Raw genomic sequence first — 57671 nt, 5'->3', positions numbered from 1 at the left:
TATCCGATGGCATGTTGGATTCTGTTGTCCGTGAGATGGAAGCACAGCTTCGTATATTGGCCGGCAACCGACAGCTTAGCCTCAAGATTTCACCTAACATGAAGTGTAAGTATGATTCCGATAAAATGAAGCAAGTGATATTGAATTTATTTCAAAATGCAGTACAGCATACGGACCCCGAAAAGGGTCACATTGAGCTTTCATTAACATGGCAGGACCAAGGCATTCTGCTATCGGTTCGAGATAATGGACCAGGGATTCCTGAAGACCATCTGCCCCATGTATTTGACAGGTTCTATCGGAGCGATTCTTCCAGAACGCGCAAATATGGCGGCGCCGGCTTAGGCTTAGCCATAACCCAATCCATTGTAGACATTCATGGAGGTACCATTCGCGTTGAGAGCCGCGAGGGCGAAGGCTGCACATTCTTTGTGTGGATCCCGGAATAATCAAGGAGCTTATAATGCGAAGCAGCCAAGCTGGAAAGAACATAATGGATTAAGATTTGAACAACGGAACTGAGAGTTCCGTTATTCAAAATACCAGATCCAATTTAAGACGATAGCGGAAGTCGGAGTTCCGCTATCATGGCAGAATATGAGCAATGTACACAAAACAGAGAGATAACGGAACTAGCAGTTCCGTTATCCCTCTGTTTTTTTGTGCATTCAGTCGATTAGAGGAACTAGTACTTCCTCTAAGGCCATTAATGTGAAAAGTCCTTTTTCAGCATACATTCAGCCGGGATTCAATTAATGCTCAGTTAGCGTTAAGGGACGATTCAGATTTAAGGACTATGATTGATATACAGGAGGAGAGGCCGTATGAGTATTCAATATTCAATCATCGTTCCTGTTTTTAATGAAGAGTCGGTCATTTACAAAACGTATCGACGCCTGAAGCAAGTAATGGAGCCGATTGGCGAGGCCTATGAATTGCTGTTTGTGAATGATGGAAGTCGCGACAACACGGCTTCACTCCTCAGCAGTTACAGTGAACGGGATGAAACCGTCAAGCTTATCAATTTCTCTCGTCATTATGGTCATCAGATTGCGATTACAGCCGGTATGGATTATGCGGTTGGAGAAGCAGTGGTGATTATGGACGCCAATAGGCAGAACCCGTTGGAGCAGATTCCAGAAATGATCGCAAAGTGGAAGGAAGGCTTTGACGTTGTATATATGAAACGAGCTGCGCATAAAGAAAATACATGGTTTAAGAAGCTGATAGGTAGTTTATTCTCCCGCATTCTGCGGACGTCAGCGGATATTATTATTTCATTGGATTCAAGCGAATTTCGTTTATTAGACCGCAAGGTTTATGAAGAATTAAGGCAGTTTTCGGGTAAAAACCACTTGCTCGACGGCATGGTCAATTGGGTCGGATTCCGTCAAGCCTCAGTTTTATATGATCAAGGGGAGCAAGTGTCGCGAAAGCCCAAATTAGCTTTTAAAAAGCTGCTGAAGCTTTGTTTGGATGTTATTATTTCCTTCTCATTCAAGCCGTTGAAGCTTGCAGGCTATCTAGGAGTGGTTCTCTCGATCATGGGTATTTTTTCCCTAATGGCGCTAATATACGTCAAGTTATTTACAGATACGATCATTTCAGTTTGGCACTCGCTTGCTGTGTTTCAATTGTTTACAGGCGGTCTTACTATGATGATGATTGGTATCCTTGGGGTGTATATCGGTCGTATCTATGATGTGGCAAGAAGACGTCACTTATACATCGTGCGAGATTGTAACGGTATTACCAAAAGGGAAAGCCGAATAAAGGGTGCAAGCTGATGCGGAAATCTCAAACTAAGATATTATTGTTGAAATCCGGTTTGGTAGGGGGAGTAAATGCGAGTATTGATTTTGCTCTGTTTACTCTCCTTACTTATGCGGGAATTCCCTATTTGGCCTCACAATACATGTCCTCGATCTGCAGTGGAATCAACAGCTTTCATCTTAATCGAAGATGGACTTTTCAAAGCACTGGTCATACAAATAGAGGGGAAATTTTAAAATTTCTAGTAATTAATCTATTGAGCTTACTGCTCACTTCAGGGCTGCTGGTTATTTTTCACCAATATATGGGGTGGCCTGTTACTATCAGTAAATGTTTTTCTATGGGAATCGGATGGATATTGAATTTCTGTGGCAATCGTTTATGGGTATTTGAACAATCTCATCAGGCGTATGCCGGGTGTCTGTTCAATTCAGATCAACCAAATGATTCTTCAGATAAGCTCGACGGTTATTTATGAACTGAATCATATATTCGGTTTCCATATCAAAGCTAGAAATATCCTTACTTTTATAAGGTTCCTGCAGGATATAGGGACGAATCATGCTCTGTAAGGACAATATGTGTGGTTCTAAGTAACTAGCATTAAATTTGGTTTCCAATATGGTCTCAAGGAGAGATTTGTACATTTGACGAAACTCGGGAACATCTATTAGACGGGAGATTAAGGTGTTATATCCTTTGATAGGAACGTAATCGTACTCCATGACTTGACCATGTATATCTCTACCCCAGGTTGCGTCGTAATCCCAAGGAATAATTTCAAATAGTCCAGATGCTGCGCTCCGATAAAGAGCATAGTTTTGGATGAAACCATCATAATTTTGCATGCATACAATTCCAACCAGCCAAAGTAAAAATTTATTCACATCTATTAGGTTGGAAATTTCGTTTCTAAAATCAGACTGAGGGACCGTGTTTATCTTGTAAATAAGTTCCCGTATATATCGATAATCCTCTTTGAGGCCGATTTTCAGGCTGTAGCCTGCTTCGAGGGCATGTTTTATCTTATTTTCAGGTGTAATTAACGAAAAGTTAGCATCATCATTGCTTGCATAAAAAATGTTTCCGGCCTGTAAGCCTCTTTTTTTCAGGAATAGGTCATCAACTGATTCTAATTGTAAGTAGAGTCCTAAAGTAGAGCCGTTTAGCTTTAATAGAATGTATTCCGAGGCAGGTGCAAGATTCCCGATATCTTTAAAAAAATCAAAGGAAAGCTTGCTGCGTATCATAGATGGATCTAAATATTCGGCATTTAAATGATATTCTCTCGCGCCCATAAATAATTTGGGAGGATGAATAGAGAGTCGTAATGATTTTTTCTTTAGCTTTCGAATGTGGTATCCACGGTAGGCAACTCCAACGTCATATTGCTTTTGGTTAACTTTTAATTTTGCAGGGACAGGGTCTTCGCTCCACATGTAATCTCGAAGAGTTTTGTAATTATTTTTATTTATGAAAAGTTGATAAGTAGAGACCTCTCTAGGTAAATCCACTATGTTCATCTACCTTTATTTTTTAAAATTAGAATATGCGGAGTTTCATTATTTCGTGACTTTGCCTAGATCAACAAATGTACATTCGCATAAAATATTTTACTCCGAGTATTGAAGGGGAAATGATAAGTGAGGTGATTTTGTTGGTAGCTTTAACAGAACACGAAATACAAGAGTTGGTTAATGTAACCATAGGCACTGAGCTAGAGAAGTTTTTAAATCAAAATCCTAAGGAACCTGAATTACGTAAAGATTCAAAGGATTCCAAGAGCTCCGAAGGTTCGAAGGGTTCAAAAGAATCCGAGGGCTCGAAGGGCTCAAAAGGATCCGGAGGCTCGAAGGGCTCAAAAGGATCTGGAGGCTCGAAAGGCTCAAAAGGATCTGGGGGCTCGAAAGGATCTGAAGGCTCGAAAGGTGCTGAAGGACCGAAAGGGCCGAAAGGTCCGAAGGGTTTGTTAGGAGGTCCGAAAGGTCCTAAGGGTCCAAAGGGCTCAAATGGCTCGAAAGGCTCTAAAGAAGCGGAAGAAGCTAAGGGTTCCAAAGGCTCGAAAGAAAAGGAAAAAGGCAAGGGTTCCAAAGGCTCGAAAGAAACGGAAAAAGGCAAGGGCTCCAAAGGCTCGAAAGAAGCGGGAAAAGCCAAGGGCTCCAAAGGCTCGAAAGAAACGGAAAAAGCCAAGGGCTCTAAAGGCTCGAAAGAAACGGGGAAAGAGAAGGGTTCCAAAGGCTCGAAAGAAGCGGGGAAAGCGAAGGGCTCCAAAGGCTCGAAAGAAACGGAAAAAGCGAAGGGTTCGAAAGGCTCGAAAGAAACGGAAGCAGCAAAAGGCTCTGAGGGTACAAAAGGCAAGGAAGGGTCTAAGGGGAAGAAAGGTAAGTGAAAAAGGATTGTTAGTTATATCCTAACAATATAAATTAGGGCGTTCCCCAAATCATTATTACTGGGGAACGCCCTTTATTTTATGAGTAAAGAAAGTATTACTACACTAATAATTAATTCATAAATGTAAAAATGTGGAAATTAATACTATCTCTCAATTAGAGGGGCATTGGCGGAAAAATAATACTATTGGGTACATGTACCATTCATAAAAGCACAGTATTTAATATACATGAGGTGTAACCCATTAATCAAAGAGAAGAGGGATTGAGTTCTATGGATAAAGAAAGCCTGAGTTTATTGATAGGTAGAACTGTACGTATCAACAGAGGAGGACCGGAGTCCAAAAAGGGTAAACTGTTCTCCGCTAAGGATGACCATATCGTAGTAGAAATCGAGAATGAAGGGATGCTCTACTACAAGATGGATCATATTAAAAGCCTAACCCTAGATGCTCGTGACGTTTCGGACATAACAGAAGTGGCTCCTATTGAAGAACAACCTGTGTTGCCTAAGTATATCGATGTGGAAAATTTTTATTCAGTCATGGAAAATATGAAATATCGTTGGGTTCAGATCAACCGCGGAGGTCCCGAGAAAACCGAAGGCGTGTTGGTTGATACTACCGTGGATCAAATAAGCATGGTAGTAGGCAATGAAGTTGTTCATATTTTACCGTTTCATGTTCGAAATGTCAGTTATGGTGTGAAGAAAAATGATCAGGATAACAACAAAGACAAACAGGATGGAAACAAGGATGGAAACAAGGATGGAAAAGATGGTAACAAAGATGCAAAAGACGGAAACAAAGATTCAAAAAAATAAAAGATTAAGAAACATGTGAGATCTGCAGGGAACTATATAAAGAATTCAATTATATTACAAATTATTAAATAGTCGCCTTACCGCGGCTATTTTTTAATCCAAATATTGCAACAAATTTTCTGTGATATTTATCTGTTAAGGGCAGTTTCACTATGCAACTATAAGACTAGGTGCATATACATGGGATAAACTATCCATTCTATGATGATAGAAAGGGGATATGAAATGCAACCTGTTAATTCCGATGGCCTCAAGTGGCTAGTTGAAAAAGCTGTGAGTATCAATAGGGGTGGGCCCGAATCTAAAAAAGGATGGCTCGTTACCGTTAAAGATGATCATCTTGTGTTACAAACGGATGAGCAGTATTTATATTACCAAACAAAGCATGTAAAAAGCATTACTGTTGATAGTACTGAACCTTTAGAAGCTACTGTTCCTTATGATAAGAAGTTGGTTTATTGGGATGCTATAAGCTTTAATGACATTCTAGAGAAAATGATCTTTAGGAGGGTTCAAATTAACCAAGGTGGTCCGGAAAGCATAAATGGGATATTAAGCCGTCTGTTTGAAAACCACGTAGATCTAGTTCAAGGGCACGAGGTAATTAAAGTAGCGACGCCACATATTAAGAATGTTAGTTATAGCCTCAGTAATCAAGATGATAATTCGAATTCGAAAAAGGGTTCGCAAGCTGAGGAAATGGTAAACGAAATGAAAGAACAGACAATAGTGCAAGAGACGACTCCGGCAGAAGTGGAGCAAAAACAACTAGCTCAGAAGAGGAGAAGGAGGAGGAGGCGCTTGGAAAAGAAAGAAATACCAGCCGTCCAAGAGTTGAAATCCATCAATCCTGTGGAAATGCCAGCCGTCCAAAAGTTGAAATCCATAGATCCTGTGAAAATACCTCTCGTCCAAAAGTTGAAATCCATAGATCCTGTGAAAATACCTCTCGCCCAAGAGTTGAAACTCATCGATCCTGTGAAAATGCCTCCCGTCCAAGAGTTGAAATCCATAGATCCTGTGAAAATGGCTCCGGTCCAAGAGTTGAAATCCATAGATCCTGTAATTATACATCCAGATCATGCTTCTGATTCCATCAAGGGAGATGAATTTACGGATGCCCTGCCTATAATGGCGGACGATCAAAATCAGGTTACTACAGAGCAAATAGTTGAAGCCCCTAGCCAGGAGAGATCGTTCATTCATAATCCGGTCTCTAATAATCCGGAAGCATTATTTCATTTTTCTGTTGTTAAGCAAACTGCCAAAAAAGCTGGAGCACTACGTTCTCGTAAATCAAAGCTACTTAAACGGAAGCGTAAAGCTATCCGACCAACAATTCCTCAAAGAAAAAGACAGATGATCAAGCCAAAACTACTAAGAGTCTCAAGGGAAACGAAGAAAATTATTAAGATAAAAATTACCAAAAGAGTTAAAGCTACCAAAAGAATTAAAGTAACAAAAAGAATTAAAGAAACAAAAAGAATTAAAGTTACAAAAAGATGGTTATTTTTAAGCAAAAAGCCGCAGCCTTCGAAGGCTGTAGTACTTGGTTCAGTATGGCTTGCACCAAGTATAAAAATGCATCTCCCTAGATAATAACATTTCGTATATAATCATAGAGAACTATACTGGAATATTCATCATATCCAAATGACAAGTTTTCCTGATTGATAATATCAGAATTTATCTTCTTCTAAAGGGCTAACCCCTTATCAGTGATCATAGTAGTGAATTCATAATTTAATATATGTATTAACATGAGGGAAGTACTGGTTATCAATCTATTCTTTTAAAAGTCCACTTCTAACTATAAAGTGTTACAAGTACTTGAAAGACTCCATTTATATGATTCGAATCTCTACAATCTTTGCTTCCCTAGAAAAAAATGACCCCCCATTCCACGTTACAGTGGGTTTGGGGGCATTTGGTGTTTATAGAGGAAGATACAATGATTCACATCTTGACATGTATACAAGGATACAAGTATATTTCAAGTAACAACACAAGAACAATTGAATTTGAAAGGTTAGAAAATTTGGGGGAGAGAATCCGATGAAAATGGTGTTTAGGTGGTATGGCGAGGGTAACGATACGGTAACTTTGCCGCAAATCAAGCAGATACCTGGAGTGGAGGGCATTGTGTGGGCGCTGCATGATCTGCCTGCCGGGGAAGTCTGGCCGTTAGACCGAATCCTTGAAGTTAGACAGCTTGCAGATCAACACGGCTTCCACATTGAGGTTGTTGAAAGCGTTAATATTCACGAGGATATTAAGCTGGGATTGCCGACAAGGGATGGCTATATTGACAATTACAAAAAGACGATCGAAAATCTGGGCAAGGTTGGAGTTAAGGTAATTTGCTATAATTTTATGCCTGTTTTCGATTGGATTCGTACGGATTTATTCAAGGAGCTGGAGGATGGCTCAACAGCGCTTTTCTATGAAAAGGTGAAGGTTGATAGCATGGACCCGATGGAGCTGGTTGGCAAAATTGCCGCAAATCCCGATTTTACAATGCCAGGTTGGGAGCCTGCGAGATTGAAGCATCTTTCTCGTTTTTTTGAAGCCTACAAGCAGGTAACGGAAGAGGATTTGTGGAATAATCTGCAATACTTTCTGGAGCAAATCATACCTGTAGCCGAAATCAATGATATCAAAATGGCCGTTCATCCAGATGATCCGCCTTGGTCTATATTTGGCCTGCCAAGAATCATGACGAGCCAAGAAAATATTCGCAGGCTATTGAAGCTGGTGGATAGTCCTTCTAACGGAGTTACGTTGTGCAGCGGGTCTCTAGGCGTTAATCCAAACAACAATCTGCCGGACATGGTGCGGGAGTTTGCGGACCGGATTCCGTTCGCCCATATTCGGAACGTGAGACTATATGAGAATGGTGATTTTATCGAGACGTCTCATCGAGCTGCAGACGGTACTGTGGACATTTGCGGTATTGTGAAGGCTTATCATGAGAATGGTTTTACAGGTTATGCCAGACCGGATCACGGTAGACATATATGGAATGAACAATGCAGACCAGGCTACGGGCTTTATGACAGGGCGCTAGGGATTATGTATTTATGGGGTATTTGGGATTCATTAGAAAGAAGTAAACAGGAGGTAACCTTATGATAACTCTCAATGAAAATTTAAAAGGAAAGGTAGCCGTAATTACCGGAGGAAGTGGGGTGCTATGTTCAGCAATGGCCAAGGAGCTCGGCAGACATGGGGTGAAGGTTGCTATTTTAAATAGAACGGCAGAAAAAGGCGAGCAGGTGGCCAAGGAGATAAGAGAGGCCGGCGGAGAAGCTATTGCTGTTGCCTGCGACGTTCTGAATGTTGAGAGTGTAAAGGCAGCGGAAAAAGAGGTTGCGGATAAGCTCGGTATATGTGATATTCTAGTTAATGGGGCGGGCGGCAATCATCCGAAAGGCAGCACAACGAATGAAACTCTCAAGTTAGATGATGTAGCGAATAAAGAGATTACTACCTTTTATGACCTGAGCGCAGAAGGTATTGGCTATGTTTTTAATTTGAATTTTCTAGGCACGCTTATTCCTACACAGGTCTTTTCGAAGTCTATGATTAACCGGCCAGGAGCCGTGGTCATTAATATGTCCTCGATGAGCGCACCAAGTCCGATGACCAAGGTTCCAGCGTACAGCGCGGCCAAAGCGGCAATTGATAATTTCACACAATGGTTAGCCGTACATATGGCTGATGTAGGAATTAGAGTGAATGCGATTGCCCCGGGGTTTTTCTTAACGGAACAAAATCGAAAGCTGCTGACCAACGAAGACGGTTCTCTAACTGAGCGATCCCACAAAATTATTACTCATACTCCAATGCGCAGATTTGGCAAACCGAATGATTTGCTCGGGACGTTACTATGGCTGGCTGACGAGAACCTATCTGGCTTCGTAACCGGAATAACGGTTCCAGTCGATGGTGGTTTTATGGCATACTCAGGTGTATAAGTAAAGAATGGATTGGGAGTGTATGGATCACATGTTGATTAATGAGCAATTGGATGAAATTTATGCAGAGGGTCATGACAAAAAGAAGATCGACTTTTATGCTCCTGAATCTCCTCGGGAGGAGGTCGCCTTATTATTTATTCATGGCGGCGGATGGGAGAAAGGAAGTAAAGAGCAGTGGTGCGATGTTGCCAAGCATTTCGCTCAATTAGGTTATTTCTGTGCCTCTGCTGGTTATCGGTTAACGGATTCAGCGGTATATCCCGCTCAACTGGAAGACGTACATTCAGCTATGCAATATATGAAGAAGCAGTCCTCCAGATTTGGCTTCAATCCGGAACGAATTGTGGTTATAGGCTCATCTGCAGGCGGTTATCTAGCTGCTATGATGGCTCTGGATGCTGCGTATAAGGAATCATTACCACAAGCCGTTATTCTATACTGCCCTGTAACAACCTTGGAGATGGAAGGGGAATTCCTTCCTAGATTCATGGGTTGCCCCCGGGAAGGAAATGAAGAGCTATATCGTGAAGCCTCCCCTTATCACCGAATTACCGGAACAGAGCCACCTTTCCTAATTATTCAAGGGGATGCGGATGTACTTACACCGTATGAACAGGTTGCGGCTTTTCATGAAGCTCTGCTTGAGAACGGGGTACATTCGGAAATTGAGGTTTTGGAAGGAGTAAGCCATGGCTTCGGGTATGGCATTGCGACTCCTGCTCAGCAAAAGTCAGTTCAAAGGATGGAAGCATTTTTGCAGACTCATTTTTCAGCTTAAGGAGTGGTCTATTAGATTGCAAGGATAGAAGGGGACTGCGAATTGTAGCTTTTGCAGGCTTGGTTCAATTGCTGCAATAGAAGAAGCAGAAGCAGATCCCCTATTAGTTAACTTATTGACTGCCTTATAACTACGTCCGAATTAATATGCCTTCCAGGGTAAGAGCCTATTTGCCTCAATGATTGACGGCGAGTGACAAAGGATCATACTTACGTTTGATCCTGCTTGCCAATATCCTCTAGCAGTCGTCTTTTATCCCCACATTCCAGGAACTAATGATTTCCATTACAATTTGCCATGCTATTGTTTTTCAACATGGGTTCTAGGATACAAATTCTTCCTCTCCTATTTTGTCACGATTTTCTCATTCCTTTCCATACAGAAAGTATGCTTTAATAACTATTCGGTTCACTTACCCAGCCATAAAAAATAGGAGAAGCAGGGAGGAAGCCCGATGATCAAACATTCTTTGCTGAGATGGAGCAGCGGCCTGCTCATTCTGATTCTCATATGTTCTATAGGCGCAGGTTGTGCGCTGGTATCTACGACAGAAGTACAAACGGATACAATGAAAGGCGGAGCAGATGGTAAGCAAAAGATCATATTGACCGTTTGGCATGATTGGATGGGACAAGATTCAACCTCCGAGACGATGCGCAAGCTGCTGGAGCGCTATCAAAAGGATAATCCCCATGTAGAGCTGCGCGCTCAGCCCATCATTCGGGATGTCTACAGATCACGGTTAAAGACGATGGCATCCGCCGGAGAGCTACCGGATGTGTTCCTCATTTGGCCCGATTCCATGACACGCGAATTTGTCAAAGGAGGATTAATTCAGCCCATTGATGATATGTTAAAAGCGAAGCCCGAGTGGGCAGCCGGATTCATGCCGCGATCGTTTGATTCGTTTACAGTGGATGGCAGCAAATATTCGGTCCCCATGTCGATGGCACCAGCTTCCTTCATCTTTTATAATCAAGCGATCTTCGATCAATATGGTGTGAAAGTACCTGAAACATGGGAGGAGCTGCTGAATGCAATCCGCATGTTCAACCGCCAAGGGATTATTCCGATTGCACTGGGCAATAAATCTTCATGGGTTGCTCAATCTGCTATTTTCAGTACGCTAGCTAACAGAGTAACCGGGACTGGATGGTTTATGGATGTACTCGGACAGAATGGTGCAAGGTTTACGGATCCGATATTTGTGAATGCGCTTTCTCGAATGCAGGAGCTGGCCAAGGCTCAGGCATTTCAAAGCAACTTCAATTATATGGATCATATTCAAATGGAGCAGCTGTATTACCGGAAGCAAGCTGCAATGTTTATGGATGGTGGCTCTGCTGTCAGCAATTTGATTGCCGGAGCACCGAAGGACGTGCTAGAGTCTACGCACATTACACTGTTCCCGACTGTAGCCGGAGGTAAAGGACTACCTCTATCAACGTCCGGTGTCGTGGGGAATGGGTTTGCTGTGAACAGCCAGCTTCAAGGAGAGCAGAAGGAGGCGGCATTCAAGCTTATCTATACATTGTCAGACCGTGATGCGCAAAGAAGCATATTAAACAGCAACACACTGGTAAGCTATCAGCTCGAAGTGGATCGGAGCACAGCTCATCCATTATTTGTTGAGCTGCAACAGCTGACCAACAAGGTGACGCTGCTGCCTGCTTACGAAACTCAATTAACTACAGCGGCGGTCGAGACTTTGAGCAATGGGATTCAAGAGCTGCTGAAAGGCGGATCTCCTGAGGAATTGGCCAAGAAGCTGCAGGATACACAAGCTAATGTACTCGGAAAATTTCGATAAACCAATGAAAGCGAGGATCCAATGAGGCATTTCTTCAGCACTTCCCTGCAAGGCAAGCTGTCTGTGATGATGCTTATAGCGACGGTTATTCCTCTTTTTTTTCAAGGTGCATTCTCTTACACAACTTCTGCACGGGTGAATGAGGAGAAAACGAAGCAAATAGGAATTGATTCCCTTCGAAGAATTCAGGATACGCTTCGTTTTATAGCGCAAGATGTGGAAGGCATGTCCATATTTCTGACAGGGGATAAAGATGTGCAGCAGTATATGAGCGGTTTTGACTTTGATTCGCCTGAGCGTTCGCGGATATTAGCTATGACGATGAACCTGATTCAATCCAAAGAGTACATTTCCAACATTACGATCTACTCCAAAAACAAAACGATGCCGCTGCATACGCAAAGTATTTACTTTTCCGATTTATCGAAGGTGATTGAGGATTGGGACTTAAGCGGAAAAAGATGGACTTCCTTATATAATAATCAGACTATTCATGGATCGGAGCATGTGTTTTCCTTTCTGCGCGCGGTCAAGAGCGGAGAGAATTATGATCAGCTTGGGTTTATCTCCATCAGCCTCAATGAAGCTGTGCTTTCACGCTATTTGGGAAGCCCTAATTTTGGTGTAGGGCAAGGTGACATTATGCTTTTAAACCGTCAAGGTGCTGTTATTTCAGGCAATAAAAAGGAATGGCTAACACAGCATTGGGATGCATTGTTTCCGGGCTCACTCTTATCCGATATGACCCAGACGGACGGTTTTTTTAATTATGGGGATGGTCATGATAAAAAAACGGTGCTGTATATCCGGATACCGGGGTTGGATTGGACACTTATAGGCTTAGTGCCTTATGAGCTGTACAGTAAAGAAAACCAGTTTATATGGCTTCTGACGGGTACTTCTGTCACTTTGGCGGCGGTGTTAACGTCAGGCTTAATTTTATTTGTAGTGCGCCATGTTACCAAGCCATTAAAGGTGCTGCGGCGCAATTTGGTCCGGTTTGACCCGAACGAGCCTATTCCGCTCTACCAATTCGAATCTCCGGATGAGGTCGGCCAGCTGGTCGGCAGCTATAACAAGCTGGGAGAGCATATTAAAAGGCTCAAAGAGCAGCTGATTATGCTGGAAACAAGGAAAAAAGAAGCCGACATCCGTGCTCTGCAAGCACAGATTAACCCGCATTTTTTGTATAATACACTATCGTCGATCCATTGGATTGCCTTGATGAGTAAACAACAGCGGATCGCTGATATGGTGGGCGCGCTTAGTGATTTTCTTCGATTCAGTTTGAACAAGGGAAAGGACTTCTGCACGGTGGAGCAAGAAATCAATCATGTGAAAAACTATGCTTTGATTCAATCCATTCGGTATCCCAAAAGATTCGATATTCAGTTCCACATGGATTCCAAAATAGCAGCTGTTCCCATGCTTAAATTACTGCTGCAGCCGTTAGTGGAGAATGCCATGATTCACGGTCTGAAAAAGAGCAAACGGGGCGGCTCGATTTATATTAGCGCAGTGCAAGAGCCACGGGGCATGAGGTTTATGGTGCATGATGATGGGGTAGGCATGGCGGAGGAAAAGCTCTCCAAGCTGTCCGTAGAGCTGCTGCAGCCACTGAGCGGCAACACGGTTGATCCATCGGGAAGCTATGGATTGCGCAATGTGAATGAGCGGCTGCTGCTGCACTACGGCCGTTCTTCCCAACTGCAGCTGGAGAGCCAGGAAAGCCAAGGTACTCGGGTTTCATTTATCATTCCAATAAAGGAGCATGAAGATGAAGGTTATGATCGTGGATGATGAAGTGATTATTAGAGAAGGTCTTTCAACAGTTATAGATTGGAGACAATTGGGCTTTCAGTTTCTTGAGCCCGCTGAGTCTGCGGAGGAAGCGCTGGAACGGATTCCGGTGGAGAAGCCGGATCTGTTGTTGACGGACATCCGCATGGAGGAGATGGACGGATTGACTTTAGCCAAAGAGGCTAAAGCAATGTTTCCCGATTTGGAGGTCATTATGCTGACAGGCTATGACGATTTTAGTTATATGCAGCAAGCGATTCGTAATGAGGTAAGTGACTATCTGCTCAAGACGAGCCGTCCGGGTGACATTATACAAGCGGTGCTTAGAGCTGCACAGCGTATCCGTTCCAGATGGAATTCGAACAGTAAGGTATATCATAAGGAAAAAGAAATAAGGAACCATTGGTTTGAGAAAATATTGGCTGGAGACAGTGGGGTGGACAAGCTTGCATGGGGCGAATATTTTCCGTTATTCAAGGTTTCAGAGCGTGAGGGTAAGCCAAGCTGCTTTCAAGCGGTATTGATTAAGGCGGAAGGCTGGGGAAATGTCGATGGCAGTGGGCTTCTACTGCAATTTGCTGTGGAGAATATGCTGCGCGAGATCGTTTCCTGTGAGACGTTGGCCGGTAAGCGTTATCTGGTGGCTGTTATGAAATATGACGAGGGTAAGGGCCAAGAAGAGTGTTACTGTAAGCTGTTTCCAGAAATCGAAAGGCTGTTGAAATGCACGCTGTATTGCGCTGCTGGAACACCAGTGGGAACGATTGAAGAGATTGGTACCTCTTACAAAAAGGCGTTGCAAGTAGCTAAATATTGGGAAATATTCACACAAGAACGAATATTGGGCTACGAACGTATCGGAGAGAGGAAGGGGTGGAGAACGGTTAGCTCGCGTCAGGAGGAAAATGAATTATCACAGCTGCTATTAGCTAATGATTCTATCAGGCTTAACCAATGGATCGGGACTCGTGTTTCCGAACATATGGAACATCCTGAGGTTACCTATGAATCGTACTCCTCCTATATTCAATCGCTTGCCTTGTCGGGGTTTCGTTGGTTGGAGAGAATGGCCGCAGAGATGGAAGCATTAAAGGAAGGCATCGCCGATTATTCCTCTTTTGGTGAGAAGGGCGATGCGGTTTTGCGTGACAAGCTGCAGCAATATTTGGAAACCATCATGAACGCTTATCATCTAAGTGTGTCGAAAGGGCCATCCGCCTATGTTCAGCAGGCAATCGCGTATATACAACAAAACATCGGAAACCAGAAGCTGAGCCTTCATGAAGCGGCACGTTACGTTCACCTTCATCCCGGACATTTCAGCGAGGTTTTTAAACGTGTGACGGGTACTACCTTTGGAGACTACCTGATTCAAGAGAAATTGGAGCTTGCCAAAGAATTGCTTCTGGATCCGTTCATTAAAATCAGCGAAGTTGCCCACTCGGTTGGCTATGAGGATGTCAAGTATTTTAGCCAGCAATTTAAAAGATATTACTCACAAACACCTTCGGAATACCGCGAAGAACGGATTGGTAAGTAGAGCCTATATGCACTATGGCATACCGTTTTTCCAATTACCTGAACATACTCTAACCTAAACCTTTTGATACTCTCCTTTATCATGAGGCGGTATATTCTTACAATAAGAACTACGAAGACATTTTGCTCAAAGACAAAATGAAATCGTTTGCAGGAAAAATAGGGAGGTTGAATCATGAAAAAAGCAGTAACATCGTTGACGCTTTCGTCCATGCTCTTACTGGCAGCTTGTGGCGGTGCAGCGCCAACAACTACAGCTGGCAAACAGGACACTCCGACTAACAATGACAAGAAACCGGCTGAGACTAAAGCGGCCGATGCTAGCAAGCCCGGAGAGAAGAAAACATTGGAATTTTGGTATATTGACCCGGGCGATAAGGAAAAGGTTTATCTGGAAGCGGTTGAACGGTTTAAGAAAAAGCATCCGGACGTTGAAGTGAAAACCTTACAAACCCCTAATGACACCTATAAACAAAAATTCGCTGTAGCCATGTCGGGCGGCAATCCTCCTGACGTGTTCCATTCCTGGGGTGGCGGTTGGTTAAAGGAGTTTGTTACTCAAGGCAATGTGCTCGACATTACTGGCAAAATCGATGCTAATTCTTATGTGAAGACGGTTTTGGACAATGCTACATTTAACGGGAAAAATTATGGAGTTCCATTGGGTCTTTCCATTACTATGGTTTGGTATAACAAAGATATATTTGCCAAATACGGCATTAAGCAGCCTGCTACATGGGAAGAGTTCTTAACTGTTATCGATACATTAAAGCAAAATAAACTGATGCCATTCACATTGGCTAACCAGCCTAAATGGCCGGGAGCTTACTATTTCATGTATTTAGCCGACCGTGTTGCTGGGCCGGAACTTTTCAAGGGCGCTCTTGGGCGCACTGGCAAAACCTTTGATGACGAAGGTTATGTACAAGCGGGCAAATATATTCAGGATTTGGTAAAAAGAGATGCCTTTAACAAAGGCTTTAACGGGGTCCCTTGGGATGCAGGTCAAGGCAGACAGCTGTTTTACACAGAGCAGGCTGCGATGCTCGTTATGTCTAATTCAATAGTGAACAATGTAAGGACGGAAGCTCCAACATTTGAGAAAAAGCTTGATTTCTTCCCATTCCCAACAGTTCCAGGAGGTAAGGGCGATCCATCCGACATCGGCGGGGCATCCGCCCCGGTGTGGTCTGTATCCGCTAAAACTAAGAACCCGGATCTGGCCATCGAGCTTATTAAAGAACTGTCAAGTCAAGAAACGGCACAAAACTATTCAGATCGCACCGGCTCTCCTGTTGGGGTAAAAGGTGTTACTTATAAGGATGAATACGCGAAACGCCTCGGAGTATACGTTGACAAGGCCAAAGACATTCACTGGCCGTATGACCAGACGCTGCCGCCTGATTTGGCTGAGCTGCACAAGGATACGACGCAAGCAATTTTCGGATTATCCATGACTCCGGAAGAAGCAGCGAAGAAAATGGAAGAGAAAGCCAAGCAAATCCTTAAATAAGAATAGCAGCCTTACGTGGATGAAGAGGGGGGAATTCCTCTCTTTATCCCAATGGCATGGAGGATGTGATAGTTATGGATACAACGGTTGCTAACCTTGGCCAAGTAACACAAACACAAATGAGAAGAAAAAGAGTTTTGAACAAAAGAGTCACCGTGGCTTTATTCATAGCCCCTGCTTTGCTGGTTTACTTGCTTTATATGGTATATCCGATTATCGGAACTCTTCAATACAGTCTTTACGATTGGAAGGGCGGACCTGACAAAACGTTTGTAGGCTTCAACAACTATGTGAAGCTGTTTGCTGACTCTGTTTTTTGGAGCTCCCTAGCTAATAACCTGAAGGTGGTACTGGCTTCCGTATTCCTGCAAATTCCTCTGGGGCTGCTTATGGCGCTTCTGCTGTTTGCTCCGATTAAGGGAATGCGTTTTTTTCAAACGGTATATTTTATGCCTTTCTTGATGTCTACTGTAGCAATTGGCTTGCTCTGGGTATTTATGTTCGATCCGCTGAACGGTTCCGTGAATAGGCTGATAGGCCTCTTCGGCATAGAAAATATAGCCTGGTTGAGTGAATCCAAGACAGCTATGGCTTCTATATTGCTCGTGGTTGTATGGCAGTATGCTCCTTTTTATATGATTTTGTTTAAAGCAGCTATTGTGGGTATTTCCGAGGAATTATATGAAGCCGCGTCCATTGATGGAGCTGGACCTTGGACACGGTTTTCACGCATTACATTCCCTATGCTGGTCCCAACGATTGTAACATCTTCTATATTAGCGATAGTTGGTTCTCTTAAAGCATTCGATATCTTCTACATAATGACAGGCGGCGGTCCGAGCAACAGCACAGAATTGTTAGGAATCTATATGTACAAACAAGCCTTTATCCATTTTAATATGGGATTTGCCAGCGCAGTTGCCTTTATGATGTTCTTGCTCGCTTTTCTTGTCGCTGGAATTATTCAATACTTGGAATACAACCGGAAGAAGGGGGCGGTCTAATGGCGCTAAAAACCTTCAAGACCATTCCTTTATATATCCTTTCTCTAATCTTATTAATTTTTACCGGATACCCATTCTTGTACATGGTACTGACTTCATTCAAAACGCAGGAAATGTTTTTTATGGATCCCTTTTCATTATTCGTTCCGGTTCAATTTGGCAATTATGTGATGGCCTTTGAGAAGGGCTTGACCAGCTATTTTGTAAATAGCTTTTACGTTACAGCGCTCTCGGTTATGCTTATTGTTCTGTTTGCTGCTCTAGCCAGCTATCCTTTAAGCCGGATTCGCTTTCGTATGAGTAAGGTTCTATTTATGCTTTTTGTATCGGGCATGATGCTCCCTATCCATTCCACATTAATTCCTATATTTAAGCTGACTCAGGATATGGGAATGTATGATTCGCTCATGGCGCTCCTCGGGCCCTATATTGCATTCAGCTTGCCGATTTCGATTTTTATCCTTACTCAGTTTATGTCAGAGCTTCCCCGTGAAATTGAAGAAGCTGCTGAGATCGACGGCTGTACGCATGCGCGCATCTTTTGGAATATTATTCTGCCCATGATTGTACCTGCGCTGTCCACCATTGTTATTTATAATTTTATTCATATATGGACAGAATTTATTTTTGCGCTTGTGTTAATCACCAGTCCTGAGAACATGACGCTTCCGCTAGGCATGCAAAAGTATTACGGGGAGCTGACGGTTAATGTTCCTGCTTTAATGGCTGCTTTAACCATGGCAAGCTTGCCGATTTTGCTGGTCTATTTTTTCGCTCAGGAAAAAATCGTCAAAGGGTTGACGGGCGGAGCCGTCAAATAAATGCTTTTAGAACCTTCTCTCTCTCTGGTATGATGTAGTGGATCTTAACAGAGGAGTGAAAGCATGCTCAGGTTGATAATGTCATTTTTCAGATCTTTGGGTTCGGATAAATCGGGAAAAGGTAACTTTTACAGAAAAAGCCTAGTTTTTGTTGTCGCGGTTGCCTGTATTCCTACAGGCATCATCGGAATAAGCTCCTACTACATCGGCAGCAATAAAATTGAACAAGAAGTCAACCGCACCCATCAGCTGCAGTTAAACAAAGGGATACAGCGGATCGATTACAGCTTCTCACAGCTCGAGCTAAGCTTAACCCAATGGGCTCTTAATCCCACTTTTGGCGCCAAGCTCCGGAATTTGGATCCTGTGGATCAGTACACGGATATCCAAGATATTTATAAATCGATCTTAACCTTGAAGGGCTCAAATCCACTTATTGAAAAAGCCTCCATATATATAGACGCGCCGTCGATCACCATTAATGATGAGATAACCGAACGGATAAATGACGTAAAGGAACAGAATGATTTTCGGTCCTTGCTGCAATCCCAATCTTCAATTTATTGGCTTTCTCCTTATACAGACCTGCATTTGAAGCAAACGGGGAACTCTTTAATATTAGTGCATACTTTATCGGGGCAAGGTATTAAGCCTTTCGGAGCGCTGCTGCTGTACCTGAATCCACAAAAGGTTGAAGCATTAGTAAGGGATTTAAATAGCGATGAGAACGGCGCTTCCTTTATTTTGGATGGGGATTACCGCTGGATCACTGCTCCCGTTTCCGCCAGTGCAATTGCCAAAGACCTGCAAACTGCTCTTAGCGGAGAACTAGCTTCAAGGAAAGATAATGGCAGTCCATTTGTGTATAACTTTCATGATAAGGCTTACTCTGTTTCAAATGGCTTATTAAATCGGCTCGGACACCCATGGATATACGTTTCTGTGACCAGTATGTCGAATTTGACAGCTCCAGTTGTGCTGATTTCACGCCTACTAACGGCCATTTCATTGGTTGTCTTAGTTTTAGCGTTGTTGTTGTCCTGGTTCGCTTCCAATAAGATTTATAGGCCTATTCAACGAATTGTTAGGCTTATTCAATCGGATAGTCTTTCCGGAGATAAAGAGTCCAAGGATGAAATCGAGCTGATAGAGAAGAAGTGGCAGTATGTAACCCGTGAGAGTAAGGTGCTTCATGAACGGCTTGAGAGAGCGCTTCCTGTTTTGAAGGAAGGTTTTATGCTGCAGCTGGTACAGGGCCATCTCCAGGGATTGTCTGAGGAGGAAGCGTTAGAGCAAATAACGCAATACGGGTGGGATACCCAAGGAAAGATATACAGAATGATGCTTATTCAGCTTCATGGACTTTCCAATTTGAATGGGCGGTTTGTAGATGGCGACGAGCAATTAGTTACATTTGCGGCTTCAAATATTATTGAAGAAATAGCGGGGCAGAGAGTGGAAGCGGCACAGTTCGGCGTCATCAACTTTCGGAATTTAACTGTTGGACTGCTTCTCTTTATCCCTGAAGGCAAACAAAACGAAGCTTCAAAGAGAGAGCTGTATCAATTAGCTAACGAAATAATTCAAGCATTAAATCAGCTGTTAAAGGTTCGGGTAACAATAAGCATTAGCAAGGCCGCTCATTCGATGAAACAAATTTCCTACACGTTGGAGGAATCCCGTCAAGCCCTCCGGTACCGAAGCATGGACGCGGAATATGAAATCATCGACACCGAGGAGCTCCTGCCTCAAGGCGAGAAGGTTGTGTATCCGTTCGACCTGGAGCAGGAAATTATGCAAACCTTGCGTCTTGGCATGTTGACGGAAACTGTTCAAAATATCGAAGATTTCTTATTAGAATTGCAAAAGCAGGCGGTTAAAGAGGGCAGTGTACAGCAGGGGATGCTGCAGCTGCTTGGCAGTATTTTGCATGTGGTGCTTCAATCAGGCTTTAATCCGGAAAAAATTTATTCTGGGATGAATCCGTATGAGCAATTAAACAGACTAAGGGAACCGGAGGACATCCTCGATTGGTTTAACAGCAAAATTATTACTCCTTACATAACAGAGCTTATAGAGGTACAGGATTTCTATTTGAAGCAGCTTGTCACGAAAGCGGCGGATTTGATTCGACGCGAATATATGAATGATATTTCGCTTGAATACTTGGCTGATTTGTACGGGACGAGCACCGTAAAGCTCAGCAGTGGGTTTAAACAAATAACCGGAGTTAATTTTATCGACTACTTGACGCAAATTCGGATGAATCATATAAAAGAGCTGCTGCTTACTACCGATATGAAAATTAACGACATTGCACTTGCCTGCGGCTACCAGCCGACTTATTTCAACCGTATATTTAAAAAGCATGAAGGCGTTACAGCTAGCGAATACCGTGAAAAGTATAAACATGCATCAGGCACAATCTAATGACAATTGAATGAGCAGCCATCTAAAAAAGCCGTCCGATCAGGCATTCCGGGCGGTTTTTTATTTTTATAAAAAAGTGTTATTCGCTTAAAAATGTATTACTGCCTTGATTTTGAATAAATAGAAAAGTGTTATTGTTTGTTTTTGCAGCCCCCTTTATAGTCAAGACCATGAGCAGCCACAAACTATTACAGAATGGAGTTGAACCAAATATGAATGCTCACACTTCGGCGTTGGCGCCGCCTTCCAGAAAGCATAGCTCCGTGCAGCGGGTATGGAAGAGGATATTAAGAAACAAGTCTTTATACTTGCTGGGGCTGCCGGGGATCGTTTTCTTCCTTATATTCAAGTATGTTCCAATGTGGGGGATTTTGATTTCGTTTCAGGATTATTCGCCGTTTCAAGGAATGCTGAATAGTCCGTGGGTAGGGCTCAAGCATTTTGAGAGGCTGTTCTCTCATCCCGATTTTCTGATACTGCTGCGCAATACAATGGCAATTAATGTACTTAATTTAATCTTCTTTTTCCCATTGCCGATTATATTATCATTACTCTTAAATGAAGTTGGCAATCTTGTGTTTAAGCGGATCATTCAGTCCATCATTTATTTGCCGCATTTTCTATCGTGGGTCATTATTGCCGGTATCAGCTTTTTGCTGCTCTCTAAGGGAGAAGGTATTGTCAATAAGCTGCTGGAGGCAGGGGGGTTCAACAAATTCGACTTTTTGACAAACCCGGATGTGTTCTGGGGGCTGTTAACGGTCCAATCGATTTGGAAGGAAGCGGGATGGGGGACCGTCATTTTTCTGGCAGCTATAGCTGGAGTAGATCCACAGCTGTATGAAGCGGCCAAAATGGACGGAGCCAGCAGGCTCAGACAAGCCTGGCATGTTACTCTACCCGCAATCCGCAGTGTTATTATCATTTTGCTCATTTTACGTATTGGTCATATTATGGATGTCGGGTTCGAGCAGGTGTTTCTGATGATGAACGGTGCTGTGTCAGAGGTTGCTGACGTTTTCGACACATATGTGTACAGACTTGGAATTCGGCAAGGTCAGTTCAGCTTTACTACGGCCGTCGGTTTATTCAAATCCATCATTGGGTTAATTCTTGTCATTTTGTCTAACCGCTTGGCCAAACGTTTTGGAGAAGAGGGCGTTTATTGATTCAATAAGAAAGGAGGTATATCCAGGGATGATACAAAGCTCAATAGAACGCTACATGAATGTAGGCATTCACGGCCTGCTTCTCTTGATAGGAGCTGCTGCACTGTTCCCATTGTATTATGTTTTCGTTATCTCTTTCACGGATCCGTCGGAGTATATAAAGGGTGGAGTCCTCTTATTTCCCCAGAAATGGACGTTGGACTCTTATGAGTATTTGATGTCTACCAAGTCGTTCAGTCGTGCAATCGGTGTAAGCGGCTTTCTCGCTATTGTGGGTACGGGCTCCAGCCTGCTGGTGACATCTGCCCTCGCCTACACGTTATCTCGCAAACAGCTTTATGGGAGAAGATTGCTGCTGCTTGGAATTTTACTGACAACGCTGTTTCACCCAGGCATCATCCCTCCGTTTATATTAGTGAAAGAAATGGGCTTGATTAACAGCGTCTGGGCGCTCATACTACCTGTACTAACAAGCGGTTGGTATGTGCTGCTTATGAAGGGCTTCTTCGATGGAATTCCGGTGAGCCTGGAAGAAGCGGCAACGATTGACGGTAGCGGAGATTTGGGGGTATGGTTCAAGATTATATTGCCTTTATCTTTACCGGCGATGGCTGCATTCGGTTTGTTTTACGCGGTTGCTTATTGGAATACTTTCTTCTCAGCCGTTCTGTATATCAATGACCATGCGAAATGGCCTTTACAGGTGCTGCTGCAAAATATGCTAATCGATTCATCTACAGCCGTAGGCGGCGACGCTGCTGCGGAGATGATGGCTGAACAGCGGATTCCTCCAGAAACATTGAAGATGGCTGCTGTCGTTATTGCTACAGTTCCGATATTGTTGGTTTATCCGTTTCTTCAAAAGCATTTCTCCAAAGGGGCTATGGTTGGCTCCGTGAAGGAATGACCCCATACATTTTGAATTTAAAAAGGGAGGCTTACAAAAATGAGTAAATGGAATAAAACAGTAGTTGCATGCACGACAAGCATTCTGGCTTTTTCAGCTTTGGCTGCATGCACAGGAAAGACAGATCAGGGAGCGTCAGAAGAAGGAGCAGCTGACCCTAAATCAGTTAAGCCTGTGGAAATTAGTATCATGACAACGTTTTATTCACCGGAACCGCCGGATGAGAATAATTCGATCAGTAAAGAAATTGAGAAAAGAACAAATACGAAGCTGAAATTTAGTTGGCTGTCCCCCAATAACTATGAAGAGAAAATGAATGTGACTCTGTCTTCGGGTGATATGCCTGATCTGATGCTTGTAAGCGACCCGTTTGCCCCAGTTATTCGGAAAGCTGCAGCTCAAGGCGCATTCTGGGATGTTACCGAGCTGTATTCCAAATATCCGAAGCTAGCGGAATTCCCGAAGGACTCTTGGGAGCTAACGAAGATGGAGGATGGTAAAAACTACGGTATACCGAGGGTTCGTCCGACTGAAGGGGGGGGCTTCCCCTATGTACGCAAAGACTGGCTGGATAAATTAGGTATTCCGGTTCCTCAAACTATAGATGAAGTATATAAAGTATGGAAGGCTTTTGTCGAAAATGATCCCGATGGGAATGGCAAGGCGGACACAATTGGCTACGCTGCTTATGTAGCACAGGATGGGATGGGCTCGATAGGCTGGGTGGAATCTGCGTTTAATGGTACGAATGGCTCGTGGAAGCTCGTGAACGGCAAGCTGGTGAATATCAATATACTGCCGGAAACGAAGGACTCGCTGATCTTTCTAAACAAGGCCTACATGGAGAAGCTGATCCCAGAGGATTTTGCCATTCTCAAGGCAACTCAAGCCAAGGATATGATGAAAGCTAGTAAATCGGGAATGGGAAGCGATACACCTGAGGCCGCCTGGGAGCCGACCCAGGAGCTGAGAAAAACGAACCCTAAGGCGGATGTGCTGCCTCTGGCCAGTATCAATGGATTTACGAACAAAGATACCGGATTTAATGGCATGTATGTTATCAACAAGAAGGTGCCTGAGGCCAAGCTGAAAAAGATTATGGAAATGCTTGATTATGGTGCTACAGACGAGGCATGGGATCTGGTCAGCTTCGGCTTGAAGGATACCCATTATACGGAGAAGGACGGAAATAAAGTATTCACGGAGCTTGGCCAAAAAGAGCTGGTAACGCAGGGCGCATTCAAGCAGCTGTTGTACAAAAATGATAAGTATCAGCGGGCTTTCCGTAATGGTATGCCTAACGATTATCTGGAAAGAAACAAGAAGGTTATCGATGAACGGGCAAAAGTAAGTCAATCGAACCTGTCTGTCGGCTTGTATTCAGAAACAGCTCTTACAGTTGGTCCTGAAATCAATAAGAAGATTCAAGATATGAAAACCAAAATCATTTATGGCAAAGAACCTATTACTGCATGGGATGAATTTGTGAAAAAGCTGCAAATGGAAGCAGACTTCCAGAAAATGACCAAGGAACTGAATGATTCTTATCAGAAACGTGTAGGCGGAAAGAAATAAGGAGGCGAGGAGATGCTGCATGATATGTTGGGGTGGATTCGAGATCAGAAGATGCCCTCTTCTTTTGAAAGCACAGGCTTAACGAAGACTATTTATCTGGATATTATGGAGCAAACTTTGCGTGCCTATAACAAGGAAGCGCTGGAGCGTCGGCTCCCGCCAAGCAAGGCTGACAAAGTGGATGATATTCATGCTTATGCCCGAATTACGAGCATCATAGGTATCTTAATTTCACAAGGGCGGCTTAGAGGCTGGCGTTCCTTGTGGGAGCGTATGATGGATGCATGCTGCAATGATTTTCATAGAGCAAGCCATGACTACATGATCGATTTCTCAGTAAAGGAAATTATGCTGTCGTATTTAGCTATGAAAGAGCAGTTGGATGAACCCACTAGAGAGCGTTGGCTGACGGAACTTCGCAAAATTGAACCGGAGCGGAATTATTTCCATTTGATCCGCGAAGGCAGGGATGAATCGCATCTGCATAATATTAATGTGTACAATATGGTAGGTGAATATTTGCGGGAAACGGAAGGGTTGACGGACACAAACGATTATTTCGCTCGTCATTGGCCGGCGCAGCTTGAGCGGTTTGATGGCAATGGGATGTATAAGGACCCGAATTGTCCAATACTGTATGATCTGGCCACACGTGTTCAAATTCAATTGGTGCTTGGGCATGGCTACAAAGGTGAATTCCTCGAAGCATTGGACAGTCAATTGAAGAAAGGGGCGCTATGCACCTTATTCATGCAGTCGGCTGCGTTCGAGCACCCTTATGGAGGGAGAAGCAACCAGTATTTATTTAATGAAGCGCTCATGGCAGCTAATGCGGAATACGAGGCTTGCAGATACAGAGATTCAGGTGATTTAAAAACAGCAGGGGCCTTTAAGCGCAGCGCTCGTCTGGCGGTTCAGTCTGTTCTTCGTTGGCTGGAGAAGGAACCGCCTCGGCATATTAAAAATATGTATGCAATTGAATCTCAAGTTGGTACAGAAAGCTACGGTTACTATGACAAGTATATGGCTACACTCGGCTCGTTCATCTATATCGCTTATTTGTTTGCAGATGACCAAATTGAGGAGCAGCCATGTCCGGCCGAAATAGGGGGGTATGTCTGGGAAACCTCTGAAGCCTTTCATAAAATATTTGCCAACGCCGCTAACTATTCGTTACAGATCGATACGAAAGCGGACCATCATTACGACAGCACGGGGCTCGGACGCCTTCACCGGCGGGGGGTACCCAGTGAACTCGGGCTTTCGACTCCTTTCACTGCGACCCCAAGCTATGTACTTCCTGCAGGAACTAAGCCGACTAGCCTTGCTATTGGTCCAGGCTGGAAGGACGATAATGGAAATTTAGAATTCTTGTCGGATCTATCGGATGGGCTGGAGCATAGAGTGAAGGTTTTGGCAGAAAGTTCTGATAGGGTTATATTTGAGCTGGAATACTTCGGAGATGCCTTTACCAGCAGTTGTGCATCGATTAAAGAGTGTTACACATTAAATAAGGATGGTCTAGTAATCCATTCCGAGCTGAATGATCGCTTGAATTCGCAAGATATTGTGTTCCGCGTCCCGCTGTTGTGTTCGAATGGTGAAGCAGGTACCGAGCAGGTAAAACATAATGGAAAGCTTATAGTTAGTATGAAGAGTAACGATTATATTATCGATTTTGAAGAGGGATGTAAAATATTGGAATGTCATACAGCTAACCGAAACGGCCAGTACTCGGTTTTGCAAGTAGAAGGCCAGTCAAAGGCTAAAGTTCAAGTTCATCTACAGCTGCGCTAATGATTGGTATATGAGAAAAGACCGGAGTCCTCCTTTGGAGGAACCCGGTCTTTCGCTGTTTTAGCCGAGTACAACGCGGTCATCGGACAATTTGTTGCCGCTAATTTTCTCGAACTCGCCTAGCAACTGCTCGATCGTTAAGTCCTTTTTGCGCTGCTCGTTAACATCTAGAATGATTCGGCCTTTATCCATCATAATCAGGCGATTGCCCAGACGAATGGCTTGTTCCATATTATGAGTAACCATAAGGGTTGTTAGCTTCATTTCACGTACAATATCCTCGGTCAATTGAGTGATTAATTCAGCTCTGGCTGGATCAAGCGCCGCCGTATGCTCATCCAGAAGCAATATCTGCGGTCTCGTGAAGGTAGCCATCAACAGGCTTAATGCTTGTCTTTCTCCTCCGGATAATAATCCAACCTTCGCCCGAAGCCTGCTTTCCAGACCGATTCCCAAACGCTGCAGCTGCTCATGAAAGAAAGAACGTTTACTCGAAGTAACCCCAAATCCAAGCCCTCTTTGTTTACCGCGCGCATAAGCCATTGCGAGATTCTCTTCAATGGTCATACGAGGAGCCGTACCGGCCATCGGATCCTGAAAGACGCGTCCAATCCAGCGGCTGCGTTTATATTCAGGAAGCTGGTGAATGGCATTTCCCTCGATCTTAACCTCACCTGTATCCGGAGACATAACGCCGGATATAATGTTCATTAATGTTGATTTTCCCGCACCATTGCTGCCGATAACGGTAATGAAATCGCCTGGATTCAGGTTCAAATTGATATCGATCAGGGCTATTTTTTCATCCGCTGTACCTGGATTGAATAATTTAGAGACATTGGAGAGCTGTAGCATCAGCGGCCACCTCCCGTTTTTTGCTGGTGGGCGAAGGCGATCAGCTCGGCAGAGCGTTTCTTAGCTAAAGCCCGCTGCTTCATAGTACGCCGCAGAGAGGGAAGTACTAAAGCAACGATAACAATGATAGCCGTAATGAGCTTAAGGTCGGATGATTTTAACCATTCCACTTGGAGAGCAAGTGCTACAACGATGCGGTAAACGATCGACCCAAGCACTGCAGCAAGTGTAGCAAAAAAGACGGAACGTGCACCAAAGATAGCTTCACCGATAATAACAGAGGCTAATCCGATTACAATCATCCCGATTCCCATTGAGATGTCTGCAAACCCCGATTGCTGAGCGATGAGCGCACCCGAAAGGGCTACAAGCCCATTGGATAAGCTCACACCTAGAATGGTAGTGCTATCCGTATTGGCGCCGAGACTTCTTATCATTCTGGAATTGTCGCCAGTAGCTCTAAGAGCCAGCCCTAAGTCAGTATGAAGAAAGGCATCGAGCATCAGCTTGACTATGATCACGATGATCAGCATGACCGTAAGCGGTGAAATGTTAATGAATAGGGTGTCGGAGCCGAGCAAGGAAATGTTCGGCTTGCCCATAATTCTCAAATTAATAGAATAAAGCGCAATCATCATTAAAATTCCGGATAGCAATCCGTTAATTTTACCCTTGGTATGCAAGAGTCCTGTACATGCACCAGCCACGAGACCGCCAACGAAAGCAGCTAAGCAGGCAAGTATAGGAGCATAGCCGTTGGATATCATGATGGCCGCAATAGCTCCTCCGGTTGTGAAGCTGCCATCCACAGTTAAATCGGGGAAATCCAGGATGCGGAACGTGATATAAACGCCAAGCGCCATTAAGGCATACAGCAGGCCTAGTTCAACCGCGCCGTTTAGCGATTCAAACATAATCAATACCTCCTGAGAGTACACTAATTAGAACAGGAGTGAACGAACAAGACGTTCACTCCTGCAAATTGGTTGTGGTTTACTGGATGATATTTTTCTCTTTATCTATAACAACAGCTTTCATTGCTTCAGTAACTTCTATGCCTTGATCCTTAGCTGCTTTTAAATTCAGAATGAGATCCAGCTTATCCGGAACGGTTACTTTCATATCCGCAGGCTTTTTGCCGTTTTTTAGAATATCTACAGCCATCTGCCCGACTTGATAACCGTGATCATAATATTTGAAGCCGAATGTAGCAAATGCACCTTTTTCAACCGTATCGCGATCACTGGAGAAGAAAGGAATATGTTTATCTTTTGCAATTTGCAGTATAGTATCCACACCGCTGACTACTGTGTTGTCTAATGTAATATAAAGAGCATCAACCCGACCAACCAATGATTGCGCAGCCTGCTTAACCTCTGAGGTGTTAGTGACCGGGGCTTTAATCAGCTTGATACCATGCTTAGACAAAGCTTCTTCCGCTTTTTTACCCATAACAACCGCATTAGACTCACCTTCATTAATTACTAGACCCACCGTTTTTACCTTCGGAAAATTGCTGGCCACGAAATCCATCAGCTTAGTAATGGCTTCCGGATTGGTGTCTGAAGCTCCAGAGATGTTGCCGCCTGGTTTATCCATGTTGGTTACAATTTTGGCAGCCACAGGATCCGTCACAGCTGCGAATAAGACGGGAGCTTTCTTTACTTGCTGTACGACAGCTTGGGCTGATGGTGTTGCAATCGCGTAAACCAAATCATTATCGGCTGAAGCTAATTTCTGCGCGATAGATAGGTTGTTTGTTTGATCGCCCTGAGCGTTATTGTAATCAAGTTTCAAATTGCTGCCTTCGGTTATTCCTGCATCCTTCAATGCTGCGAGAAAGCCTTGTCTAGTGGCATCAAGTGACGGGTGCTCGACGATTTGTGAGATCGCAACTTTATACGTTTTTTGCTCAGTTTTAGCTGATCCAGATGCTCCTGGAGTTTCTGTATTACCAGTGCTTGGTTTTTGTCCACAGCCTACAGCAGTTAGCAGGACGGTTGCCAGTACAAGCGATACCCAAGTTTTCTTTTTCATAGTAATTCCCCTCTCATTATGTAAGTAAGATTGCTTACGCATGCATGTTCATCGAAGTGACACGGGAATCTCTCCCTGCATTTAATCGGTAAAAGCGCTAAAGCGAAACGATCAAAATGACCCATCATGCTTAAGTATATTTAACCATAGTTTAATTCGACATCCTATTTTCGTCAAATATTTTCAACTGGAAAAAGGGTGTTTGTAAATAATTTCATTATATGTATTTTTATGTTGATGTAATACAATGGAAATATTTAAATTAATAAGCGAGTGGAGTGTGGGGTGGACTACAGAAATAATTTTGAAACAGTTATTAATAAAATAACCGCCAAATACATTATTCAGTAGATGACTATGAGAAAGGTGGTTGGTAGCATGTATAACAATCAATCATTGCCCCCATCTCCTATGATGAATACTCACTCACTGATAAATAATCGGCCTATAATAGTAGTCTCAGGTGAAGGAACGGTTTCTACAGTCCCAGACAGAGCGGTAGTAGAGCTGGGTGTAATAACAGAGAACATAAGTCTTGCTGTAGCCCAGAAGAAAAATGCTGAAGCCATAGCTAAAGTAGTTGATTCGCTTTTACAACTAGGCGTTCCAAAGGAGAATATTCAAACCTTTAATTATCGAATTGACACGGAATATAACTATGAAGACGGAAAACAAATCTTTCGGGGATATAAGGTGACGCATCTGCTTCAAGTTACGGTTAATAAAGTTGATCAAACGGGTATTATTATAGATACAGCAGTTAAGAACGGTGTCAATTCGGTTTCCAATATTCAGTTTACCGTAGCGCACCCTGAGGCTCATTACAATCAAGCTCTAGCATTAGCCGTTAAGAATGGAGAACGCAAGGCACTCACTATAGCGAGTACTTTAGGTGTGACCTTGAATAAATTTCCGGGAAAGATTGAGGAAATATCTCAAGCTGCAGTTCCAACACCTTATCAGACCAAAATGTTTGCTCAAGCTGAAGCTACTCCTATTCAACCGGGAGAATTGAAAATTACGGCTGCTGTGAGGTCTGAATATTATTATTTTTAATAACACCACTATAAAGGAACCAGATGTTCAAAAAAATCTGGGTCTTTTTTTTGGTTCAAAAGCGAAATAAGTGTTAGACGAAGTCATTCGATTTCGGCTCCGTACCGTGCTCAGCGCTTGACAAGACCTTACGAATGGAAATGGCAGCATACGGCATTATTCGAAGCCATTGCCTATCCCAAAAACCTGCATCTACACAGCCTTTTGGCCGTTTAATCAGCAGCCTTCGTGAATTCATGCAAATGTGCATCTTTTTTTCATTCTTAGCTGAAACCGGACTGGTTTGCTTGAAGATTGCTGTACTTTCGCAGTTCTTTCCTCAACAGCAAATTATCGGTTGAAAATAACTGCATGTTTGCAGGATATTGTACAGGCTTATGATCAGAGGAGGGTTAGGAACAATTACAAGAATTGATTCCAATGTGTCTTCTTTACAATTAATATTAAATCCCCAAGCGGCATAATTGAATCCATTGAAGTATTCCTTCTTGATTATTAATATTGAAAACTTTCTGAACGGTCTCTATTTGGTTCATCCGCGTGATATACTAGTCAAAAAAAGATTCGGGTGGTTAACCATGTATCAGTACATTGATCAAGATTATGAAGGAAAAGATTTCAGCCATGCAGACCAAAGAGACGGCGAGCTCATAAGGTGCACATTTACACGTTGCAGCTTTAAGCATACCAATCTGCAAGAGGTTAGCACGAGCAGCTGCCGGTTTATCGAATGTGATTTTAAAGGAGCCACACTTAATGCCTCCACTCATTCAGAAACTGCATTTCTGAATTGCAGCTTTTATGGTGCCAATCTGTTCGTAGCTGCTTTTACAGAGTGCAAAATGACGGGCTCGGATTTCACGACGGCGCAAATGGACGGGATCACGATTCGTGGCGGTGATTGGTCATATACGAATCTTCGGAATGTAAATTTGGCCAAGCAGAATTTGCGTGGAGTTCGTCTTTATGAGGCTGATCTGAATGGCTGCAGCTTAGAAAAAGCTGATTTAAGAGATGCTGATTTAACCAGAACGCTGCTTGGAAAGGTAAAGCTTCAGGGAGCCGACTTGAGAGGCGCGGTATTAGAGGGTGTTGATATGAAAGCGATGGATGTGAAGGGAGTCCGTATGGATGCGTTACAGGCCGTTACCTTCCTACGTTCATTTGGTGCTAAGATTGATTGATTTGTCTGCAAACGTAAGCAGGGCTTTTATAAAGCCTGCTTACGTTTTTTTCAATGTGCGTGAATCTCGGTATTGAAGTTAGTCGTCGCGGCAGCTTCTGCTTTCTGTTATAATAGGTATTAAGATTCATGTTTGCGCTTTCATGCTGAATTTTTAATACTGCTAGAGTAGGAGCTGTCACACCTTGCCTAAATACTTGTACCGCTTGCTTGTATTCACCTTGTTGCTGGTATTTATTCCTGTTGCTTCTATTGGCTCTGTTTCCTATTATATAGCATCTCAGGATATTGAATTGAAGGTTAACAAAGGAAATGAACAAATTCTGTTACAAAACCAAATGCGAATTGAGCAAGTATTGAAAAGTGTAGAATTGGCTGCTGTGCAATATTTGAACTCATCGATGGTGTTAGATTCCCTCTATAGTAATTTGACGAGTGATGATTTTGGTCCCATAACCGACTTGGCGAGAGGCTTGTACCATGTGCAGTCACTATCAGGAGTATCGGGAACTTATTTGATAAATTTAGAACAGGATTGGATGATCAGCAACAGCGGCTTTACTCCAGCCACAAGCTTTACCAACCAAGAAGCTCTGGATGAGTACAATAAGTATTCCAAGAACCTATTCTGGACCGCTTCAGATCCTGCCAAAGAGAAACCCGCTGCGAACGGGGATAAATTAGCTATGGATACGATTAGACTGGTCGTTAAGCTTCCCATAGTAACCGTCAACTCCAAGCCCAGAGCATTATTGATTATCAACATGTCATACAGTGTATTGGAAAGCTATTTAACCCAAAATACTCAATTAGGAAGCATTTATGTGTTGAATTCGGAGCAAGAGCCATTCCTAGCAAGCTACAGCTCGCCTCCCTTACAGCAAGATATTATTGATAACTTGAAACTTGCATCAACAAACAATGGTTTATTTAAAGGCGACGATTTAGCAGTAAATTACAAGGTTGCCCATTACAATAATTGGACTTATGTTTCTGTTGTATCCATAGATGAGATAACTAAGGAATCCAAGAAAATTGCCTTGATAACCATGAATGCTTGTTTGGTCATAATTATATTATTTGCGGCAGCAGCTTTCTACGGGAGCCGTAAGATGTATACACCTATCCGTAAGCTATTCGTTACAATGGAAAAGATGGAGGGGGAATCCGCAGACTTAAAGAAGAAGGATGAATTTGCTTACTTAGAAGATCGCTTCAATAGTTTATTCAGTACTCGCAAGGAACTGCAGCAGCTGCACAATGTTCAACTTCCTCAGATGAAGGAGTTCTTCCTTCTCAAGCTTTTTATGGGGCAAATTACAGAAAGCGAATTTACATTCAAAAGCGAAACCTATGGCTTTACGAAACGAAAGAAAGCTTTGGGAGTGCTAACCCTGCAAATCGATACGCTTCAGGAAACCCGATACTTGGAACGGGATAAGGAGCTGCTGCTGTTTGCTATCAATAATATAGTGGGTGAGTTGATTCCTGCTGAACGCATGCTGGGTACGCTGCTGCTGGACCAATCGCAGGTATCTCTGCTTACGAGTGACACGGTTGATCCGGAAGAGCTGAAGGTAATCTTCTATGAGACCTCCGAGTTAATCAAATCCAAGGTACACGAGCTGCTTCAGCTGAATATAAGCATTGGCATCAGCCGTCCTTTCTACAAATACACGGATGCTATGGACGCTTATACGGAAGCTTTGGAAGCATTGAAGCGAAGAATCAGCCTGGGCAATGATATCATTCTTCAATATGATGATATTGAATCGGTGAATGGTAACAAGGGCAGTGCCATTGCTTCTTTGAATCACATCGAGGAGTACTTTATTAATGCACTTAAAGTAGGGGATGATGTCTCGGCTATCGAGCATTATGATAAATATGTGGCTTCGATCATGGAACGGGGCGTCAAGTTCAATGATTATCAAATATTAATGCTCCAATTGATCACCCGTATATACCAGCTGGTTCAGCAGCAAGGGGGATCCTTGGACAGCTTGATTGGCACGAATTCTATCGTTAGCAAATTTATGAAGCTGAATACAGCACAGGGCATATCGGCTTGGTTCAAAAAAGAGCTGCTGCCGCCAACCCTTACGTTTGTGAAGCAGCGGGTTGAGTCGCAGTACCTGAATACAGCGCATCAAATGGTCCAATTGATTCATGAGCAATATGATCAAGACCTGTCGCTAGAATCATGTGCGGATCAGCTCAAATTTCATCCCGTCTATTTAAGCAGAGTATTTAAGAAAGAAATCGGGGTTACATTTATTGATTACTTAACGGATTACCGCGTTAATATGGCTAAGAAGCTGCTGGAAACAACCAATCTTAAAATTTCTGAAATTGCAGAACGCCTTAACTATAATAGCTCGACTGGTTTTATCCGGACATTCCGCAAGATTACGGGAGTAACTCCAGGTCAATACAGAGAAAGCCAAACGAAAATATAACTCTGCCGGTGTTCCTTTCCAAAGGAATGACCGGCTTTTTTACCTTTAGTTGATTCTTGTACTTTACAATAAAAATAATTTATTTCCACACATTGGTAATTTTCTGCTATAATAAGACGAATTTCGCACCAGTGAGGGGAATGTGAACTATGCCGTTGATTGAAGTGGATCAAGTAAGGAAGGTGTTCGAGACGACTGTAAGGAGGAAAGGTCGATTCGGAATGCTGAGTAGTTTAATAAATCCCGAAAAGCGGGAGGTTGTGGCCGTAGAAGGGATTAGCTTTTCCATTGAAAAAGGGGAGAGTGTCGCTTATCTGGGACCCAATGGAGCGGGGAAATCGACCACGATCAAGATGCTCACAGGTATACTGGAACCGAGCGGAGGAAGTATTCAGGTAGCGGGTATGCCACCACACAAAAATCGTAAGCAGAGCAGCTATCAAATCGGGGTCGTGTTCGGTCAGCGCAGTCAACTGTTGTTCGATTTACCGGTTAAAGACTCTTATGATCTGCTGAGGTATATGTACAGTATCCCATGGGAGAGGTACCATAGGAACTTAGGGGAGTTTACTGAAATTTTGGAAGTAGAGCATCTGCTGGAGCGTCCTGTGAGAACGCTGTCTTTAGGACAACGAATGCGATGTGAAATTTTGGCTGCGCTGCTGCATGATCCTGACATCTTATTTCTCGATGAGCCTACCATAGGGCTGGATGTAGTTGCAAAAGAGCGGATTAGAGCCTTTATTGAAAAGATCAATCGGGAAAAGGGAGTTACTCTACTTTTAACAACACATGACATGAACGACATAGAAAGACTTTGTCACAGGACCATGATTATTGATAAAGGGCAGCTTATTTATGACGGCAGTCTACAGTATATAAAAGATAATTTTGCAACGGAGCGGCAGATTAGGGCGGTATTCCATGAACCGTATTCGGCTGCTGCAGCGGCTAAGGTGTTTGCGAATAAACAAGGCGTCAGTGTTCATGTTGAGGAGTTAGTTCTACGAATTACATATGATCAGAATTTGACTGATACCGCCGAGCTATTGAAGCTGCTGCTGGACAAAGCGAACCCACGTGATTTGACCATGCAGGATGAGAATGTGGATGCGCTGATCAGCAGGATTTACCGCGAAGGATTAGATAGCGGTCAGAAGAAGCAGCGCCAATTGATCGCTCAGGGGGCTGTTAATTGATGATGCAGGCCGCACAGCGCTTGGTAGGTATGTCGCGGATTGCCGTTCGTCAACGGATGCAGTTCCGATTCGACTTTATTATGACTCTGGTTTCAACGCTGATGTTCAGTGTTCTATACTTCATGCTGTGGCAAGCTATTTATAAGTATTCAACGGATTCAGTGCTTCCTTGGCAGCAGCTTATCACCTATGTGATGATTGGGCAGGCGATTAACTTTGCCAGATGGTCACCAGCAGAACGGGCTCCCACTTATGAGGTTGCAAGGAGGGTGAAATCGGGAGATATAGCGCTCGATTTGATCCGTCCTGTGGATTTTCAAGTACAGCGATTTTTGGAAGCTGCGGGATTTTTCGTGGTAGAGATGCTGTGGGTGAACATACCGGCCATGCTGCTGCTAATATTTATTCTGGGCATATCCCCGCCAGCGGATCTGTATGCTGCGCTTGGTTTCATGGTCAGCTTGCTAATCGGCTTTTTGGTAGCCTTTAGCTTGAACTCCATTGTGATGATGATTTCATTCTTAACGACGAATACATTCGGGGTTCAGATAGCCAAGAGAGCTGTGGTTGATATTTTTGCCGGTACTTTGATCCCGTTTGAATTTTTTCCGGCTGCTATGAGGACTGTAATGGAATATTTACCGTTTCAAGCTATGGCTTATATTCCGCTTTCCATTTATACCGGGCGGCTGACAGGCTGGCATATGGTTGAATCCTTGTTCGAGCAGCTTGCATGGGCCATTGTGATGATAATCATCAGCAGGCTTCTTTGGATGAAAGCAGCCAAGCGCTTGACTATTAATGGGGGGTGATACTGTGTTAGCACCAAGACGGAATATGCTTCAACAGATGATATACTTGATTGGATTGTATGGGCATTATTTAAAAGTTTATGTAAAAACATTAATCGAATATCGTGCTGACACCCTGATAGCCATAGTTGCTGGAATCGTCGCACAAGGAAGTACCTTATTGTTTTTAACCGTTATATTTCAACGCATCCCTAAGCTGGCTGATTGGAGCTTCTATGAGATGGTTTTTATTTTCGGTCTTGCAGCGACAGCCAAGGCATTGAATCAGGCTTTGTTCAATGCTCCATTTTCATTGACCTGGGTAATCCGCAGCGGACAAATGGATGTGATGATGGTCCGTCCTGTAGGTGCACTATTTCAATCGATAGGCAATTCTCAGGAATTGAACGGAGTCGGGCAGTTGGTTACGGGAATAGCAATTATGGTCTACTCGGCATCCCGCTTGGAGATGGATTGGACCGTATGGTTGCTGGTATACGCCGTTATAGCGCTGTTCAGCAGCGCCGTAATTCAATTCGCCGTATTGCTGACCATTAGCGTATTGACCTTCTGGGTTCATGAAATTCGGTCGCTCATTTATCCCATCAACTGGCTGTTCGATTTTACGCGGTATCCGCTTGAAATTTTTCATCCGGTGCTGCGGGGATTATTAACTTACGTGATACCTTACGCGCTCGGCAGCTTTTTTCCAGCGGCTTACTTGCTGCGTTCACATCAATACGAGTGGGCGGCTTGGGGAGTACCCGCTACGGCGGCAGTAGTCATGGCGCTTGCTTATTGGCTGTGGTCTGTCGGACTGAGGCGCTATTCAAGCGTTGCTGGATAAGGAAGGGCAGCTTCTCGTAATAGAGAAGCTGTTTTTTGTTTGCAGCTCCTATTGCGGCTTTTTTCACATAGCGGTATCATTATTTGAAAGAAAGAGCGGGGAGCAAAGCTTAAATGAGGTTACGGATCAGGAAATGGATAGCTGTGTTGGCTGCAGATAGCAGGCTGCATATAAATATAGTGAAGTATATAGTGCAATGGACGCTTATCGGGAGTGTAGTCGGCCTGTTAGCCGGCTCTGCCTCGGCGTTATTTCTGTATAGCCTGGACGCGGCAACGGAAGCGAGAATGAATTTTCCCTGGCTGCTGTATTTTCTGCCTCTAGGCGGAGCCTTAGTAAGCTGGGTATATTGGAAATACGGAAAAAGCAGCTCCAAAGGAAATAATCTCATTCTGGAGCAAATGCATCAGGGGAGCGAGACCGTTCCGTTTCGTATGGCTCCGTTAGTATTGGGTGGAACGGTTCTGACCCATTTGTTCGGCGGATCGGCTGGGCGTGAAGGAACTGCGGTACAGATGGGAGCAAGCCTGTCCGAATGGCTTGGGAAGCTCATTCGCATCGGTCCGATAGACCGTAAAATCTTGCTCATGTGCGGAATCAGCGCCGGATTTGGCTCCGTGTTTGGCACGCCTCTAGCGGGTACGGTATTCGGCCTGGAGATACTAGCCATCGGCCTTGTCCGCTACGAGGCTCTGCTGCCATGCTTTATCGCAAGCTTGGTTGCAAACAGCGTGACAACGGCATGGGGAATCCAGCATGCGCATTATGCAATGGGGCCGGTTCCTGAGCTAAGTGCAGGGGTACTTCTAAAGGTGACGGCAGCTTCGATTGTATTCGGTTTGGTCAGTTTATGCTTTAGTGAATTGACCCATAAATTGAAGCAATGGTTTACAAATGCTATTCATAATCCGATCGTCAAAAGCTTTATCGGTGGCTGTATTATCATCATCTTGACGTATGCGCTTGGCACGAGAGACTATCTTGGCTTGGGACTGCCGCTACTTAAGGATTCCTTTGAAGAAACGGTAACGCCATTCGCTTTTTTATGGAAGCTGATTTTTACTGTTATTACCTTAGGGACTGGATTTCAGGGTGGTGAGGTCACCCCCCTGTTTGTGATCGGGGCAACATTAGGCCATGCAATAGGGCCAATACTAGGGCTGTATGGCCCGTTTCTCGCTGCTCTTGGACTAATTGCGGTCTTTTGCGGAGCGACGAATACACCGCTTGCCTGCTTTGTGCTAGGAATTGAACTGTTCGGATCAGAGGCAGCGATATATATGTTACTCGCCTGTATCATCAGCTACTTGTTCTCGGGACATACAGGAATTTATACCTCTCAAAGATTGGGTGTACCCAAAAACCGCAGCTTCGACTTTCCTGAGAACGTGACCCTGGGCTCATTGAAGAGGAAGAAATAAACCATCAATAGTGAAATAAGCTTAGTCAGTGCCGAAGTGCGGTCTGTCTAATAAGATTTCACATAAAAAAGCCTATTCCTCAGCGGATAGGCTTTCTTATGTATTCAGGACTGACCGGATTTATTTACATTTATTTTATCCTACTGTGACCAGCGTTTTTTCTTGGCTATCCTCTTTTTTAGCCACATCCTCAAGCTTCTTGTTCCCTGCCTCCTCAAGCGGTGCTTTTATTTCTTTAGAAGGGTGGGGCTGCGCTTTCGCTGGGACATCAGATTTCTGCTCCGAATGCTGGAGCATTGCCGAAGCGTTTGAAGTATCAAGCTGATGTGTATCAGCTTGACCGAACACTACGGTGTTTTCGTTTAAAACATCGCTTGCAGTTGTGCCCCCTATGTCAAACTCATTATCCTCGTCGGCACTATCCATCGTTGTTACCGACTCTGATTGATTATCATCTAAGTTGCCAATTTGAAATTTGTTAATCTCCTCAAACAGCTTCTGTGATAATACTAGGATATCGTCGGCTTGAGCGGCGATCTGGTGAATCGCTGAATCTTGCTGGGAGGATGCTGCGCTGACTTCTTCGACTCCAGCAGCTGTTTCTTGAGCAATAGCAGCGACGTATTGTACAGATTCAACAAGCTGTCCATTTTTTGATTTGGCTAATGCGATTTGCTCTTGAATTTGGTCAATTTGGACAGAAAGCTCGTCCATCGACCCGCGGATTTGACCGAAAGCTTCCACGCTTTCACCCATCTTGCTATTTTGCTGATTAAATGACATTCGTGCATCGCCAAAATAGGATTCCAAATCTTTGGTTTGGGCTAAAAGAGAGCTGATAATAGCCGAAATCATTTGGGATGATTCATTGGTTTGTGAAGATAGATGTCTTACTTCCTCAGCAATGACGGAGAAGCCTCGACCATGAACACCTGCGCGCGCTGCTTCAATGGCTGCATTAATGGCGAGCACGTTGGTTTGATGCGATATATCTTTTATTGTATTAACGATTTTATTAATTTGAGTTGTGCTGGATGAGAGGGCTTCCATAGCACGATACACTTTCTCAAGAATGGCCTCAGATGTTCCGGAGGCTTGCTTCAATGCTTCCATAGAAGTCGACCCTACTTGGGTATTGAAGGCAGCTTCACGACTGCGGTTTTGTACGATTTGAATAAATTCAGAAATGATTAATATCTCTTTCTCTAATTCAGCGATGATATAAGAACTTTGTTCGGATTGTGAGGCCTGCTGATCAGCCCCTCTTGAGATTTCTTTAATGGCCCGTATGATATCAGCATTAGCCGCGGCAGTTGAACCGGAGAAGCTCCGGAATGTGTTGGAATGCTCTGATAAGTAGGAAGCGATGCCTTGAGTGTTAGCCAACATGCTGCGTACTTGATCAATCATACGATCAAAGCTGCTGCTGAGTGCGCCTAATTCATCCTTGGAGCTGCTATTGATTTTAAATCGTAAATCACCAGCCGCAATTGACTGTACAGCCTGCTGCAATCTTTTAATAGGAGAAATAAAGGAGCGGATCAACAGCCATGCAATGGCAATTGAGAAAAAGACTACAAACACAGAAGCAATCAGCATAACCGTTACTGTACGATTCAATAGATTTTGTGTATTAGCTACTGCAACCTCAGCATCATTAGAGTATGCCACGTAAAATTGATCTACATTAATAAAGATTTCTCCCATTAGTTTTTGCGATTCGTTATATAAATACTCCATATTGATGTCTAAATCTTTGGGAGGCAGCTTATTTTCTTGTATTAACTTAGCTGCAACATCGAATGTATTAGTGTACTCACCGGTCAAAGAGATCAGCTTGCTGCGCCACTTGGCTTGTTCAGGCGTTGTTGCCGTTTCGCCAATTCGTTTGATCATCCCATCGTAAATCTTTCTTTTTTCATTATATTTAGGGATGTATTCTACTTTTTTGGAAATTTCCAAACCAGAGGCGATGATATTAAGCTCCTGAACCATTTCCTTCAGCTCTAAAGCCATCAGCTTGAGATCAACCTTTTCGTTTTGCTGGTTAAGATGTTCTTTAATAGTATTTACTTGTTGTAAGTTGTACAATGCCACAACCAGAAACAGGATCATCATTCCCGAAAAACCCAACAAAAGCTTCATCTTCAACGTCATGCTGAGCCTCGTAGACATCATTCTTAGTATTGTGTTCATTTTTTGTTTCAATAAAAGCCCCTCCATCCTTCTCATAAATTTAGATGAGACAAGAATCTACTTTTTTCTCTCTATATTTCTTTCATTATATGGAGGTTTTATTAAACCTGAGTCTCTTTTTTGTAAAAGAAGAGTTAAAATTCGACAGTGTAAAAGTTTTACATTCCGTTAACGTTTTGCGGGTTCATACTTTACAATCGCTTGATAAGATAACCAAGTAAACAAAAAACAGATGGATAAAGGGAGGACATACAGAGATGTTGAAGCAGTTTTCGAAAAAAGGGTTCGGGTTTGTTCTTATGGCGATTTTAATGATGGGGGTCCTTGCAGCATGCGGTACCACAGCTGCACCTGATACGAAAACACCGGCAGCAGCACCAGCACCAGCAGCAACACCTGACAAGAAAGCTGAGCCAGCCAAAGAAATAAGCGGCACAGTAACAGCTTCTGGTTCCAGCGCATTGCTTCCATTAGTTAAACAAGCGGCAACAGAGTTTATGGAGAAGAATCCTAAAGTAACCGTGAATGTAACTGCAGGCGGTTCAGGAACAGGCTTGAAAAACGTAGCTGACGGTACTTCCGATATTGGTAACTCCGACATTGAAGCGGGCGCTGAATATAAAGACAAAGGCTTGGTTGACCATGTAGCAGCTATTGCTCCTTTCGCACTGATTGTTAATAAAGATGTAAATATCGATAACATTACTAAAGCACAAGCTACTGATATTTTCATGGGTAAAATCACGAACTGGAAAGAGGTTGGCGGCAATGACGAGAAAATTGTTGTTGTTCACCGTCCTGATAGCTCAGGCTCCAAAGCTCTTGTAAAACAAATCGTTCTTGACGGCAAAGAATTTACTAAAGACGGAGTTACTCAAGAGTCCAGCGGTGCTGTTGCAACTACAGTTGGTACTACTAAAGGCTCTATCGGTTATGTAGACACACCTTACCTGAATGATACAATTAAAGCTTTGAAATTCGAAGGCGTTGCTTTCAGCAAAGATACGATTAAAGACGGTAAATATCCATTGTTCGGTATCGAGCATATGTATACAAAAGGCGAGGCAAAAGATGCGGTTAAAGCATTCCTTGATTATGTAACAAGTGCTGATTTCCAAGGCAAACGCGTAGAAGAGCTTAAATTCTTACCTGCTAACCTATTGAAAAAATAATAGAAGCATTGCCATAGAAGGCATGGTTATTTATAACCATGCCTTTTTTGCGTGCAGCCTGGTGTCAAAAATGGAACTTGCCATATTTCGATTAAATTTTACATTCCCTTAACAATTCATTTGTATGGTGTTTACAATCGTCAACTATGATGAATAAAGCAAGTAAATGAACGTCGATTCATAACGCAGCGAACCGGTTGCAATTAAGTCGTGAGTTCAGCTGATTAAAATAAGGGGGCAATGGCAGTGAATTCTTTTGTTGATAAACTCACTGAAAGAGAAAAGGTTAATAAAAAAGTAAGCCTATGGACCAAAAGACAAAACCGTACAGATCAAATAATGAAGTGGATTTTTGTCACCAGCGCCATTGTGGTATCGGCAATTATTTTCTCCATCATATCTTTTGTAGGGATTCAAGGAGTCAAAACGTTCAATGATGTTTCACCATGGACCTTCTTCTTCTCTACGGAATGGACACCTACTAAAGGAGAATTCGGTATCTTTGCGTTCCTATACAGCACTTTGCTGCTGACGCTGCTTTCTATTGTTCTTTCAGTACCTATCGCATTGTCAGGAGCTGTGTTCATGGCAAAAATAGCTCCTAATTGGGTGCGCGAGATCATGAGGCCAGCTACCGATTTGTTCGTGGGCATTCCATCCGTTGTATATGGCTTAATAGGGATGACGGTCATAGTACCTGCTTTAGCTGAGATGACTGGAACTATCGGTTATGGTATTTTGCCGGCTGCGATCATTTTGGCCATCATGATTTTGCCAACGATATTATCGATCTCAGAGGATGCGATTCGTGCATTGCCAGGCCGCTTAGAGGAGGCCTCACTGGCCTTAGGGGCTACACGCTGGCAAACGATCTGGAGAGTGCTTGTTCCAGCTGCTAGGCCCGGGATAATTACTGGCATCATCCTGGGGATGGGAAGAGCAATCGGTGAAACCATGGCGGTATTTATGGTTATCGGAAACTCTCCGCAAATGCCTGGATCATTGCTTGAATCAACCACAGTGCTGACAACGGCTATTGTTAAGGACATGGGAAATACAAACTACGGCACGGCCTGGAATAATTCCCTGTACATGATGGCGTTGGTGCTTCTGCTGATTTCATTGACTATGATTCTCGCGATTCGAATTGTTTCCAAGAGGAGTGAAGTGAAGTGACAAGTAAAAGTACGGATCGCATTGCTACCCTTTATTTCTGGGCAGTCGGCGTCGTTATTATATTGCTGCTAGCGTGGTTCTTGATTCGAATTTTGGGTGATGGACTACCCCAGCTTTCCTGGAACTTCATTACCGGTAAGCCGCAGGAAATTGTGGCTGGAGGCGGTGTTGGGCCGATGCTGTTCAACTCATTCTACATTCTATTTCTATCCTTGCTGTTCTCGCTTCCAATCGGAATCGGGTCAGGTATTTACTTGACTATTTATGCTAAACAAAATAGATTTACGGATTTCATTCGAATTTCTGTAGAAGCTTTATCCTCAGTCCCATCCATCGTTTTCGGCTTGTTCGGGTTTCTGTTGTTCGTAAATCTGATGGGGTTGAAATTTTCGATCATTGGCGGGGCTGCTACTTTATCCTTGCTGAATCTGCCTGTATTGGTCAGAGTTACTGAGGAATCGCTGCGCTCAGTACCGGATTCATATTGGGAAGCCTCACTTGCGCTTGGTTCAACCCGCTGGCAGGCGATACGAAAGGTTCTATTGCCAGCTGCATTGCCTACATTAATTACCGGTATTACACTCGTTGCAGGACGAGCTTTAGGGGAATCCGCTATTTTGATCTATACAGCCGGTTTATCGGTTTCGAGGTATTTTCCGGATTGGAACCCTCTCGCTATGGGAGAAACGCTAGCTACTCATCTGTGGTACGTGCAGTCTGAAGCCATTGTTCCAGATGCCAAAAAAATTGCTCAAGGTAGCGCCGCGCTTCTCTTGATTGTTGTTCTAATCTTTAACCTATTAATTGGTATTCCTAGCCGAATGCTGCAAAAAAGACTCAACGGGGGGAAATAATCATGATCGAAAAACATAAGATTAAAGTAGAGAAGCTTAATTTATTTTACGGTGACAATCAAGCGCTAATTAATATTGGGTTGGAGATCAAGAATCATTCAATCGTTGCGTTGATCGGTCCTTCTGGTTGTGGTAAATCGACCTTTCTAAGAACGTTGAACCGTATGAATGATCTTATTGATATTGTTAAGATAGACGGCAAAATTTATGTGGATGGTCAAAATATTTATGATCAAGAGACCGACGTCGTTTCGCTTCGCAAAAAAGTCGGCATGGTATTTCAACGTCCCAACCCGTTTCCTATGAGTATTTATGACAATATTGCTTACGGGCCTCGTATTCATGGAATTAAGAAAAAAGCAATGCTGGATGAGATTGTGGAAAAAAGCTTGCGGCAAGCTGCGTTATGGGACGAGGTTAAGGATCGTTTGAACAAATCCGCTTTGGGATTATCCGGCGGTCAGCAGCAGCGGCTATGCATCGCTCGTCTGCTGGCGGTTGAGCCTGATGTTCTATTGATGGATGAGCCTACTTCGGCATTGGACCCGATCTCCACTTTGAAGGTCGAAGAGCTGACACAAACGTTAAAAGAAAAATATACGATTATTATCGTTACGCACAATATGCAGCAAGCAGCTAGAATTTCCGATTATACTTCCTTCTTCTTAAATGGAGAATTAATTGAATCCGACCAAACAGATAAGATTTTCACCGCACCTACGGATCAAAGAACGGAAGATTACATTACGGGACGTTTCGGATAATAAACAGAACAAGAGAAAGGGTGTAGATATGGATACTAGAATTATTTTTCATCAATCCGTTGATGAACTGAAGAAAGCGCTGCTGCGCATGGGGGGCCTTGTAGAGGAATCAATCTCAAAGGCTGTCGAGTCTTTGTCTACATTAGACGAAGGGCTAGCTAGAGACATCGTAGCCAAAGATGATATTATCGATGAGATGATGCTAGGTGTTGAGGAGAGCTGCTTGCGTTTAATTGCATTGCAGCAGCCGATGGCAAGCGATTTAAGATTAATTGGTACGGCATTAAAGATTGCGACCGACCTTGAACGGATTGGGGATCATGCCGTAGATATTGGGAAAATAACGATTCGCCTGTCAGGAGAAGAACTGATCAAGCCACTTGAGGATATACCGAGAATGGCGCTGCTAGTCAAAAACATGCTGCATGAAAGCTTGTTGGCTTTTACGGAAGGCGATATTCACCGTGCAGCAGCTTTAGCAGAAAAGGATGACGAGGTAGATAAGCTGTATAGTATTCTTATGACTGAAATTATCGGCTTAATGAGCCAAGATCTTATCCGTAACAGACAGCTGTCTCACCTGATGTTTGTCGCGCATTATCTGGAACGGGTGGCGGATCACGCAACTAATATTGGTGAAGGCGTTATCTACATGGTTACGGGTAAGCGCAAGGATTTGAATATTTAATATGACAAGGGAGCCGAGAAATCGGCTTCTTTATTCATGTAACTCGATAACAAAATCGCAGCTTTATTATATAAGTAAGTAGTTATATAATCATATACATAAATACGGAGTGTTAGAGAAGGAGCTATGTGTATGCGAAATTGTTGAAGTTTTACAGACCAGCCAACCTAATATTAGCCAACATATGCGGAAGCTTAAGGATGGAGGACTTGTCAAAGAAAGCAAAAGGGGACAATGGGTTTATTACTCCCTGACCGTTCAAGATAGACCTTATTTGGATGGGCCATGGACTCAATCCACGCGCTGTTATCGTAATGAAGGAAGTAGGCGTCGATATTAGCAATCATAGCTGAGATGTGATCGATCCAGAGATTTTAAACCGTGCGGATTATGTTATTACTTTGTGTGGTCATGCGGACGAGCACTGTCCAGTTATTTCGAACCCAAATGTGGTGAAATGGCACTGGGGGTTTGACGACCCGGCTAAAGCTACCGGTACAGAGGATGAAATAATGACACAATTCCGAAGCGTTCGCGATGCAATTTTAGATGCAATTTTGATACAAGTTAGATGCAATTATAAGGATGCATAAGGTGTTTTTTGGGTCGCATGCTTCATTTACACAAACTTTACAATGCGCAATAGGGACATTTAACACTGGAATGAATTTCCTGTGCTATAGTTAAAACTATGAAGCATTTTACTGAAGTAGGGATGAACATGACGACGGACAAACAGACGAAATCGATGATAAGTATGGGGGAAGACAGTTCTTTTTTCAGGGAGCAATTTCAACAAATTCTTCAGCATAGACTGATCCACTCCGTTTATCAACCAATTGTTTCCCTGAAAGACGGTGTTATTGCAGGCTATGAAGCGTTGACTCGCGGACCGGAGAATAGTCCTTTTCAATCGCCTGTAAGGCTGTTCGAGTATGCAGAGAGAGAAGGATTGTTATATTCTTTGGATCGGTTAGCACGGGAAACGGCAATTCGTGGGTCATTTTTCTCTAAGGGTCGTGAGCTGCTGTTTATCAACATCCCTGCCGCTATTTTACAGGATCCGCAGTTTGCTTCGGGCAAAACCATGGAGCTGCTGCAGGCTCGCGGGCTTACCCCGGGCAATGTTGTGTTTGAAATTACGGAGCGCAGCTCGATTGAGGATTTCTCCATGGCCAAGCAGGTGCTGGAGCACTACCGCCGTCAAGGGTACCGCATTGCAATCGATGATGCTGGAGCGGGCTATTCTTCCTTGCAAGCGATTGCGGAGCTTCAACCTGATTTCATTAAAGTGGACCGTTCTTTAGTCCAAGACATTCACCTGCATAAAACGAAGGAATATATTATGGAGACCTTCGTGACCTTTGCCAAAAAGCTTCATATTGAAGTAATAGCTGAAGGAATCGAGTGCATCGAAGAGCTGCTTCATTTAACCCGTATGGGGGTCCATTATGGGCAAGGTTTTTTGTTAGGAAGGCCGGGATTGGAGAAGTCATCGGTAGATATCGGAATGGTTAAACAAATTGTACAGCATCGGAAAATTCATGATTCAGTTGGCAGCACATGGGCTATCGGAGATCTAACTGCACCCATTCAGAAGTTCGACTCCAAGACTGTTATTTCTGAAGTGGCCAATTATTTCAAGAAAAACAGTAATGCTGTTGGGGCTGTAGTTGTATCCGATGAGATTCCTGTTGGTTTAATTATGAGGGAACGGTTATTTCAGCAATTGGCTGGCCAGTATGGTTTCTCTTTATTCTGGAACCGAACCATCGATCAGGCTATGGATGCGTACCCTTTAATTGTAGATAAGCAAACGCCTGTTGAAACCGTATCTCAGTTGGCAACCTCGCGTAATACGAATTTATATGATCTGGTTATTATTACAAGTGAAGGCAGGATGGCGGGTGCTGCTTCGATTCGATCGATTCTTGAATGTATTACTAATGCCCGCATGGAAACAGCCAAGGTGGCGAGCCCGCTGACCGGACTGCCTGGTAACATTCAGATTCACCGAGAACTAAATAAGCGTCTTTTGGAAAAAAGAAGATTCTCCGTAATATATGCGGATCTGGATTATTTCAAATGGTTCAATGATCGCTACGGCTTTCAAAAAGGCGACATACTGATCCAATTTACAGCAGATGTAATCCAGCAATCCATAGTTGTTTGCGGAATACCCTTCGATTTCGTTGGTCATATCGGGGGAGATGATTTTATTGCGCTTACCTCCACGGACATACCTGAGAAGCTGTGTGTAGAACTAATCCGCCGCTTTGACCAAGGGGTAAGGATGTTTTATGAAGGTGATGATTGGTCTTATGTTGAGGATCGCAGCGGCAATCGTATTGAAACCAGCGGTGTCACGATCTCTTTATCTCTTATCATTTGCGAGAATGAAGCAACGGTTACCTTGGAAGAAATATCGCAGGCGGCTGCAAAGCTCAAGAAGCAATCCAAATCACAGTTGGGCAGCGTATTTGTAAGTGAACGAATAGGATTGCCCACAAATTCGGAAGATCAGATTAATGAGGTCGTCTACGAAAATAACTCTAAAAGCTGATCGATCTGCTGAATACAGAATACATTCCGTTTCCCAAGCTTTTGCTGGGAAATTTTTTTTGTTGTTACATCGGTATGCCGCTGGATCCATATAGCATCCATACCCGATTTAACGGCACCACAAACATCGTGCTTCCACGAGTTGCCAACCATAACCGCTTGCCGTGGTGAGAGGTCTAAAGTACGTACTGCTGTTTTGAAAAGAGGGGTTCCAGGCTTTTTGTCAATGTGCTTTACTGCTGTAAAGATGTGTTCGTTTGGAAAAAACGGATGGAGCCCAAACCTGTCCAGCAGATAAAGGACCTCACTGTGCGGACTGTTGCTGATAATCGCCAGCTTGAAGTGGGGAGAAAGTGTGCGCAGCGTATCAACCACACCGGGAGCAAGCGATTTGGCGGCTAGTCGGTGGTTGCGGACCATGCGGAAAAAGTCGACGGGAAAGTGCTGATGTACCGGGATATCGAGTTCTTGAAGCGCGTCCATTAAGCATTTTTGCTGCAATTCATCGAGCTGCAGCTTAACGCCTCTGAGCTTTTTCTGCCGCTGCCAGTTGGCTTGATAGGCCTCCCATAGCCCAGCTGACCTTGGAGACTCAGGGTCTCGCGACCAGCGGGCTGAATATTCATCCCATACAGTAAGGAACGCCTGCTCAAAATGAACACCCTGGTGAATGAGGGTTTGATTAACGTCAAAACAAATGGCTTTCTTGTCGTGCGTACGGTGCTGAATACTCATGGTCGACTTCCTCCGTTCGTGCTTAACGTTTTACCTGATAATTATGTTTATGCGGAAGCTGGAGGCGTCACCCCCTTGGACAGGAATAGAAGCTTATGCTTTTTTTGAAAGGGGAAGCTTTAAGTTTAATGAGCTGCAAAGGGCACCATGTATTTTCATCGAACGGAAATCGAATAGAAGTTTTTCTAAATACGTAATCCTATGCTATCATGGAGTTAGTATGGAAAATGAGGTGTAATCATGTCTAAATTAGTAGTGATCGATGGCAATAGTATTGCATACCGCGCTTTTTTTGCGCTCCCGTTACTGAGTAATTCGAGCGGTTTACACACGAATGCGGTATACGGATTTACAACCATGCTGTTAAGGCTGTTGGAAGAACAGAAACCGACACATTTTCTGGTAGCGTTCGATGCTGGGAAAGCGACTTTTCGACATAAGGATTATGCAGAATATAAAGGTGGGCGTGCTAAGACTCCACCAGAGCTATCTGAGCAATTTCCGCTATTAAAGGAATTGATCCACGCATTCGGGATTTCCCAGTTTGAGCTTAATGGGTACGAAGCTGATGATATTATAGGTACATTGACGAGAATTGCTGACGAAAAGGGCGGCATCGAAGTAATTGTTGTGAGCGGAGATAAGGATATGCTCCAGCTGGCATCCGATCAAGTTAAAATAGCTTTGACGCGCAAAGGCATCAGTGAGGTCGAGCTGTACGATCCTGCTTATATTATGGAGAAGTACGGTTTAACGCCTAATCAAATTATCGATCTGAAGGGCTTGATGGGAGATACGAGCGATAATATTCCAGGGATTCCTGGAGTAGGAGAGAAAACAGCGCTCAAGCTTCTGCACGAATACGAGTCCGTGGAAGGCGTATTGGCTAATACGGATCAAATGAAGGGTAAGCTGAAGGAAAAAATCATTGAGCACGCGGAAGACGCACGGATGAGCAAGGGGCTCGCCACGATATTCCGTGAGGTACCGCTTACCTCTACTTGGGATGAATTAGCTTATACAGGCTATGAGGGACAAGCTCTAGCCAATATGTTTCGTAAGCTGGAGTTCAAGTCGCTTTTGGACAAAATGGATTTCGGCGGTGCCGACACATCACTAGCATCCGACCAGCCTCCACAGGAGGAGATTCAAACGGTTGCTGTAGACAGAGATCGCCTGCCTGAGCTGCTTGAGGCTCTGCCTCATGTGGATGCCATGCATGTTGAAGTGGTAGGAGATAACCCTCATACCGGATATGTGCTTGGTTTAGCGTTAGCTTCGAAGGATACTTGCTACTATGTACCGTTTGAGCTGCTGCGCGAAGAGGGAGCTCATTCTGAGGCTTTAAGAGCATGGGTGGAATCACCGGACAAATCCTTAGCCGTCTACGATCAGCATCGCGCTGAGGTAGCTTTGGGCTGGCATGGCCTCAGTCTGTGCGGGTCGTCCTTTGATGTGCTGCTGGCAGCCTATCTGCTGGATCCAACTGAGTCGTCTTTGACTCTGAATGGTTTATCGACCAAGTATGGCTTGCCTTCCTTGAAGGCGGACGAGGACGTATTCGGAAAAGGGGCTAAATTTCAAATCCCCGCGGCTGAGATCGTTTGTGAGCATTTATGCCGAAAGGTAACGGCTGTTCAAAGCCTGCAGGGGCCGATGAAGCAGGACCTGGAGAGCAATGGTATGCATCAGCTGTTCTACGAGCTGGAGCTTCCTCTTGCTAGTGTACTTGCTTCAATGGAGAAGAAGGGAATCAAGGTAGATGTTGAAGCACTGAAGCAGTATGGCGCTGAGCTCGCGATTCAGCTGGAGTCCATCATGAAATCCATTTATGAGGCGGCTGGAACCGAGTTCAATATTAATTCGCCCAAGCAGCTAGGAGAGATATTGTTTGAGAAGCTGCAGCTGCCTGCCGTTAAGAAAACGAAAACAGGCTATTCCACGGATGCTGAAGTGCTTGAAAGGCTGGAGCCTTACCACCCGGCCATAGGCCATATTCTCAATTACCGGACATTAGCGAAGCTTCAGTCTACTTATGTGGAAGGATTGTTGAAAGAGGTTCGTGGGGAAACCGGCAAGGTCCACACGTATTTTAAGCAGACGATTGCCGCTACTGGCCGTTTGAGCAGTCAGTACCCGAATTTGCAGAATATCCCGATCCGCCTGGAGGAAGGCCGCAAAATCCGTAAGGTATTCGTACCATCCAGACCGGGTTGGTCGATATTAACCGCCGACTATTCACAGATTGAGCTTCGTGTGCTGGCTCATATTTCGCAGGATGAGAGGCTGATGGAAGCGTTCCTGAAGGATATGGATATTCATACAAAAACGGCGATGGATGTGTTCGGAGTGGCTGAATCGGCAGTTGATTCGAATATGCGCCGGCAGGCCAAAGCCGTTAACTTCGGCATTGTGTATGGTATCAGTGATTACGGCTTATCTCAAAATTTAAACATTACCCGTAAGGAAGCGGCTGCATTTATTGAACAGTATTTTGTCGTTTTCCAAGGGGTTCGCCAATATATGGATGATATTGTAAAGAAAGCGCGCCAAGACGGATATGTCACTACTCTGCTGCAGCGTCGCCGCTATTTACCAGAGATTACGGCCTCAAATTTCAACCATCGTTCGTTTGCCGAACGGACAGCGATGAATACGCCAATTCAAGGCACCGCGGCTGACATTATTAAGCTGGCTATGGTGCAGATGGATGAGCGGATGAAGCGGGACGGCTTGAACAGCCGTATGCTGCTTCAGGTGCATGATGAATTGGTATTCGAGGTGCCTGAAGAGGAAATCGAGATTATGAAAGCAACCGTAAAAGATGTAATGGAGAACGCACTTTCACTAGACGTTCCGTTGAAAGCAGATGTTGACACCGGCTTAAACTGGTATGAGGCTAAGTAAGGAGAGTCCCCCACCCGAACCCATATATCCCCCACCCATACCCATGCACCCCCACCCAAACCCTCCCCGCCGGGAGGGCTCCAAGGGCTACGCCCTCTGGACACCCAGAAAGGGAGCGGTCGTACTTGGATGCTGTGATGGGGGAACGCTGTTGTCCCTGCGGGACAAGCTTGAAGCTAGTGCTTTCTATGGATGTATCGGGGGTACGAAAACGGCACTACTAGGTGAAAACAAACTACGATTTGATGTTGTTAAAGACGGTCAAGCACTCTGGACATAGCCGTATTCCATTGCTGCTGAGAACATTATGAATGTTATTGAGGTGAAATCATCATGCCTGAGTTACCAGAGGTTGAAACGATACGACGGACCTTGAACGAATTAGTTTTACAAAAAACAATAGATAGCGTCACTGTGCATTTGAACCGGATTATACAGCTGCCTGAGGAGGTAGGGGAATTCTGCCTTCTGCTGGCTGGCCAAACCATCCAAAGCGTTGAGCGCAGAGGCAAATTTCTCTGCTTTATGATGGATGATTTTACACTGGTGTCCCATCTTCGGATGGAAGGCAGGTACGGCTTATATGATCAGAAGGATCCATTGGAGCTGCACACGCATGTCGTGTTTCACTTTACAGACGGCACTGAGCTGCGTTATAAAGACGTTCGTCAATTCGGTACGATGCATCTGTTTCCAAAGGGCCGGGAGCTAGAGGAGAAGCCGTTGAAAAAGCTCGGGCTAGAGCCGTTAGCTAAAGACTTTACCTTAGCGGCTTTTAGCAATAAATTATCCGGTCGTTCAACCAAAATCAAACCTCTGCTGCTCAATCAGGAATATATAGTCGGTATAGGGAATATTTATGTGGATGAGTCTCTTTTCTTGGCAGGCATTCATCCAGAACGAGAAGCGGATACATTGACTCGGCAGGAGCTCGCTACTCTATTCGAGGCGATTGTAAAAACGCTTCAAGAAGCAGTTGCTGCGGGTGGCTCATCTATAAAATCCTATGTGAACGGACAGGGTGAGATTGGTCTGTTCCAGCATCAGCTCAAAATGTACGGCCGCAAGGGAGAGCCCTGCTATGCCTGTGGTCAGCCGATTGAGAAAAGCGTTGTAGCAGGACGGGGAACCCACTTTTGCCCCCAATGTCAACCTCTGAAATGGAAGCTGAAACGTGTAAAGAAGGTTAAGGTTTAACAGTTGTGCACCCTCCGCCCATTTTTTCCATATAGTAGGGGTAAAGTGATCAGGAGGGATAAAATAATGCTGCTGCCTATTATATCTTTATTGTTTTTAGCTTTGGCTGTTAGTCTGGATGGTTTCGGAGTAGGTGTAATGTACGGCTTACGCAAAATTCGGATACCACTGTTATCCGTAACCATCATTTCTGTTTGTTCTGGACTTATTATCTATATGTCGATGCAGATTGGTGTTTTTATCAGTAAATTTGTAGATCCGGGCATTGCAAAAGGAATTGGCGGACTCATCCTGATAGGCATCGGCATTTGGGCTTTATATCAAGTTTTGACGCAGAAAAAGGACTCGGCGGAACAAGGGGAGAATATCGATCAACCAACAGCGGCAGCAGATTTCTCAATTGAGTCGTCTATCCAAAGCACTAAAGAAATTCTGTATATCGAGCTGAAGCGACTGGGGTTGGTCATTCAAATCCTGCGGACGCCTTCTATAGCGGATAGGGATCGCTCAGGTAACATATCTGCATCTGAGGCAGTGTTGTTAGGGGTGGCCCTTTCTTTGGATGCCTTTGGCGCTGGTATCGGGGCGGCTTTAATCGGATTTACCCCATGGCTTACTTCGGCTGTTATAGCATTTGCGAGCGGAGCGTTTCTAGCTACAGGATTGAGGATAGGCTATAGATATTCAGAGCTAGTTTGGATTCGAAGGTTATCTGTTTTTCCGGGATTTGTTTTAATTTTTATGGGAATTATGAAAATGTTGTAATATAATGCTTACAAGCTAAGGAGAATAACTATGAACATCGGTTTAACCGGGGGCATCGCCTGCGGCAAAAGCACTGTTTCTAATATGCTGGTGCAGCGCGGGGCGATGCTGGTTGACGCCGACCGTATAGCCAGAGAGGTTGTTGAACTTGGCAGCCCTGTGCTGGCACAAGTAGCAGAACGGTTTGGCCATGAAGTGCTCTTCCAAGATGGAACGCTGAACCGCAAGAAGCTGGGTGAACTGGTTTTTGGAAATCAGGAAGCTTTGAAGGATTTGCAGGACATCATGCATCCTTCAATTAGGGCTCTCATGCGCGAGAGAATGCAGCAATATGAACAACAGCATCCGAATAAGCTGGTAGTTGTAGATGTACCACTGTTGTACGAATCCGGACTGCAATCGATGTTTGAAGAGGTAATGGTAGTTTATATTCCCCGAAATGTGCAGATGGACAGGCTTGTTCTACGCGATGGTTTGTCATTAGAGCAGGCTGAGAAAAGACTGCAGGCCCAAATGGATATCGAGCAGAAGAAAGCTTTGGCTGATATTCTCATAAACAATGAGGGCTCCTTAGAGCAAACAGAAGGGCAAGTAGAACAATTCCTGAGAAAGAGAGGGCTTCTATGAGCTTTGGCTTTTGGCGAAGGAAGCGGGTGTTTGCACTATTTCTAATTGCATTTATCATATTTATGTTTCTAAGCAGCAGCATGGTGGGCCGCATTCTTTATCCGATTCAATATAAGGATGAGATACTGCTTAATGGTAATAAATATGGTTTGGATCCGTTTTTGATCGCAGCCATTATTCGTGTAGAATCTAACTTTCAAGTGGATATCGAATCGAAAAAGGGCGCTTTTGGACTGATGCAGCTGATGCCGGACACTTCGGATTGGATTGTGGAGATGGGGCGTTTTTCAACTAGTCATAAAGAAAATTTACATAACCCCACGGTCAGTATACAATTAGGATCATGGTACTTAAGCTGGCTGCACAAGCAGTATAAAGGCAATACAGTGGCAGCAATAGCCGGATATAACGCAGGACAGGGAAATGTGAACCGTTGGATGCAAAATCAAGAATGGGATGGTACACTTGAAAAAGTGGATTCGATCCCATTTGGTGAAACAAGACATTACATTCAGCGTGTTTTATATTATTATAATAAATATCATAAACTTTATGCAGAAGAATGGGGAATATCGCCTCAAATGCAAAAAAGCATTGGACAAGCTCCTTAAGGAGCTATGTCCAATACTTCTTCTTCTTAAAATGATTACTTAAATTGTCCAGCTAGTTGTTGTTCAGCGATTTGTACCAGGCGACGAGTAATGTTACCACCAATCGCACCGGCGTCACGAGTAGCCATGTTACCCATGTAACCGTCTTGAGGAATGGCGATACCCAATTCCTGTGCTACCTCGTATTTCAGTTGATCCAACGCTGCGTTCGCTTGTGGAACTACAAGTACGTTGCTGCTTCGAGATTGTCCTGCACCCATGTCTGTTCACCTCCTTGTGTTTGGTAAACCTATTATGTGCGTTTATCAGAAGTTCATAACAGGGATTCGTTGGCAATCCGTCGGATGAGTTCACAAGGGATATTCCCGGCTAAAGGAGTGTAAGAATATGAAATGTCCGTACTGCGATTATCACGGAACCAAAGTGCTGGATTCCCGCGCAGCCAATGAAAACAAATCCATTCGCCGCCGCAGGGAATGTGAGAAATGCACCAAGCGATTTACGACGTTTGAAATGGTGGAGGAGACTCCGCTGATAGTTATTAAGAAAGACGGCAGCCGCGAAGAATTCAGCCGGGAGAAAATGCTGCGCGGGCTAATTCGGGCCTGTGAGAAGCGTCCAGTATCGGTAGAGCAGCTGGATAAGATCGTCTCTGAAGTGGAGAAGCAGGTCCGCAATACCGCCCATGCAGAAGTAGACAGCCGCAACATCGGTGAAATCGTAATGGAACAGCTGTATCCAGTAGATGAGGTTGCCTATATTCGGTTTGCATCCGTATACCGTCAATTCAAAGACATCAATATGTTCATGCGTGAGCTCAACGACATTCTCTCCAAGCATGGCGTCGGCGAAGATAATAAATAAAACACAGGTGTGAGTTGTCATTTTCTATTGACAACCTTTTAACACCTGTGGTATTATCATTTTTGTTGCTATGGGGCCTTAGCTCAGCTGGGAGAGCGCATCGCTGGCAGCGATGAGGTCAGGGGTTCGATCCCCCTAGGCTCCACCAAAATAAACCATTCAAGTCCACGATTAATTTCGTGGACTTTTTTTAATTGGTGGATAGCCTAGGGGGAGATGAACCTCTATAGGATCGCTAACGGATGAAGTGAATGTGATACATCCTTGAATTTGCCTCACGGAGGAACACGGCGTCTGAATCTTCCGCTAAAGATGGATTAGCGAGTTTTGCGAGGTACATTCCCCTATACTCCACCAATAGCTTAAATCAACACGGGAGAGTTTTTGGTCGATGTGACCTATACTCTAAAGACCATATAAAGGGGTTCGATTATTATTGTTATTCATGTAAGAAAGCACTTCCCACCTTGAGTAGAATCGGACTAGCGCTGGTCGTGACGGTATCGTGATGTTAAATTTCTCGACTGGAATTCATGCCTTTTCTATACATTTTTTCTGATTCAATAGGACTTTCTTTTGCTGTCATATGGTGTGGAATTACCCGGCAAACTTGAACCGGCCCACCAAATACGGCTGACCTATGCTTTTCCACATGCTGCTTGGGCAAGGGGCGGTTATAATAGCCTGGTACATATTTATTGATCATTTCCTGAAGTACATGGGTGGCTTCATCCAAATCTGTGATCGGCTCTGCTTGTCCAAATATCATTACGCTCATATAAGCCGTATCCGTTTTGGCAGGTACCGGATCCGTAATGGTCCCGTATTCCTCGCATACCGTAAAACATACCTCTGGATTTTCACTCATAACCTGATTACGTCTTCCATCTCCAGCTCCGTGAAAATAGAGCTTCCCCTCAGTCCATACATAATTAAGCGGTACAACATAAGGCAGGTTCCCATCAACCAACCCAAGATACCCAATTCTCGCTTGGTGAAGGAAATTTTCAATTTTCTCTTGATCCTGACATTCCCTGATCTTGTAACGAACCGAATCCATGTCAAAATCTCTCCTTTCACTCCTAAGATATTAATCTACCCGACTCGAAACCGATAATCTAATAGAGTATGGCAACGCCTATATTGCAAATCTCAGCGTTATTACGGTAGTATAGCAGTGAATGGAGTGTTCATAAATATCCAAAGATCACGTTTCTATGCAATCCATAATTAATATATTATGGTTTGAGCTTCTATTTGGGGGTGTGCACGATGTTGAAAATAAACCGGAATGATAGCAGACCGATCTGGATGCAATTGCTTGATCAAGCGATTCATAATATTAAAAGCGGAATTTGGCCACCTGGAGAATTGCTGATTCCTTCCCGTGAACTTGCTCACCTGATAGGTGTCTCTCGCTCAACGATACAGATCGTCTATGAGGAATTGCTAAGTAGAGGGTATACGGTTACATCTCGTCGAGGAGGAACGCGAGTTAGTGAATGGAATCAAGTCAATGACTCAACAAAGGAAATAATAACATATGGCCCCATTCCCCCCTCGCTTCCCTTGTTGAACTCGGCGGTTGAACAATTACATGACTGGTTCAGGGGCAAAGAACATCGAAAAGTAGCTATTGATTTTAGTCCCCATGAACCCTATTTGGATGATCAATTTCAAAAGAACTGGCGACAATCCTTTCTCCACGCATCTAATGATATGGACTTATCAAACTGGGCTTACGGTAATCCCTATGGTTATACACCATTACGTGAGGAAATTCAGCGTTATTTATCACTTGAACGAGGTATCCATATCCAAACAAATCAAATACTATTGACCTCAGGAGCTCAGCACAGCATTGACTTAATCGCACAATCGCTTTTATCTGATGGGGACACTGTCTCTGTAGAAGATCCCGGTTTTCCAGCTTCCTGGATGTCGATGAAATATCGGCGTATGAATGTAGTGCCTGTTCCCGTTGATGAGTATGGTCTAGTGGTTGAACATATTCACCCACAATCCAAACTGATCTTTGTCACCCCTTCGCACCAGTGCGCGACAGGGGGTGTTATGTCAGAGCCGCGAAGGCAACAATTGCTACATAAAGCCGTTCAAGAACAATTTTGGATCATTGAGGACGATTATGATAGTGAATTTCGATATCGTGGGGAGCCGCTTCCAACGTTGATTAGCCAGGAACCTAATAATACCTTGTACCTTATGAGTTTTTCTAAAATGATAGCTCCAGGAATTCGTATTTCGGCTATCGTTGGACCTGTAGCGGCAATTGCTCAACTAGCCAAGGTACAGGAGCTGACTTATCGACACCTACCGATTATGGATCAGCTAATACTAACCCACTTCATCAAGAATGGGCATTTTATGCGCCATATGAGAAGAGTCAGAAATGTGTACCGACGAAGACATGCAGCCATGACAAAGGCTATTATGGCTAGCGGTTTAGGGGAGCGTTTCACACTAAGCGGAGTAGAAACGGGATTGCATATGTTACTTGAGGCTGAGGAGTCATACGACGAAGAAACTGTGACAAAGTTAGCCCTCCAAAAAGGAATACGTGTGTACCCTCTTGGAC

Annotated in this window: 49 protein-coding genes, 1 tRNA gene and 2 pseudogenes (2 of these 52 running past the window's edge); 43 read left to right on the top strand and 9 right to left on the bottom strand. The window is 43.9% G+C overall.

Annotated elements, in window-relative coordinates:
- The 3 genes from GC093_RS34035 to GC093_RS34025 all read left to right on the top strand — a co-directional run.
- On the top strand, window positions 1-449 hold the final stretch of the coding sequence (locus GC093_RS34035; RefSeq protein WP_171656397.1) for a sensor histidine kinase. The gene continues 1123 nt to the left of window position 1, outside the view; 449 of the gene's 1572 nt are visible here — the last part of the coding sequence; its start codon lies beyond the left edge, outside the window; the stop codon is at window positions 447-449.
- 375 nt (window positions 450-824) lie between these two features.
- Window positions 825-1787, top strand: coding sequence for a glycosyltransferase family 2 protein (locus GC093_RS34030; RefSeq protein ID WP_171656396.1), 963 nt, complete (start codon window positions 825-827; stop codon window positions 1785-1787).
- Window positions 1787-2251, top strand: coding sequence for a GtrA family protein (locus GC093_RS34025; protein WP_171656395.1), 465 nt, complete (start codon window positions 1787-1789; stop codon window positions 2249-2251). Before GC093_RS34030 ends, GC093_RS34025 begins: the two co-directional genes overlap by 1 nt.
- Here the strand turns inward: GC093_RS34025 and GC093_RS34020 are convergent.
- The gene (locus GC093_RS34020) at window positions 2199-3296 is read right to left on the bottom strand and encodes a CotH kinase family protein (protein ID WP_171656394.1); all 1098 of its coding nucleotides are present in this window, start codon (window positions 3294-3296) and stop codon (window positions 2199-2201) included. The two genes, GC093_RS34025 and GC093_RS34020, sit on opposite strands and share 53 nt — an antisense overlap.
- A 134-nt stretch (window positions 3297-3430) precedes the next feature.
- Here GC093_RS34020 and GC093_RS34015 point away from each other — a divergent pair, with 134 nt between their 5' ends.
- The 17 genes from GC093_RS34015 (at window position 3431) to GC093_RS33935 (ending at window position 26109) form a co-directional block, all read left to right on the top strand.
- On the top strand, window positions 3431-4162 hold the full coding sequence (locus tag GC093_RS34015) for a hypothetical protein (RefSeq protein WP_171656393.1): 732 nt from the start codon (window positions 3431-3433) through the stop codon (window positions 4160-4162).
- Window positions 4163-4437: 275 nt separating this feature from the next.
- Entirely contained in the window at window positions 4438-4986 is a 549-nt protein-coding gene (locus tag GC093_RS34010; protein WP_171656392.1) for a spore coat protein, read from the top strand.
- Window positions 4987-5211: 225 nt separating this feature from the next.
- A complete protein-coding gene (locus tag GC093_RS34005; protein WP_171656391.1) occupies window positions 5212-6585 on the top strand; it encodes a hypothetical protein in 1374 nt (457 codons plus the stop codon).
- A gap of 456 nt (window positions 6586-7041) precedes the next feature.
- Window positions 7042-8118 carry a mannonate dehydratase gene (uxuA, locus tag GC093_RS34000; RefSeq protein ID WP_171656390.1) on the top strand — a complete coding sequence of 359 codons (1077 nt, stop codon included), beginning with the start codon at window positions 7042-7044 and terminating at the stop codon, window positions 8116-8118.
- Window positions 8115-8963, top strand: coding sequence for an SDR family oxidoreductase (locus GC093_RS33995; protein WP_171656389.1), 849 nt, complete (start codon window positions 8115-8117; stop codon window positions 8961-8963). Before uxuA ends, GC093_RS33995 begins: the two co-directional genes overlap by 4 nt.
- Before the next feature lie 22 nt (window positions 8964-8985).
- Entirely contained in the window at window positions 8986-9744 is a 759-nt protein-coding gene (locus GC093_RS33990) for an alpha/beta hydrolase (RefSeq protein ID WP_171656388.1), read from the top strand.
- Window positions 9745-10198: 454 nt separating this feature from the next.
- Window positions 10199-11554, top strand: a complete 1356-nt coding sequence (locus GC093_RS33985; protein WP_171656387.1) for an extracellular solute-binding protein — start codon at window positions 10199-10201, stop codon at window positions 11552-11554.
- 21 nt (window positions 11555-11575) lie between these two features.
- Window positions 11576-13354 carry a sensor histidine kinase gene (locus tag GC093_RS33980; RefSeq protein WP_171656386.1) on the top strand — a complete coding sequence of 593 codons (1779 nt, stop codon included), beginning with the start codon at window positions 11576-11578 and terminating at the stop codon, window positions 13352-13354.
- On the top strand, window positions 13332-14894 hold the full coding sequence (locus tag GC093_RS33975) for a response regulator transcription factor (RefSeq protein WP_171656385.1): 1563 nt from the start codon (window positions 13332-13334) through the stop codon (window positions 14892-14894). Before GC093_RS33980 ends, GC093_RS33975 begins: the two co-directional genes overlap by 23 nt.
- A gap of 174 nt (window positions 14895-15068) precedes the next feature.
- Complete coding sequence (locus tag GC093_RS33970) at window positions 15069-16406, top strand: extracellular solute-binding protein (protein ID WP_171656384.1); 1338 nt, start codon at window positions 15069-15071, stop codon at window positions 16404-16406.
- Window positions 16407-16462: 56 nt separating this feature from the next.
- Window positions 16463-17410 (top strand): carbohydrate ABC transporter permease, encoded by a 948-nt coding sequence (locus tag GC093_RS33965; RefSeq protein WP_246315806.1) that lies wholly within the window; start codon window positions 16463-16465, stop codon window positions 17408-17410.
- Complete coding sequence (locus GC093_RS33960; RefSeq protein WP_171656383.1) at window positions 17410-18231, top strand: carbohydrate ABC transporter permease; 822 nt, start codon at window positions 17410-17412, stop codon at window positions 18229-18231. Before GC093_RS33965 ends, GC093_RS33960 begins: the two co-directional genes overlap by 1 nt.
- A gap of 78 nt (window positions 18232-18309) precedes the next feature.
- Window positions 18310-20661, top strand: a complete 2352-nt coding sequence (locus GC093_RS33955; protein ID WP_171656382.1) for a helix-turn-helix domain-containing protein — start codon at window positions 18310-18312, stop codon at window positions 20659-20661.
- Between the two features lie 212 nt (window positions 20662-20873).
- Window positions 20874-21830 carry an ABC transporter permease gene (locus GC093_RS33950; RefSeq protein WP_171656381.1) on the top strand — a complete coding sequence of 319 codons (957 nt, stop codon included), beginning with the start codon at window positions 20874-20876 and terminating at the stop codon, window positions 21828-21830.
- Window positions 21831-21858: 28 nt separating this feature from the next.
- Window positions 21859-22737 (top strand): carbohydrate ABC transporter permease, encoded by an 879-nt coding sequence (locus GC093_RS33945; protein ID WP_171656380.1) that lies wholly within the window; start codon window positions 21859-21861, stop codon window positions 22735-22737.
- Window positions 22738-22776: 39 nt separating this feature from the next.
- The gene (locus GC093_RS33940; protein ID WP_171656379.1) at window positions 22777-24312 is read left to right on the top strand and encodes an extracellular solute-binding protein; all 1536 of its coding nucleotides are present in this window, start codon (window positions 22777-22779) and stop codon (window positions 24310-24312) included.
- A 12-nt stretch (window positions 24313-24324) separates the two neighbouring features.
- On the top strand, window positions 24325-26109 hold the full coding sequence (locus tag GC093_RS33935) for a hypothetical protein (RefSeq protein WP_171656378.1): 1785 nt from the start codon (window positions 24325-24327) through the stop codon (window positions 26107-26109).
- A 60-nt stretch (window positions 26110-26169) separates the two neighbouring features.
- Here GC093_RS33935 and GC093_RS33930 read toward each other — a convergent pair whose 3' ends face one another.
- From GC093_RS33930 to GC093_RS33920, 3 genes are all read right to left on the bottom strand, one after another.
- Window positions 26170-26964, bottom strand: coding sequence for an ABC transporter ATP-binding protein (locus GC093_RS33930; protein WP_171656377.1), 795 nt, complete (start codon window positions 26962-26964; stop codon window positions 26170-26172).
- Window positions 26964-27878: an ABC transporter permease gene (locus GC093_RS33925; RefSeq protein WP_171656376.1), complete on the bottom strand. Its 915-nt coding sequence runs from the start codon at window positions 27876-27878 to the stop codon at window positions 26964-26966. Before GC093_RS33925 ends, GC093_RS33930 begins: the two co-directional genes overlap by 1 nt.
- A 79-nt stretch (window positions 27879-27957) precedes the next feature.
- Window positions 27958-29001 carry an ABC transporter substrate-binding protein gene (locus GC093_RS33920; protein WP_171656375.1) on the bottom strand — a complete coding sequence of 348 codons (1044 nt, stop codon included), beginning with the start codon at window positions 28999-29001 and terminating at the stop codon, window positions 27958-27960.
- A gap of 378 nt (window positions 29002-29379) precedes the next feature.
- Here GC093_RS33920 and GC093_RS33915 point away from each other — a divergent pair, with 378 nt between their 5' ends.
- The gene (locus GC093_RS33915) at window positions 29380-30057 is read left to right on the top strand and encodes an SIMPL domain-containing protein (RefSeq protein ID WP_246315805.1); all 678 of its coding nucleotides are present in this window, start codon (window positions 29380-29382) and stop codon (window positions 30055-30057) included.
- Window positions 30058-30130: 73 nt separating this feature from the next.
- Here the strand turns inward: GC093_RS33915 and GC093_RS33910 are convergent, their stop codons facing one another.
- A complete protein-coding gene (locus tag GC093_RS33910) occupies window positions 30131-30295 on the bottom strand; it encodes a hypothetical protein (protein ID WP_171656374.1) in 165 nt (54 codons plus the stop codon).
- 340 nt (window positions 30296-30635) lie between these two features.
- Here GC093_RS33910 and GC093_RS33905 point away from each other — a divergent pair, with 340 nt between their 5' ends.
- The 6 genes from GC093_RS33905 to GC093_RS33880 all read left to right on the top strand — a co-directional run bounded on the left by GC093_RS33905 (window position 30636) and on the right by GC093_RS33880 (window position 37957).
- Window positions 30636-31241 carry a pentapeptide repeat-containing protein gene (locus GC093_RS33905; protein WP_171656373.1) on the top strand — a complete coding sequence of 202 codons (606 nt, stop codon included), beginning with the start codon at window positions 30636-30638 and terminating at the stop codon, window positions 31239-31241.
- 184 nt (window positions 31242-31425) lie between these two features.
- Window positions 31426-33699 carry an AraC family transcriptional regulator gene (locus GC093_RS33900; RefSeq protein WP_171656372.1) on the top strand — a complete coding sequence of 758 codons (2274 nt, stop codon included), beginning with the start codon at window positions 31426-31428 and terminating at the stop codon, window positions 33697-33699.
- Window positions 33700-33848: 149 nt separating this feature from the next.
- Entirely contained in the window at window positions 33849-34898 is a 1050-nt protein-coding gene (locus GC093_RS33895; protein WP_171656371.1) for an ABC transporter ATP-binding protein, read from the top strand.
- Window positions 34898-35710, top strand: a complete 813-nt coding sequence (locus GC093_RS33890; protein WP_171656370.1) for an ABC transporter permease — start codon at window positions 34898-34900, stop codon at window positions 35708-35710. Before GC093_RS33895 ends, GC093_RS33890 begins: the two co-directional genes overlap by 1 nt.
- 4 nt (window positions 35711-35714) lie before the next feature.
- A complete protein-coding gene (locus GC093_RS33885) occupies window positions 35715-36536 on the top strand; it encodes an ABC transporter permease (protein WP_171656369.1) in 822 nt (273 codons plus the stop codon).
- Window positions 36537-36649: 113 nt separating this feature from the next.
- Window positions 36650-37957: a voltage-gated chloride channel family protein gene (locus tag GC093_RS33880; protein WP_171656368.1), complete on the top strand. Its 1308-nt coding sequence runs from the start codon at window positions 36650-36652 to the stop codon at window positions 37955-37957.
- Between the two features lie 135 nt (window positions 37958-38092).
- Here GC093_RS33880 and GC093_RS33875 read toward each other — a convergent pair whose 3' ends face one another.
- Window positions 38093-40165, bottom strand: a complete 2073-nt coding sequence (locus tag GC093_RS33875) for a methyl-accepting chemotaxis protein (protein WP_246315804.1) — start codon at window positions 40163-40165, stop codon at window positions 38093-38095.
- A gap of 245 nt (window positions 40166-40410) precedes the next feature.
- Here GC093_RS33875 and GC093_RS33870 point away from each other — a divergent pair, with 245 nt between their 5' ends.
- The 8 genes and pseudogenes from GC093_RS33870 (at window position 40411) to GC093_RS33835 (ending at window position 47370) form a co-directional block, all read left to right on the top strand.
- Window positions 40411-41325: a phosphate ABC transporter substrate-binding protein gene (locus GC093_RS33870; RefSeq protein ID WP_171656367.1), complete on the top strand. Its 915-nt coding sequence runs from the start codon at window positions 40411-40413 to the stop codon at window positions 41323-41325.
- Between the two features lie 246 nt (window positions 41326-41571).
- Complete coding sequence (gene pstC, locus GC093_RS33865; protein WP_312886681.1) at window positions 41572-42501, top strand: phosphate ABC transporter permease subunit PstC; 930 nt, start codon at window positions 41572-41574, stop codon at window positions 42499-42501.
- The gene (pstA, locus tag GC093_RS33860) at window positions 42498-43355 is read left to right on the top strand and encodes a phosphate ABC transporter permease PstA (protein WP_171656365.1); all 858 of its coding nucleotides are present in this window, start codon (window positions 42498-42500) and stop codon (window positions 43353-43355) included. The genes pstC and pstA overlap by 4 nt, the downstream gene beginning before the upstream one ends.
- A 2-nt stretch (window positions 43356-43357) precedes the next feature.
- Complete coding sequence (gene pstB, locus GC093_RS33855) at window positions 43358-44119, top strand: phosphate ABC transporter ATP-binding protein PstB (RefSeq protein ID WP_171656364.1); 762 nt, start codon at window positions 43358-43360, stop codon at window positions 44117-44119.
- A 28-nt stretch (window positions 44120-44147) separates the two neighbouring features.
- Window positions 44148-44807 (top strand): phosphate signaling complex protein PhoU, encoded by a 660-nt coding sequence (phoU, locus tag GC093_RS33850; RefSeq protein WP_171656363.1) that lies wholly within the window; start codon window positions 44148-44150, stop codon window positions 44805-44807.
- A gap of 115 nt (window positions 44808-44922) precedes the next feature.
- Window positions 44923-45084: pseudogene (locus GC093_RS33845) on the top strand (ArsR/SmtB family transcription factor); the annotation flags it as partial.
- A gap of 7 nt (window positions 45085-45091) precedes the next feature.
- Window positions 45092-45400, top strand: a pseudogene (locus GC093_RS33840) (arsenate reductase/protein-tyrosine-phosphatase family protein); the annotation flags it as partial.
- Between the two features lie 98 nt (window positions 45401-45498).
- Window positions 45499-47370 carry a GGDEF domain-containing protein gene (locus GC093_RS33835; protein WP_171656362.1) on the top strand — a complete coding sequence of 624 codons (1872 nt, stop codon included), beginning with the start codon at window positions 45499-45501 and terminating at the stop codon, window positions 47368-47370.
- On the opposite strand, the gene GC093_RS33830 is transcribed toward GC093_RS33835, so the two are convergent.
- Complete coding sequence (locus GC093_RS33830; protein ID WP_171656361.1) at window positions 47346-48104, bottom strand: HAD family hydrolase; 759 nt, start codon at window positions 48102-48104, stop codon at window positions 47346-47348. The genes GC093_RS33835 and GC093_RS33830 overlap by 25 nt on opposite strands.
- Window positions 48105-48344: 240 nt before the next feature.
- Here GC093_RS33830 and polA point away from each other — a divergent pair, with 240 nt between their 5' ends.
- The 5 genes from polA (at window position 48345) to GC093_RS33805 (ending at window position 54211) form a co-directional block, all read left to right on the top strand.
- Complete coding sequence (gene polA, locus GC093_RS33825; RefSeq protein ID WP_171656360.1) at window positions 48345-51011, top strand: DNA polymerase I; 2667 nt, start codon at window positions 48345-48347, stop codon at window positions 51009-51011.
- 333 nt (window positions 51012-51344) lie between these two features.
- Window positions 51345-52208, top strand: coding sequence for a DNA-formamidopyrimidine glycosylase (gene mutM / locus GC093_RS33820; protein WP_171656359.1), 864 nt, complete (start codon window positions 51345-51347; stop codon window positions 52206-52208).
- A 69-nt stretch (window positions 52209-52277) separates the two neighbouring features.
- Window positions 52278-52973, top strand: a complete 696-nt coding sequence (gene ytaF / locus GC093_RS33815; protein ID WP_171656456.1) for a sporulation membrane protein YtaF — start codon at window positions 52278-52280, stop codon at window positions 52971-52973.
- 30 nt (window positions 52974-53003) lie between these two features.
- The gene (gene coaE, locus GC093_RS33810; RefSeq protein WP_171656358.1) at window positions 53004-53600 is read left to right on the top strand and encodes a dephospho-CoA kinase; all 597 of its coding nucleotides are present in this window, start codon (window positions 53004-53006) and stop codon (window positions 53598-53600) included.
- Window positions 53597-54211, top strand: coding sequence for a lytic transglycosylase domain-containing protein (locus tag GC093_RS33805; protein ID WP_171656357.1), 615 nt, complete (start codon window positions 53597-53599; stop codon window positions 54209-54211). The genes coaE and GC093_RS33805 overlap by 4 nt, the downstream gene beginning before the upstream one ends.
- Window positions 54212-54246: 35 nt before the next feature.
- On the opposite strand, the gene GC093_RS33800 is transcribed toward GC093_RS33805, so the two are convergent.
- Window positions 54247-54471: an alpha/beta-type small acid-soluble spore protein gene (locus GC093_RS33800; protein WP_171656356.1), complete on the bottom strand. Its 225-nt coding sequence runs from the start codon at window positions 54469-54471 to the stop codon at window positions 54247-54249.
- Window positions 54472-54598: 127 nt separating this feature from the next.
- On the opposite strand from GC093_RS33800, the gene nrdR reads away from it, so the two are divergent.
- Both nrdR and GC093_RS33790 read left to right on the top strand, forming a co-directional pair.
- The gene (nrdR, locus tag GC093_RS33795; protein WP_171656355.1) at window positions 54599-55075 is read left to right on the top strand and encodes a transcriptional regulator NrdR; all 477 of its coding nucleotides are present in this window, start codon (window positions 54599-54601) and stop codon (window positions 55073-55075) included.
- A gap of 72 nt (window positions 55076-55147) precedes the next feature.
- Window positions 55148-55223, top strand: a tRNA-Ala gene (locus GC093_RS33790).
- A 363-nt stretch (window positions 55224-55586) separates the two neighbouring features.
- Here GC093_RS33790 and GC093_RS33785 read toward each other — a convergent pair.
- Window positions 55587-56135, bottom strand: coding sequence for a pyridoxamine 5'-phosphate oxidase family protein (locus GC093_RS33785; RefSeq protein WP_171656354.1), 549 nt, complete (start codon window positions 56133-56135; stop codon window positions 55587-55589).
- A 212-nt stretch (window positions 56136-56347) separates the two neighbouring features.
- Here GC093_RS33785 and pdxR point away from each other — a divergent pair, with 212 nt between their 5' ends.
- Window positions 56348-57671, top strand: partial view of a MocR-like pyridoxine biosynthesis transcription factor PdxR gene (pdxR, locus tag GC093_RS33780; RefSeq protein WP_171656353.1) — the 5' portion only. The gene runs 122 nt beyond the window's last position; 1324 of the gene's 1446 nt are visible here — the first part of the coding sequence; the start codon lies at window positions 56348-56350; the stop codon falls past the right edge of the window.

The organism is Paenibacillus foliorum (genome assembly GCF_013141765.1).
GTDB classification, from domain to species: Bacteria; Bacillota; Bacilli; order Paenibacillales; family NBRC-103111; genus Paenibacillus_S; species Paenibacillus_S foliorum.
This window is presented reverse-complemented; position numbering and strand designations above follow the sequence as displayed.

Coding starts and splice junctions, on each gene's coding strand:
- GC093_RS33985 (WP_171656387.1), top strand. CDS start 10,199: ATGATCAAACATTCTTTGCTGAGATGGAGCAGCGGCCTGCTCATTCTG.
- GC093_RS33930 (WP_171656377.1), bottom strand. CDS start 26,964: ATGCTACAGCTCTCCAATGTCTCTAAATTATTCAATCCAGGTACAGCG.
- GC093_RS33945 (WP_171656380.1), top strand. CDS start 21,859: ATGATACAAAGCTCAATAGAACGCTACATGAATGTAGGCATTCACGGC.
- GC093_RS34030 (WP_171656396.1), top strand. CDS start 825: ATGAGTATTCAATATTCAATCATCGTTCCTGTTTTTAATGAAGAGTCG.
- GC093_RS34020 (WP_171656394.1), bottom strand. CDS start 3,296: ATGAACATAGTGGATTTACCTAGAGAGGTCTCTACTTATCAACTTTTC.
- nrdR (WP_171656355.1), top strand. CDS start 54,599: ATGAAATGTCCGTACTGCGATTATCACGGAACCAAAGTGCTGGATTCC.
- GC093_RS33970 (WP_171656384.1), top strand. CDS start 15,069: ATGAAAAAAGCAGTAACATCGTTGACGCTTTCGTCCATGCTCTTACTG.
- GC093_RS33925 (WP_171656376.1), bottom strand. CDS start 27,878: ATGTTTGAATCGCTAAACGGCGCGGTTGAACTAGGCCTGCTGTATGCC.
- GC093_RS34005 (WP_171656391.1), top strand. CDS start 5,212: ATGCAACCTGTTAATTCCGATGGCCTCAAGTGGCTAGTTGAAAAAGCT.
- pstB (WP_171656364.1), top strand. CDS start 43,358: ATGATCGAAAAACATAAGATTAAAGTAGAGAAGCTTAATTTATTTTAC.
- GC093_RS33975 (WP_171656385.1), top strand. CDS start 13,332: ATGAAGGTTATGATCGTGGATGATGAAGTGATTATTAGAGAAGGTCTT.
- GC093_RS33940 (WP_171656379.1), top strand. CDS start 22,777: ATGAGTAAATGGAATAAAACAGTAGTTGCATGCACGACAAGCATTCTG.
- GC093_RS33870 (WP_171656367.1), top strand. CDS start 40,411: ATGTTGAAGCAGTTTTCGAAAAAAGGGTTCGGGTTTGTTCTTATGGCG.
- GC093_RS33800 (WP_171656356.1), bottom strand. CDS start 54,471: ATGGGTGCAGGACAATCTCGAAGCAGCAACGTACTTGTAGTTCCACAA.
- GC093_RS33915 (WP_246315805.1), top strand. CDS start 29,380: ATGTATAACAATCAATCATTGCCCCCATCTCCTATGATGAATACTCAC.
- GC093_RS34025 (WP_171656395.1), top strand. CDS start 1,787: ATGCGGAAATCTCAAACTAAGATATTATTGTTGAAATCCGGTTTGGTA.
- GC093_RS33920 (WP_171656375.1), bottom strand. CDS start 29,001: ATGAAAAAGAAAACTTGGGTATCGCTTGTACTGGCAACCGTCCTGCTA.
- polA (WP_171656360.1), top strand. CDS start 48,345: ATGTCTAAATTAGTAGTGATCGATGGCAATAGTATTGCATACCGCGCT.
- coaE (WP_171656358.1), top strand. CDS start 53,004: ATGAACATCGGTTTAACCGGGGGCATCGCCTGCGGCAAAAGCACTGTT.
- GC093_RS33910 (WP_171656374.1), bottom strand. CDS start 30,295: ATGAATTCACGAAGGCTGCTGATTAAACGGCCAAAAGGCTGTGTAGAT.
- uxuA (WP_171656390.1), top strand. CDS start 7,042: ATGAAAATGGTGTTTAGGTGGTATGGCGAGGGTAACGATACGGTAACT.
- GC093_RS33980 (WP_171656386.1), top strand. CDS start 11,576: ATGAGGCATTTCTTCAGCACTTCCCTGCAAGGCAAGCTGTCTGTGATG.
- GC093_RS33895 (WP_171656371.1), top strand. CDS start 33,849: ATGCCGTTGATTGAAGTGGATCAAGTAAGGAAGGTGTTCGAGACGACT.
- GC093_RS33965 (WP_246315806.1), top strand. CDS start 16,463: ATGGAGGATGTGATAGTTATGGATACAACGGTTGCTAACCTTGGCCAA.
- GC093_RS33935 (WP_171656378.1), top strand. CDS start 24,325: ATGCTGCATGATATGTTGGGGTGGATTCGAGATCAGAAGATGCCCTCT.
- GC093_RS33880 (WP_171656368.1), top strand. CDS start 36,650: ATGAGGTTACGGATCAGGAAATGGATAGCTGTGTTGGCTGCAGATAGC.
- mutM (WP_171656359.1), top strand. CDS start 51,345: ATGCCTGAGTTACCAGAGGTTGAAACGATACGACGGACCTTGAACGAA.
- GC093_RS33805 (WP_171656357.1), top strand. CDS start 53,597: ATGAGCTTTGGCTTTTGGCGAAGGAAGCGGGTGTTTGCACTATTTCTA.
- GC093_RS33890 (WP_171656370.1), top strand. CDS start 34,898: ATGATGCAGGCCGCACAGCGCTTGGTAGGTATGTCGCGGATTGCCGTT.
- GC093_RS34010 (WP_171656392.1), top strand. CDS start 4,438: ATGGATAAAGAAAGCCTGAGTTTATTGATAGGTAGAACTGTACGTATC.
- GC093_RS33785 (WP_171656354.1), bottom strand. CDS start 56,135: ATGGATTCGGTTCGTTACAAGATCAGGGAATGTCAGGATCAAGAGAAA.
- GC093_RS33960 (WP_171656383.1), top strand. CDS start 17,410: ATGGCGCTAAAAACCTTCAAGACCATTCCTTTATATATCCTTTCTCTA.
- GC093_RS33995 (WP_171656389.1), top strand. CDS start 8,115: ATGATAACTCTCAATGAAAATTTAAAAGGAAAGGTAGCCGTAATTACC.
- GC093_RS33905 (WP_171656373.1), top strand. CDS start 30,636: ATGTATCAGTACATTGATCAAGATTATGAAGGAAAAGATTTCAGCCAT.
- GC093_RS33955 (WP_171656382.1), top strand. CDS start 18,310: ATGTCATTTTTCAGATCTTTGGGTTCGGATAAATCGGGAAAAGGTAAC.
- GC093_RS33830 (WP_171656361.1), bottom strand. CDS start 48,104: ATGAGTATTCAGCACCGTACGCACGACAAGAAAGCCATTTGTTTTGAC.
- phoU (WP_171656363.1), top strand. CDS start 44,148: ATGGATACTAGAATTATTTTTCATCAATCCGTTGATGAACTGAAGAAA.
- GC093_RS33990 (WP_171656388.1), top strand. CDS start 8,986: ATGGATCACATGTTGATTAATGAGCAATTGGATGAAATTTATGCAGAG.
- GC093_RS33950 (WP_171656381.1), top strand. CDS start 20,874: ATGAATGCTCACACTTCGGCGTTGGCGCCGCCTTCCAGAAAGCATAGC.
- GC093_RS33835 (WP_171656362.1), top strand. CDS start 45,499: ATGAAGCATTTTACTGAAGTAGGGATGAACATGACGACGGACAAACAG.